We start from the raw sequence: 57,671 nt of genomic DNA on the forward strand, positions 1-57,671 counted from the left end.
CCCTCGGTGCGCGCGCCATACCAACGGCCGATCTCGCGCACGGTCTTATTGGTGCGCCGCGCATATTCGACGACTTCTTCGTAGTGCCCCTGAACGCCGACCTCTTCGATATCGGGCAGCGGGCCGTCGAGATCATATTTCGTCAGATCCACATTGACGTGATAGGCCAGCCGCGAAAGCCCGGCCAGCGGATGGACCAGATCGGCAAAGGCCTCATGCTTCGCCTGGGCTTCGGCATCGGTCCCGCCGATCACCACGCTGGCGGCGCAGAGAAGTTTGATCTGATCCGGGTCACGGCCAAAGCGGGCGGCGCGGGCGCGCATGTCCTGGCGGAAGGCCACCGCGCTTTCCAGGCTCTCATTGGAGGAGAAGATCACATCGGCCCAGCGGGCAGCGAAATCGCGGCCGCGCGGCGAGGCACCGGCCTGGATCAGCAGCGGATAGCCCTGGGGCGGGCGCGGCACCGACAAGGGCCCCTGGGTCGAGACATACTGACCTTTGTAATCGACCGCACGCACCTTGTCGGGATGGCCGAAGATGCCGCTTTCTTTGTCCTGGATCAGGGCGTTGTCGTCCCAGCTGTCCCAAAGCTGCGTCGTGGCCTCCAGCACCTCTTCGGCGCGGGCGTAGCGGGCGTCACGGGGGGGCAGTTTCGGCTCGCCAAAGTTCTGCGCTTCGGCATCCTGGAAAGAGGTGACGATATTCCAGCCCGCACGGCCTTCCGTGACATGGTCAAAGGTGCCAAGGGTGCGCGCCAGGTTATAGGGCTCATGATAGCCGGTCGACAGCGTCGCCGCGAGGCCGAGATGCTCGGTCACCCCCGCCATAACGCCAAGGATCGTCATCGGATCAAGGCGCGGCGTGCCCGAGCCATATTCAATCGCCGGGCGGAAGCTGCCCCCCAGCGAGCGCGGCATCGAGAGCGCATCGGGAATGAAGGCCAGATCAAACTTCGCCGCTTCCAGCACCTTTGCCACGCGGCGGTAATAATTCGCGCCGAGGAACCCCGGATCGGCATCTTTATGGCGCCAGCCGGTGGTGCCCATGGGGCCTGCGTTCATGAAAGCGGCAAGGTGGATCTGCTGGCTCATCGGTCACGGCCCCTCTTTATGCGGCCGCGCGAAACCCTCGTGCGGCACAACTGCGACTGCCCCGGATTACGCCCCGCGCAAGGGACAGTTCCAGAGAAAGCTTTTCGCGCCGTGATAACTTATGGAATAAGGCGTGAGAGAAGGATCCTTCTTTTTCTGCCCCGGGTTTAGAAGAATTATTCCGCCCGATCCTGCGGTGTCGGCATTGCGATCGCCTCCCGTGCGACCCGCAGAAAGGCGCGAAGGGCGGGGTTTCGATCATCTTTGCGCCAGTAAAGCCCTGTCTGCCAGTCAAAACCGGGGCCTTCGCGGGAGTTTTCGATATCGCGCACAATGATGCGCTGCGGGTCGATCAGATGCGAGACCGCGGAGGCATGCATCAGGGCCACGCCGAAGCCCGCCTCAACCATCCGGAGCTGAATAAGGCTCTCATTCACCCGGTGGGTGGTCTGCGGCCTGATGCCTTTCCAGTCAAGAAAGCGCTGCACCGTCCCCTCAAACCCCGGCGCGATTGCGGGTTTCAGCCGGATGAAGGGCTGCGCCGCCAGGGCCGGACTGTCGGGAGAGGTGATCGCCCCGCCGAGTTCGGCCGGATAGACCAGCGCCAGCCGGTCGCGTGCCACCAGACGCGCCCCTAAGTCCGGCGGCCCCGGCCAGCGCGCAAAGGCCACGTCGAGGCGCTTTTCCCGCAGCATGGGGATCTGTGCCTGAGAGGAGATATCCTCAAAAGACAGCTCCACCCCCGGATGACTTTGGCGGAAAGCCAGCAGCGCATGGGTCATCCCTTCGAGCGCCGAAAAGGTAAAGCCGATCGCCAGCCGCCCGGTATCGCCCGAGGCCATCGACAGCCCCCGCGCCCAGACCCTTTCGGCCTCATCAATCAGCGGGCGGACCTCGCGCAGATAGGCCTGGCCGAATTCCGTCAGCTCGGTCCCCTGGCGCGAGCGGTGGAACAGCTGATGGCCAAGGATATCTTCCAGCCGCACGATCTGTTTGGACAGCGTCGGCTGGGTGATGCCCAGCACCTCAGCGGCGGTGCGGTAATTGCCAAATTCACCCAGAGTGGCGAAGGCGCGCATCAGATCAATTCGGGACATGGGGCAGGGCTTCCGTTTTCTTCATATCGCAGCGCCGGGGGGGCGTCGTCCAGTGCGGCAAAGCGGTTGCGGGATTGCCGCCCTGCGCTAAGCTGCCGCAAAAAGGGGAGCGGCGATGTTTTATGATTTCAGCGGAGAGGCGGCGGCGCTTGGCTATGGCATCCTCGCCAATACCGTCACGCCCCGTCCGATCGCCTGGATCACCAGCTGCGATGAGACGGGCCGGGTCAATGCCGCGCCCTACAGCTTTTTCAACGCTATGGGGGGCCGCCCGCCGACCCTGGCCGTGGGCTTTCTGGCCGGGATCAACGGCTGGAAGGATACCGCGCGCAATCTTCGCGAGCGGGGCGAATTCGTGGTGCATCTGGTCTCGCAGGACCTGGCGGCGGTGATGAACCAAAGCTCCGCCGGCTATCCGCCCGAGGTCTCGGAGGCAGAGGTTCTGGGCATTGATCTTCTGCCGGGTCAGCGGATTGCGACCCCCAGGATTGCCGCCGCCCGCGTCGCCTTTGAGTGCCGTCTGCTGCAGTTTGTCGAGACCGGCGCCTTTCAGGGCACCGCGGTGGCCGAAGTTCTTGGCGCGCATATCGCCGATTTCGCGATCAGCAACCCCGCGCGTGGTCATGTCGACCGCGAGGCGCTGGAGCTGATTGCGCGGCTTGATGGTCGCAGCCGCTATGCCTGCGATTTTGAGGTCTTTGACATGCCGCGCCCGGATGTGGAGTAATCGAAGTCATCTCCCCTGGCAACATTCATCATAAATAATTGATTTATATAATATTTAAGGCGTGAAAGTCGATGTTGATTTACTGAAGCACCCATTCTGCACAGACGTAACGAGCATCGAAATATCTGCGCCGGAGAAAGAAAAAGGCGGCCCCAGGGACGGCCTTTCCGATGGTGGTTGTCAGCGGCGAACGAGCCGGAACTTCCCTCAGACGTTTTTGGGACTTTGGCTCCCGGATCCGCCTGAAGTCTCTGGCTCAGACCGGCCCCGCGCGCCGCCAAATCCAGGGCGCCAAGGGCGCAGCTGTGTGACCCCAGGGTTTGATGGTGCGCTCTTTTCGGGGAAGGGAAGGATGCCCCGTGGGACAGTTTCGCCATGGCCGCGCCACGACCACGCAGGCCATCCGAGCTGCTATACTGAGGCCCTGCCCGCCATCGGCTTAACGGCAGGCCTGAGTGCGCGCGGAGCGGAGCCGGGAACCCGGGACGGAGGAGGATCGTTTTCCCGACGATTGGGCGCTGATGCACAAATCTTTCAGGATGCAGTGTCCTGCCTGATCCGGCTGCGCTGTCGGCATGAGCTGTCCTTCGAAGCCCCGCTATAAGACCAGCCACTGGCGGGCTTGTAGCCGGGCGTTGAAGCACCGATGGCCACCCGTGTCGCATAAAACCAGGCGGGTTAAGAAGAGGTCTAACCCAAGGCTGATTTGCGCAACAGCACGGCGATGACCTCAAATCCGGGCAGGTAGAAATCCGTGGCTCTCAGGCCAGAGGGATGAGCCGAGGTACCGAAAAACAAGCCCGGGAGAGGTGCGGCGCGCTCCACCGGATCCGGGCCCAGCCCCGCTCGCGGTGGAGCGCGATGAGCGCTGAGGTGGTGATGTAATCGCTGCCGATCTCCGGGGGCCGAAGGTGGGCGGGCGCCAGAGATCAATGAGCGGGGCTTCGACCCATTCCGCCGCGGACAGGCCCGCTTCGGCGGCCGCGATGGCATTTAGGATCCCCTCGAAGGACAGGCCGAGTTCCGGGGGACAATTTCATCACATGTATCCTGTGAACGGTGCTGTGCAGAACCGGCGCGTTTTTCAGGTCGGAGGCGCGCTGCAGCCTGCGGGCCGCGATCCGAAGGCCCGGGCGGGGATCCCGGACGGACGGATGTGCCAGACCCTCGGCCATGGCCTCGATGGCTGTCTCGGAAAGCGCCCGCTTTTCCCGCTCGCAGCGCACCAATGCCGTGCGCTCATCGGCGCTGCGGTGGCGCAGATGGAGCGGCGGGCAGCGGCTCAGAAAGGGCTCAGGGAGCAGGGCCGGGGTACTGTACGTCAGGATCCGGCCGACCCGGCTCCTGTCGAACGGCACCTGATCACAGGAACAGATCCGGCGCTTTGCCGCCGGAGGCTCCATCAGGGGCAGCATGACCTCCGCCGGCCCGTCGGCCTGACTCCGTGTCGGGGTGACGGCTCCGGCCTTCGCGACCTCGTCCGCCACAACGATAGGATTGGCCCCTTTGGTCCGCAGAATATGCCTGACCAGGCCGACCCGGCTCAGCGCCGCCTAAGCCGTGCCGGGCCCGTCCGGGGCGTTTCCGTGTGCAGTTCGGCGGCGATCTTCTCGGCCGCGGCAAAGCTCAATTCGCGCATGAGGGACTTGAGGACAGCGGGGTGCAAGGGCTTTTCGGCCAGATCCGGATCCCTGGCGGCCCGGTGCGTCACCAGATGGGTCTTGAAGCGGCCGCGGAGGGCACCGGTCCGAAAAGCGGTCGCTTTCCGGTGCTCTCGGGTGGATGTCGGTGGGGTCCGACAGGGGATCAGGTCGCGGTGGCCGGCTTGGGGCATCCGGTGTCGCCGAAAGCGTCCCGATTGAGTGCAGCCGCACCGCCGAGTGTTCTGTAGCCGCAGTTTTCTGCCTGCGGAAGCGGACAGGAAGCTGCACAAGATCATGATATATAATCATTATATCTGACTTCGGGAAACCAGGGATCATTATATGTGCGGCGCGGTCAAAATACGGGCATCTTGGACGTTATCTGGGGGGCAGACCGGAGGGGGCTGAGATCTGATCAAAGGTTGATAATCAGAGTTATGTTTACTCTTGTGCCGCCCGCAGCAGCGCAGGGACCAGGGCGCGTGTGACGTCGCGGATCGGCGCGGGCGCGTGTTCGGCGATGTGGCGCAGGCCGTGAAGGGCCGATGCGGGCGCGGTGCTCAGCATCTCAAGGCGTTTCAAAGCGGCGCGGGCGGCGCGGCCCTCGCGGCCAGGCGCCTCCTTCAGACCCTGAAGCGCGGTGATGCCGTTTTGCAGCACCAGCATGGCGCGGGCGCGGCGCAGCAGGGCCGGATCGCCCGGCGTGACCTTCTGCGCAAAGGCCGCCGCAGGCAGGGCCCGCAGCAAGAGACGGCTGCGGCTGCGCGGGGCGTGATCGCCCCCGGCCTCACTGGCGGCCAGCGCGGAAAGATCGGCCAGCATCGCAAGGCGCAGATGCTCCAGCCGCCGCACCGGGCCTGCGGGCCAGATCAGCGCGAAAAGACCCCAGGCCAGAACCGGGGCCGCCACCACGGCCAGCCCCTTGGCCAGAAGACCTGCGGGTTCCGCCAGAAAGGGGATCTGCGGTTGCGAGAGCAGCAGGAACACCATGTGAAAATCAAGCGCCGCAATCCCCGTGCGGCGATGCGCGCTGAGAAACGGGCCGAGCAGCAGAAAGGGCATCATCATCGCGATCTGCCCCATCTCTGTGCTGACCAGAGGCCAGAGCAGAAGTTGACAGATCAGCATGGCCGCCACCGCCAGCACCTGGCCCAGCAGCACATGGCGCATGATCAGAACCGGCGTCTCAAAGGAGGAGAAAACCGAGATCATCACCGAAAGCCCCAGCAGCATGAAGGCCCCCGGCGCCCAGCCCGACAGCGCCCAGCCAAGGCCAAAGATCAGGATCGCGCCAAAGGCGCGCAGCCCGGCCTCGCGTGCGCCGGCGGGATCGCTGTGCTGCGGCACCCTCAGCGGGGCCGGAGCGGCGGCCTCAAGGGCGCGCAGCGAGAGGGCCAGATCGCTCAGGCCGGGATGGCCCTGGCAGAGCGCAAAAGCCGCCTCATCGCGGCCCTGTTCCAGGTGATCGGCAAGGCGGTGCAGATCGCGCAGCGGCGCGGGCGGCGGGTTTTCACCCTCCAGCACCAGGGCGGTGCCCGCCAGCACCAGACGGCGGGCCGCGCGCAAAGCCTGGCGCCCCGCGGCCGAACCTGCGCCATGCGCATCAAGGCTTTCATCCAGCGCCGCCAGTTTCGCCAGCAAAACCTGGGCTTCGGCATCCGGCATCGGACCGGCGGCGCGGGCGCGCAGGATGCGGGCCACATGGCGGCGCACCCTGCCCTGCAGCCCGTCCGCCGCCCGCCCCGGCGCAAAGGCCTGGGCGATCAGCGTGCCGACCAGCACGCCCAGCAGCACCGTCGCCAGCCTGTCCGCACCAAGCGCAAGCACCTGCTCGGGCCGACCCACATCAATCAGCGCCACCAGCGAGGCGGAATAGCCGGCAAGTGCAATGCCATAGCCCGGAATCCCGCGCCGCAGGCCCGCGCCCCAGGTGCAAAGCCCGATCCAAAGCGCCAGCGCCGTCACCATCAGGCTGATCTCAATCTGGCTCAACAGCACGAGGCAGATCCCGACCCCGGTGCCGATCACGGTGCCCAGAAAACGAAAGGCGCTTTTCTCAAAGACCTGACCGCGCAGCGGCTGCGCTGCCGCCCAGACCGACATGCCCGCCCATTGCGGATGCTCCAGCCCGAGGATCTGGGCCAGAAACAGCGCGATGCAGCAGCCGATGGCCGTGCGAAAGCCCATGCTGAGCCGGGCGGGATCGAACCCGAGGGCACTCAGAGGGGGTCTCAGCATGGCTCATCCTTTCCGCGCGCATCCGAATGATGCTGCCTCCCGCGACTCAGGTTGCGGGAGGGTCTCTTTCAAATAGGTGATCAGTCATGCGTTTGAAAGATGGGATATACCAGATGCGACTGAAATGCAGAGAGGATGCCCATTTTTATGGCATGTGGTCGCGGAAATGGCCAGGATGACGCAGCGTCATATTTCGTGATGCCAAAGTGACCCGAAATCAAAATAACTGATATGTCATTCTCTTTTCGCCCATCAGCAGGAGGTCTCTTCTGCTTCAGGCCCCTCTGCGGGAAGATCTTCAATGCGCGCGCGGACCTGGCTCAGCCATTCCAGCATCAGGTTCAGCTCTGCATCTGACCGCTGGCGCAGCAGATGGAGGTCAATCGGCAATACCACATCCAGAATGCGCGCCGCCATCTCGCGGCCCTGATCGGTCATCGACACGATCCGGCTGCGGGCGTCCTGGGGGTCAGGGTCGCGATGCGTCAGGCCCGCGGCCTCCATCTCGCGCAACAGCCGCACAAGCCCTGAGCGTTCCAGCCCCATGCGGTCGGCCAGCACCGACTGCGGCACCCCCTCGCCCGAGCGGTTGAGGTTATCGAGCACCGCCCATTGCCCGTCCGAGATCCCCAGCGTCACCGCATGACGCGTCAGCGCGCGCCGCCAGACCCGGGCGACGGCGAACATCTCCCGTCCGAAACGCGAGCGGATGTCTTCTTCGGGCATGTTCAGTCTCTCCCCAGGCCGTGAAACAGGCCTCAGGGGTAACGGAAAACGGGCGCGGAGGAAATCTCCCGCGCCCGTCCTTTATCGTTCCGGCTGAGATCGCCTCAGGTCTCGGTGCGATAGCCGAGTTTCTGGCCGAGTTTTGAGGCGTAGAACTCGCCGATCAGACCGCGGCGGAAGATCAGCACGCAGACCATGAACACCAGACCCGTCAGGATCGTCACCGGGAAGCTGGAGGTGGCGAGATAGTTCTGCAGCGTCACCACGATGCCCGCGCCAAAGAAAGGCCCCGTCAGCGTGGCGATCCCGCCCAGAAGCGTCATCAGCACCACTTCGCCCGACATCTGCCAGGACACATCCGTCAGGGTCGCTGATTGAAAGACCAGCGATTTCAGACCCCCGGCAAGACCCGCAAGGGCTGCCGACATCACGAAAGCGCCCAGCTTGTAGCTGACCACCGAATAGCCCAGCGAAATCGCGCGGTTCTCATTCTCGCGGATCGACTTCAGGATCATCCCGAAGGGCGAATTCACGAAGCGCCAGATCACCAGAAGGCCCAGCATCACCACGGCAAAGACGAAGTAATACATATTCATCGTCGGCCCGAGATCGATCACCCCGAAAAGATGGCCGCGCGGCACCGACTGAATGCCGTCCTCGCCATGGGTGAAGGGCGACTGCAGGCAGAAGAAGAAGAACATCTGCGACAGCGCCAGGGTAATCATGGTGAAATAAATCCCCGTGCGGCGCAGCGCGATCAGCCCGATCACCAGCCCGATCAGCGCCGCCCCCGTCATGCCGATCAGCAAAGCCAGCTCCGGCGTAAAGCCCCAGACTTTGGCGGCATGGGCGGTAAAATAGGCCGCCCCCCCGAAGAAGGCCGCATGGCCAAAGGACAAAAGCCCGGTATAGCCCAGCAGCAGGTTGAAGGCTGAGGCAAAAAGCGCAAAGCACATCAGCTTCATCACAAAGATCGGATAGGCGAACCAGGGCGCAAAGATCAGGCCAAGGATCATCAGCCCGACAATCACCAGGCGGATGGTGGGTGCTTTGGGATGCAGCTGAACGGTGCCTTCCTCAGCGCCCGCGGAATGAGCAGCTCCATGTGCCATGTTACACATCCTTCCCAAAAAGACCCGCCGGGCGCAGGATCAGAACAATCGCCATGATGACGAAGATCACGATATTGGAGGCCTCGGGGTAGAAGACCTTGGTCAGCCCCTCGGCGATGCCCAGGAGATAACCGGTGACGATGGCCCCCATGATAGAGCCCATGCCGCCCACAACGACCACCGCAAAGACCACGATGATGATCTGCGTGCCCATCAACGGCGAGACCTGGTAGACCGGGGCCGCCAGCACGCCCGCGATCGCCGCAAGGCCCGCGCCAAGCGCATAGGTCAGCGTCAGCAGCAGCGGCACATTGATGCCGAAGTTCTGCACCAGAACCGGATTTTCCGTGGCGGCCCGCAGGGTTGCGCCAAGGCGGGTCTTTTCAATCAAAGCCCAGACCGAAAGGCAGATCACCAGCGAGGCGACAACCACCCAGCCGCGATAGATCGGCAGCACCATGAAGCCAAGGTTCACCACCCCGGTCAGGGCCGCAGGCGCGGGATAGGGTTTGCCGGAGGCACCGAAGAAGTAGCGGAAGGTGCCTTCAATCACCAGGGCCAGGCCGAAGGTGAAGAGAAGCCCGTAAAGGTGATCGAGCTTGTAAAGCCGCGCCAGCATGGTCCGCTCAACAAAAGCCGCCACAATCCCCACGATCAGCGGCGAAAGCGCCAGCGCCACCCAATAGCTGATCCCGCCCGACTGCAGCAGCAGAAGCGCCGCAAAAGCGCCCAGCATATATTGCGCGCCATGGGCAAAGTTGATGACCCGCAACAGGCCAAAGATCACCGCCAGCCCCAGCGAGAGCAGCGCATAGAACGAGCCGTTGATCAGGCCCAGCAGCAGCTGCCCCATCAGGGCCTGGATCGGAATGCCAAAAATCATCGTCATCTCAGACCCCCAGCTCGCGGTTCAGCATGCCCATCTGAGCTGCCAGTTCACTGACGGGGAATTCAGCGGTCATCTGCCCGTGATCCATCAGATAAAAGCGGTCCGCGACCTGAGCGGCAAAGCGGAAGTTCTGCTCGACCAGCACCACGGTCATGCCGCGTTTCTTCAGCTGCACCAGCACCTCGCCGATGCGCTGGATGATGACCGGGGCCAGCCCCTCCGTCGGCTCATCCAGCAGGATGCAGCGCGCGCCGGTGCGCAGAATGCGCGCCATGGCCAGCATCTGCTGCTCGCCGCCCGAAAGCTTGGTGCCGGGGGAATTGCGGCGCTCTTCGAGGTTGGGGAACAGATCATAGATCTCGCGCAGCGGCATGCCGCCACCCGCCACAACCGGGGGAAGCATCAGGTTTTCTTCGACTGAGAGGGTGGCGAAAATCCCGCGCTCTTCGGGCACATAACCGATGCCGGTATGGGCCACGCGGTGCAAAGGCGTGGTGATCAGATCTTTGCCCGCGAAGGTGATCTCACCGGTACGCTTTCTCAGGTTGCCCATGATGGTGCGCAAAGTGGTGGTTTTACCCATGCCGTTGCGGCCGAGAATACAGATCATCTCGCCTTCGGCGACATGCATATTCACGCCGTGCAACACATGGCTTTCGCCATACCAGGCTTCGACATTTTTCAGTTCCAGAAGGGGTTTCATCAGGCTTCGACCCCCATATAAGCTGTGCGCACGCGGGCATCCTGTGACACGGTTGCGTAATCGCCCTCGGCGATGATTTCACCGCGCTGCAGCACGGTGACATGGTGGCAGATATCGGCCACAACGCTCAGGTTATGCTCAACCATCAGCACGGCGCGGGTTTTGGCGACATTGCGGATGATATCGGCGACCATGGCCACATCTTCGCGCCCCATCCCCGCCATCGGCTCATCAAGCAGCAGCACCTGCGGATCCAGCGCGAGGGTGGTCGCGATCTCCAGCACGCGCTTGCGGCCGTAGGACAGATCCGCCGCGCGGCGGTCGCGCCAGGGCGAGAGGCCGAGTTCGGCGATCAGCTCATCCGCGCGCGGATCGAGCGTTTCCAGCGATGAAAGCGGCTTCCAGAACTGCGTTGCCAGCCCGTTCGGGCGCTGAAGCGCCACGCGCAGATTTTCCAGCACCGTCAGATGCGGAAAAACGGCGGAAATCTGAAAGGAGCGCACCATGCCCATGCGGGCGACGCGGTCGGGTTTCATTTTGGTGATGTCCTGGCCCAGCAGCGTAATCTCGCCACGCGTAGGCTGCAGGAATTTAGTCAAGAGGTTGAAAACGGTCGTTTTTCCCGCGCCGTTCGGTCCAATCAGGGCATGGATCTGCGCATGGTGCAGATCAAGATTCACATTATTCACCGCGGTGAAACCTGCGAAATCTTTGCCCAGTCCCCGCGCGGAAAGCACCACGCGCGGCCCGTCAGCCTGGGGGGTGGCGTATGTCATTTCAGTCCCCGTCCGTGAAGTTTCTCTGTTGGGTCCGGCCTGTCGCCCGGACCAGGCGGAGGGGCCGCGCAGGCGCGCCCCCTCCGGATCAGTCTCAGTTGGTGGCCGGGCAGCCCGAGTTTTCGAACGTCATGAAGGCGGTCTCAGCCGGGATGGTGGCTTTGACGGTGTAATAATCCCAGGGCGTGTCGCTCTCGCCGGGCTTTTTCACTTCCATGAGGTAAACATCGGTGATCATCCGGCCGTTCGGCAGCACTTTGCCGTTGCGGGCGAAAACATCGCTGACGGGCAGTTCATGCATCTTTTTGGCAACCGCTTCGGTCTCATCGGTGCCTGCAGCCTCAATCGCCTTCAGATAGGACATGACGGCGGAATAGGTGCCGGCATGAATCATGTTCGGCATCGCGCCGGTGCGCTCAAAGAAGCGCTTGCCGAATTCGCGGCTTTCGTCGTCGCGGTTCCAGTAGAAGCTTTCCACGAGGTTCAGCCCCTGCGCCGAGTCGAGCCCGATGCCGTTGACTTCCGCCAGGGTGAAGAGCAGCGCTGCGATTTTCTGGCCCCCGGCGGTGATGCCGAATTCCGCCGCCTGTTTGATGGCGTTCTGGGTGTCCATTCCGGCGTTGGCCATGCCCACAACCTTCGCGCCCGAGGCCTGCGCCTGCAGCAGGAAGGACGAATAATCCGTGGTCGCCAGCGGGTGACGGACCGAGCCGAGCACTTTACCGCCGTTCGAATTCACGAAATTCGAGGTCTGCTCTTCCAGCGAATAGCCAAAAGCGTAGTCTGCGGTCAGGAAGTACCAGCTGTCGCCGCCTTCCTGCACCAGCGCGCCGCCGACGCCGGTCGCCAGCGCGTGGGTGTCATAGGCCCAGTGGAAGCCATAGGGCGAGCACTGCGCACCGGTCAGCTCGGTGGTGGCCGCACCGGTGTTGATGGTGATCTTTTTGGCCTCTTTCGAGAGCGCCTGCACGGCCAGACCCACGGAAGACGAGGTCAGCTCCATGACCGCATCGACGCCTTCGGTGTCATACCATTTGCGCGCGATCGACGAGGCGATATCGGCTTTGTTCTGGTGGTCGGCGGTGATCACCTCAACCGGCACACCCAGCACGGTGCCGCCGAAATCTTCCGCCGCCATCCGGGCCGCTTCATAAGAGAATTTACCGCCGAAATCAGCATAAACGCCCGACTGGTCGTTCAGGATACCGATTTTCACGCTGCCATTGCTGGCCTCAGCAAAGGCGGCACCGGACAGAGCCAGCAGTGCAGTGGTCGAAATCAAAAAGTGACGCATGGATCGAATTCCCTCCCGAGGTCTTCACATAGGGCCACCCGTGCAGGCTCTTTTGGCCCGCGTCGGGCGCACAGTTTATCGCTCCCGGAACAGGTAGTTCCGGGATGGTCTTACAGGTCTAAAGTCTGTCAGCCTGAGCGGCGGGTCAGCCCGCTGCCGCAGGGGTCGTCTCCTCATCCGCCGCGTCCCCGGGGGGCCACAGGCGGTGTCGCCCTCCTCTTGGGCGACGGGTGATGATTACCACAGGCGGCTCATCCTCAAAGTAAATTCTCAAACATGAACGTACCGTCACTTTGCGCCGCAGGCCGGCAATCGCCCTGCGCCGGGGGCGATTGCGGCTCAGTGCACGCATAACGTGCAGATGCCTCGCAAAGGCAGAAAGCTGCCTTAAAAAACCGCAGTCGCCATCAGTCCGGCCGGGTCAGCAGGAACAGCGCCGACAGCAGGATCGGAGCCGCCACCGCCACCGCCAGCCCAGCAGAGGGTCCGGCCATGCCCAGAAAGCCCGCATAGCCAAGCGTCATGCCCAGAACGGCCGCCCCCTTGGCTTTGCGCGGCACGGCCCCGCGCAGACGCCAGGCCTGAAGCGGCGGCCCAAAGGTCGGATGGCGCAGCAGCCAGGCTTCAAGCCGTGGCGAAGAGCGGCCGAAAAACCAGGCCGCAAGGATCAGAAAAACGGTGGTCGGCATGACCGGCAGCACCGCCCCGATGATCCCCAATACCAGCATCAGACAGCCCAGCACAAACCAGGCAAAGCGCAGGGGCGGCGGAGTCCGTCGGGGCTCAGTCATCTCAGGGCAGTCTCTCAGCGGGCGGTGGCCGCCCCTCTCTATATCAGGCCGCACCGTGCCTGCGCCTGCAAAAAGCGCAACATCCTGTGACAGGCGATGCGTCCCGCTCATCATCACAGTCGCAAACGGAATTTGCCTTTAGTTATCCGAGGGATCACTCTGCGCAGCGGAATTGAGACCAGGAATCGAAATGCGCCTCCCCTTTGTTACGCCCGATGACATCCGCACCCGCTTTTCCCGCGCCATGTCGGATATGTATCAGGCCGAAGTGCCGCAATATGGCACCCTGCTTGAGATCGTCGCACAGACCAATGCCGCGACCATGGCCTCTGATCCGGCGCTGAAGGCCCGGCTGGAGGCCGCCGGTGAAATCGGCCGGCTGAACCTTGAGCGTCATGGCGCAATCCGCCTTGGCACCGCCGAAGAGCTTGCCACCATGGCGCGGGTCTTTGGCGTCATGGGCATGGTGGCGGTTGGCTATTATGACCTCTCGGTGGCCGGGATCCCGGTCCATTCCACCGCCTTCCGTCCGGTGGACGATGCGGCGCTTGCGGCCAATCCCTTCCGGGTCTTCACCTCGCTGCTGCGTCTGGAACTCATCAAAGATGAGGCGCTGCGCGAAGAGGCCCGCGCTATTCTGGCCGCCCGCGATATCTTCACGCCGCGTCTGCGCGCGCTGCTCGATCTGTGCGACACCGAGGGCGGTCTGGAGGCGGCGCGCGCCGATGAATTCGTCGCCGAAGCCCTTGAGACCTTCCGCTGGCATGAGGCCGCCCCCGTCTCGCTTGCGACCTACCAGCGCATGCATGACGCGCATCGGCTGATCGCGGATGTGGTCTGTTTCCGCGGCCCGCATATCAACCACCTGACGCCGCGCACCCTCGACATCGACCGCACCCAGGATCTGATGCCCGCCCATGGGATTTCGCCGAAAGACACGATTGAGGGGCCGCCCGAGCGCCGGGTGATGATCCTGCTGCGCCAGACCAGCTTTAAGGCGCTCGAAGAACAGATCCGCTTTGCCGATGGTGACGGGACCGAGGCTGCGGGCACCCATACCGCCCGTTTCGGCGAGATTGAGCAGCGCGGCGTGGCGCTGACCCCAAAGGGCCGCGCGCTTTACGACCGCCTTCTGGGTGAGGTGATGGCGCGGACCCGCAAGGTCTCAGCCGAAGAATATAACCGCGTCCTCCATCAGGTTTTTGCAGCCTTCCCCGATGAAGAGGCCGTGCTTTATGCCGAAGATCTGGCCTATTTCCGCTATGTGGCCGCACCAGGCGCGGATCGCACAGCCGGGCGCGGCAAGGATCTGGCCGCCCTGATCGGGGCCGGTCTCGTGACCCTTTCGCCCATCGTCTATGAGGATTTCCTGCCGGTCTCTGCCGCAGGCATCTTCCAGTCGAACCTCGGAGAGGGCGGCGAGCGCGATTACGGCGATGAAAACGCCGCCGAGCGCGAGTTTATCGCCGCTCTCGGGGCTACGCCGCTCGATCCTTTCGCCATGTATGAGGCCGCCCGCGCGCGCTCAGCCCGCGAGGTGCTTGCCGCCTTCGCCTGATCCGCCAAAGCCCCGGCCCTCACGGCCGGGGCTTTGCATTACCAAAGCGCGCCTGCGTTGATCTGATAATCCGCCATGGTGATCGCCCGCGCCTCCTCAGAGGTCAAAAACGCAGCCAGGGCCGCAACTTCGCCCGGCTGCACCAGCGCCCCCTGGGGGTTCGTGGCGGCATAATCGGCCCGGACCTCTGCGGCGCTGCGCCCCGTGCGGGCCACATCAGCCGCCATAAACCCCTGCAACATCTCGGTTTCCACCCAGGTGGGGCTGAGGCTGTTGCAGGTGATGCCATGCGCCGCCCCTTCAAGCGCGGTGCAGCGCCCCAGCCCCAGCAGCCCCGCCTTGGAGGCGCAATAGGCCGCATTCCCCGCCATGCCCTGATGCGCCGCAACAGAGGCAATATTGAGGATCCGCCCGTAGCCCTGGGTCTGCATGATCGGAAACACCGCCCGGATCATGCGAAAACTGCCCGAGAGATTGACATCCAGCGTGCGGGTCCAAAGCGCCTCGCTGTGATCTTTCAGCGCCGCCTCTTCATAGATCCCGGCGGCATTCACCAACACATCGATGCGCCCATAATCGCGCAGGACGCTTTCTGTGAAGGCCGCAACGCTTTCCGGCGCGGTCACATCCAGAGCATGCCCCGCGATATCAGCCGAGAGGCAGCCGCCCCGGCGCGAGCCGGTGATGACCCGCATCCCCCCCGCGCTCAGGCGCTCTGCAATGGCGCGGCCAATCCCGCTCAGCCCGCCGGTTACCACGGCCACTCTGCTGGTTCCGTCCATTCTGCCCTCCGTCGCTCTCTGCTGCCTTATGACCCGCGCCCCGCGCCGCAGCCAGGAGAAAGCGACCGGGGTCTCTCAGGCAGACCCCATATTTCCGGGATTGGCATAGACCAGCCCCCCGTCCACCGCGAGAACGGAGCCCACGACATAATCCCCCCCGCGCGACGCAAGATAGACCGCCGCCGCCGCCATATCCTCAGGCGTGCCCACGCGCCCAGCCGGGATTGCAGCCGAGATTGCCTCGCCGCGGTCCCGGGCGGCCCGGTTCATATCGCTGGGGAAAGCGCCCGGTGCGATGGCATTGACCACAATCCCCTGTCCGATCAGCTCAGCCGCAAGACGACGCGTCAAATGCTGCAGCCCCGCCTTGGAGGCCTGATAGGCATAGGTCTCCCAGGCATTGACCCAAAGCCCGTCAATCGAGCCGATATTGATCACTTTCGCCTTCCTGCCAGTGGCCGCCGAGGCGTGCAGCAGAGGCAGAAAGGCCTGCGCCATAAAGAAAGGGGCTTTCAGGTTGACCGCCATCACCCGGTCCCAGCTGCGCTCATCCACATCTTCAAGCCGCGCGCCCCAGGCCACTCCGGCATTATTGACCAGAATATCGAGCTGCGGCTCAAGCGCAGCAAAGCGCTGCGCCAGATCTGTGATCCCGGCATGCGTGCTGACATCGGCCTGCAGAGCGCGCAGCCCCCCTTTCAGCAGCTCCCCGTCCCCGGCTTTGCGCGAGGCCACATAGACCCGCGCGCCCTGATTCTCGAGGCCATCAGCGATCATCCGCCCGACACCCCGGGTGCCGCCCGTGACCAGGGCCACCCGACCCGCCAGTGAAAACAGACACGCTTCGCCCATCGTCGCTCTCCCCGCCCGATTGCACCTGCCGCAGGCTAGTTCAGCACCGAACGGAGGCGCAAGCCTGACGCCGGGAAAGCCGCCAGGCAGGCCGCCGTATATGGGGCTGCCCCCGGGAGGTTTTGCACCTCCCGGACCCTCCGCAGAGTATTTAAGAAAAGCCAAAATTATAACCGCCCGGATCGGCGCCCTTCTTTTGTCTTTGGCTTTTAAAAATACTCTCGGGTGGGGTCCGGGGAGGGCGGAAAGCCCTCACCGGGGGATAAGCTGAAGCAAGGGCAGCCATTGGGCGCTCAGACCAGGTGCAGCCGTCCGTCTGATTGTCATCTGCGGCCGGGTTTCCTGGCAACAGTGAAGGCGCATGGACTATCGTGTCAGAAATGAATGATCCGAATAGCCTGAGCTCCAGGCCGGGTCGGTGATTCTGCGCAAAGCAAAACCATGCGCTTTATATTCCGCATTGCAGAAATATACTGTGACGTTGGGACAACATGTCGCGGGTCGCCGGCGAAAATCGCCGGCCATGTTAACAAATTGTTATAATTCCCCTTTGACAGAGAGGGTCCCGGTGACTGAAGTCATTCCCGAGGCTGCAACTGCGGGGAGGCAGGCGCGGCACAGCTTCGGGGGAGCATCTCTGCGGTTAACACCCGTTCGCTCATGCGGACAGCAGATGCGCCCCCGAAGCTTCAGATATTCACCATAAGACGAAAAAACGGGCAGCTTATCGCTGCCCGTTCTTATTTTTTGGCGGATCTGAGATCAGACGCGCTCAAGCGCGACGGCGATCCCCTGGCCCACGCCGATGCACATGGTCGAGAGCGAGCGCTTGCCACCGTTCAACTGCAGCTCCAGCGCGGCCGAGCCGGTGATGCGGGCGCCCGACATGCCCAGCGGGTGGCCGAGGGCGATCGCCCCGCCGTTGGGGTTCACGCGGGCATCGTCATCGGCAATGCCAAGCTCGCGCAGCGTGGCCACGCCCTGAGCGGCGAAAGCCTCGTTGAGCTCAATGACGTCGAAATCCGCCTGGGTCAGGCCAAGGCGCGCCATCAGCTTCGCCGAAGCCGGGGCCGGTCCGATGCCCATGATGCGCGGCGGCACACCTGCGGTCGCACCGCCGAGCACGCGGGCGATCGGGGTCAGGCCGTATTTCTTCGCAGCCTCTGCCGAAGCAAGGATCAGCGCGGCGGCCCCGTCGTTCACGCCCGAGGCGTTCCCCGCGGTGACCGAGCCGTTCGCAAAGAGCGGCTTCAGCTTTGCCAGCGTCTCGATGGTGGTTGCGCGCGGATGTTCATCCTTGTCGACCACGATCGCATCGCCTTTGCGCTGCGGGATGGTGACCGGGGTGATCTCTTTGGCAAGGCGGCCATTGGCCTGAGCCGCGGCGGCTTTGTTCTGCGACGACAGCGCCATAGCGTCCTGGGCCTCGCGCGGGATGTTGTAGTCATCCGCCACGTTCTGACCGGTCAACGGCATGGCATCGACGCCATATTGCGCTTTCATCAGCGGGTTGACGAAGCGCCAGCCGATGGTGGTGTCGTGGATCTCGGCGTGGCGCGAAAAAGCGGTATCGGCTTTCGGCATGACGAAGGGCGCGCGGCTCATCGATTCGACGCCGCCTGCGATCATCAGCTCAGCCTCGCCCGAACGGATCGCGCGGGCGGCCATGATGACGGCATCCATGCCCGAGCCGCAGAGGCGGTTGATCGTGGTGCCGGTCACGCCGATCGGCAGACCTGCGAGCAGCGAGGACATACGCGCCACGTTGCGGTTGTCTTCGCCGGCCTGGTTGGCACAGCCAAAGATAACGTCATCAACGGCTTCCCAGTCGACATTCGCATTGCGCGCCATCAGCGCTTTCAGCGGAATGGCCCCCAGATCGTCGGCACGTACCGAGGAAAGCGAGCCCCCGAAACGCCCGATCGGGGTCCGGATATAATCACAGATGAAAACTTCGGTCATGGATCGCCTCCACTCAGATCTCAATCGCTGCCCTGAGCCCTGGCCCGGACAGTCCGGGGTTAGGCCTGAAGGGCTCTGGCGTAAATGGTTGCCATGCTTTAGGGGTAATTTGTTCGCTATGCGCACAAATTCCGGGGTGCAGATATGAAAATCGCTGACAGGGATATGATGGGGGGCCTGAGCAAAGGCCTGCGCGTCATTGAGACCTTCAGTGCGGCCCGCCCGCGCCAGACCATTGCGGAAGTGGCGGAAGGGACCGGGCTGGACCGCGCCACCGCGCGGCGGTGCCTGCTGACCCTGGCGCATCAGGGCTATGCGACCTGGGACGGCAAATTCTTTACCCTGACGCCGCGGGTTCTGCGGCTGGGCACCGGGGCACTGGCCGCGATGCCGCTGCCGCAGATCGTGCAGCCGATGCTGGACCGGCTGTCAGAGGGCCTTGGCGAAAGCAGTTCTGTGGCCATCCTCGACGGGCCGGAAATCGTTTACATCGCCCGCGCCGCGCAGACCAAGATCATGTCGGTGGGGCTGATGCCCGGCTCGCGTCTTCCGGCCTTTTGCTCGTCGCTTGGCCGGGTGCTGCTGGCCGCCCTGCCGCCCGAGGAGGCCCGGGCGCTGCTGGAGCGCCAGCCCCGGATCGCGCTGACCGAAAAGACCCTGACCGGGATCTCTGACATTGAGGCCGAACTTGCCCGCGTTCGCGAGCAGGGATTTGCGCTGATCGATCAGGAGATTGAGATGGGCCTGCGCTCGGTCGCGGTGCCTTTGCAGGACAGCTATGGCCGGGTGGTGGCGGCGCTGAACACCGGGGTCTCGGTCTCGCGTGCGAGTGCCGAGGCGCTTTGTGCGGAGTTTCTGCCCCGTCTGCGCGCCCTGGCGCTGGAACTGCGGCCGCTGCTGCGGCGGGGCAACTGACGGCTGATTTTGGCCGATTCGGCTGAATTTTACCTTTTGGTAAGCGAAATTCCGTAAATTCAGCAGGAACGTGCCACGGGAGGAGAAAATTCACTCCAAAAGACGACCGGAATTAGCGTGTTTTTTCTCTTGCTAAAATCGAGTGATCGGGTCGAGATTTAACGCATGGGCAGAGCTTATGGGCTGCCCGAACTGCTCCTGTGACTGCGCCTGACTGAATTCTTCCACGGCCCGCAGCCGGTTTCCCGGCCTGCCCCTCCGGATCCCGAAGAAAGGACACCCATGGCCAGGATTGCTTATACCTTGCGCCGCCTGACGCTTGCGCTTGCCACTGCGGCACTTTTGCTGCCTGCGGGCATGGCGCAGGCCCAGAAGCTTCTGAACGTCAGCTATGATCCGACGCGAGAGCTTTACCGGGAGTTCAACGTGGCTTTCATCAAGCACCGCGAGGCCGCCGGAAAACCTGCGCCTGAGATTGAGACCAGCCACGGCGGATCGGGCGCTCAGGCCCGGGCGGTGGTGGACGGGCTGGCGGCCCAGGTGGTCACCCTGGCGCTGGCCTCAGATATCGACCGGATCGCAGCGGCCGGAAAGCTGCCTGCGGACTGGCAGGCGAAACTGCCGCATAACTCTTCGCCCTATACCTCGACGATTGTGTTTCTGACCCGCAAGGGCAATCCCAAGGGGTTGAAAGACTGGGGGGATCTGGTGAAGGACGGGGTGGAGGTCATTACCCCGAACCCGAAAACCTCAGGGGGCGCGCGGTGGAATTATCTCGCGGCCTGGGGCTGGGCGGAGAAAAACGGCCAGGATCCGAAGGCCTTTGTCGCCGCGCTTTTCCGCAATGTGCCGGTGCTCGATACCGGGGCGCGGGGCTCGACCAATACCTTTGTGCAGCGCGGCGTGGGTGATGTGCTGCTGGCCTGGGAGAATGAGGCCTATCTGGCGCTGGCGGAACTCGGCCCCGATGCCTTTGACATTGTGGTGCCGTCGCTTTCCATCCTGGCAGAGCCGCCGGTTGCGCTGGTGGAGGGCAATATCAAATCCGAAGCCGAGCGGGAACTGGCGCAGGATTATCTCAACTACCTCTATTCCCCCGAAGGCCAGGCCATTGCGTTCAGACACTTCTACCGCGCCTGGGATAAATCGGCGGCCAATCCTGAAGATGTCGCGCGTTTCCCGGATCTGGAGCTGATCGACATCCGCCACTTCGGCGGCTGGGCCAAAGCGCAGCCCGAGCATTTCGGCGACGGCGGCACCTTCGATCAGATCTACAGCAAATAGGTGCGGTCATGGCACGGCCTTTCATCCAGCCCTCTGCCCTGCCCGGCCTGCGGCTGACGGCGGCGATCACCTTTGCCATGCTGGGGATTGTCGTGCTGATCCCCATCGGGGCGCTGCTGGCGCGCGGGGTCAGCTACGGCCCCGAGGCGATCTGGCAGATGATCAGCCGCGAGCGGGTGCAGGCGGCGCTTTGGCTCTCGTTCCGGCTGTCGGCTGTGGCGGCGCTTTTTAACCTGGTGTTCGGCACGCTGCTGGCCTGGGTGCTGATGCGCTATGATTTTCCGGGCCGCCGGATCCTGGATGCGGCGGTGGATCTGCCCTTCGCGCTGCCCACGGCGGTGGCGGGCATCGCGCTGACCGCGCTTTATGCGCCAAACGGGTTTTTCGGCAGCATGGCGGCGCAATGGGGGGTGAAAATCGCCTATACGCAATGGGGCATTCTGCTGGCGCTGATCTTTGTGGGGCTGCCCTTTGTCACCCGCAGCGTGCAGCCGGTGATCGCCGAGATCCCGCGTGAGGAGGAGGAGGTCTCGGCCACGCTGGGGGCGCGGCGCATCTATACCCTGCGCCGGGTGGTGCTGCCGGCGCTGATGCCTGCGGCCCTGACGGGATTTGCGCTCGCGCTGGCGCGGGCGGTCGGGGAATATGGCTCGGTGATCTTTATCGCCGCGAATATTCCACTCCGGACCGAGATCGCGCCTTTGCTGATCGTGATCCAGTTGGAAGAGTTCAATTATGACGGGGCAGCCGCCATCGGCATCGCGATGCTGGCGATCTCATTTGTCATGCTTTTGCTGATTAACCTGCTGCAGATCTGGAGCAGGCGGAGGATCGGTGATGTCTGACCCCTCCGCTGCCCTCCGCTTTGTCAGCCCCGTCGATGAGACCCGGGGCTGGAAAATGGCCCTGATCGCTCTGGCTGTGCTCGGCCTTGGCATTCTGGTCTTTGCGCCGCTGGTCGTGGTCTTCACCGAGGCCCTGTCCAAAGGCGTCAGCGCGGCGCTGAGCGCGCTCTCGGGGCGTGATGCGCAGTCGGCGATCCGGCTGACGCTGCTGATCGCGGCGATCGCGGTGCCGGTCAATGCGGTTTTCGGCATTGCGGCGGCCTGGTTCCTCACCCGCTATCAGTTTCGCGGCAAAGCCTTTCTGATCACGCTGATCGACCTGCCGTTTTCGGTCTCTCCGGTGGTGGCGGGGCTCTGCCTGGTGCTGGTTTTCGGCGCCAATACCGGGCTTGGCTCCTGGCTGGTGGCGCATGACCATCCGGTGATCTTCGCGCTGCCGGGGATCGTTCTGGCGACGATCTTTGTCACCTTTCCCTTTGTCGCGCGGGAGTTAATCCCGGTGATGATGGAGCAGGGTGCCACCGAGGAGGAAGCCGCCCTGACCCTCGGTGCCGGGCCATGGCGGATGTTTTTTACCGTAACGCTGCCAAAGATCCGCTGGGCGCTGCTCTACGGTGTGCTGCTCTGCAATGCCCGCGCCATGGGCGAATTTGGTGCCGTGGCGGTGGTCTCGGGTAAAATCCGCGGCCAAACCACCACGATGCCGATCGGCATTGAGATGCTTTACAATGAATATCAATCGGTTGCCGCCTTCGCCATGGCCGGGCTTCTGGCCCTGCTGGCGCTGGTCACCCTGGTTGTCAAAACCCTGCTGGAGCGGCGTCACGCGGGTGAGCTGTCCGCGCGGGGACATGGATAGGAGGCCCTGATGCAGATCGAAATCGACGAAATCGCCCGGACGTTCGGCCTGACCACAGCCCTGACCCCGGTCAGCCTGTCCATTCCCTCCGGGGCGCTGGTGGCGCTTCTGGGCCCGTCCGGCTCGGGCAAGACCACGCTGTTGCGCATCCTGGCGGGGCTCGATTTTCCGACTTCCGGGCGCATCCTTTTTGACGGCCAGGACGCCACCGGCGTCACCGTGCAGGAACGGCGGGCGGGCTTTGTCTTTCAAAGCTATGCGCTTTTCCGGCATATGACGGTGGCCGAAAACATCGCTTACGGCCTGAAGGCCCGCCCCCGCCGCCTTCGCCCGCCGAAAGAAGAGATTGACCGCCGGGTGCGGCGCCTGCTGGATCTGATCCGGCTGCCGGACATTGGCGCGCGCTACCCCAGCCAGCTTTCAGGCGGGCAGCGCCAGCGGGTCGCGCTGGCCCGCGCGCTGGCGATTGAGCCCAGGATGCTGCTGCTCGATGAGCCCTTCGGGGCGCTCGATGCCCAGGTGCGCAAGGAACTTCGCCAGGGGCTGCGCGACATCCACGATGAAACCGGCCTCACGACGATTTTCGTGACCCATGATCAGGACGAAGCGATGGAGCTGGCCGATCTGGTGGTGGTGATGTCGATGGGCCGGATTGAGCAGATCGGCCGGCCGCACGACATCCGCGCCCGGCCTGCCAATGATTTTGTGCGCCGCTTTATCAGCGCCTGAAACGGCTTACAGCGAGAGCTGCCCCAGGATCGCGCGGTTCCGGCCCGTGGATTTGGCCTGATAAAGCGCGCGGTCCGCCCGCTCCAGCCAGTCGTCACGGCTTTCACCGGGGATAAAGCCTGCAAGCCCCATGCTGACGGTGACCTTTGCGCCGCCAATCGCCGGAAGCGACAGATCCGCCAGGGCTTCCTGAATTCGGCGGGTGAGATGGAACGCGCCTTCAGCCGTTGCGCCATGCATCAGCACACCGAATTCCTCACCGCCCAGACGCCCGAAGGAGTCGCTTTTGCGGATCAGCCCCGAAAGCCTGCTGGTGATCGACTTCAGAACCTCATTGCCCGCCAGATGGCCATAGCGGTCATTGACCTCTTTGAAGTGGTCAATATCGATCAGAATGAGCGTGGCAGCCCCCGGATTGCGCAGGCTGCGCTGCCGGTCCAGCAGATCGCAGAACGCCCGCCAGGTCAGCAGACCGGTCAGCGGATCAAGCCGCGAGGTCAGCCGCAGTTCCAGTTGCGACATCACCACTCGGGCAAAATTGCTCAGCACATCGATCTCGGTGTCCGAAAACTCCCGCCGCCGGGTGTCATAGATGCACAGCGAGCCGATATTATACCCGTCTTCGCTGGTCAGCGGCACGCCCAGATAAGAGCGCAGCTCAGGCGCGCCAATGACATAGGGGTTCTGCGCGAAGCGGTTGTCGGTGCTGGCATCCGTCACCACCAGGGGCGTGTCCGACATGATCGTATGGTGACAGAAGGTATCGGTCCGAACCGCAGTTCCCGGCCCTTCGCCCGCCCCGGCCTTGGTCCACTGCCGGTCGCTCTCGATGATATTGATCGCGGCGCGCGGGACATTGAAGATCGATTTCACCAGAGAGACGATATCGAGAAATTCTTTCTCCGGCTCAGTGTCGAGTATTTCAAAACGCTGAACGGCGGCGAATCGACCCGGCTCATCGTCAGCTTTGAATTTCCTGATCTGCATTCCTAAGCCTTTTGCCTTCGCGCGCGGTGACCGCGCCCCATGGGACCGCCGGTCCCCCACTGCCGTATCGCGCTGCGGCAAAAGACACGGTCCGAGCGGCTGAGGCCCCTCCGCCGTCTCTGACCCACGCAGCCGTTTTGCCTGTTTCGGGGCAAATATTAGCCCGTCCCGCAGCGAGAGGAAAGCCCGACAGCGACCGCAACCCGCTCCAACCCACTACGGACGCTGCGGCAGAAGAACTTCCCCATTGTGCTGCCACAGAATTTGGCAGAAACTCTGTGCGGGGATGGAGCCTTATGCAACGGATACGTGCATCGGCCTGCTTCCGGTACCGGACAGGGAGACTGGACCAAACGATGCAAAGCGTCCCGGGGGAAATGGCTGGCTCAGCGACCACGCAGCTCGCCATAGAGGCGATTCGGCAGCGTCTTGCGCAGACCCCGCCTCCGGGCGGCTTTTGCCTTTTCGTGCTGGAGAATATGGATCTGGTCGAAGTCGCCGGCGATGCCGGTGCGGCGCGCATCCTGCGCAACCGGATCCGGGGCGAGCTGGAAAACACCCTCGGGGCTGGCAGCGTCTTATGTGACGCCCGCGAAGACGGCTTTATTCTGGCGCTTCCGGCAACGGATCAGGACCATCTGATGCGCGAACTGGATCACATGCTGCACCGCCTGCCGTTCTGGAGCCTTGATCGCCCCAGCCATGCGACTTCGGTCACCGGCCGCGCCGGGGTGGTCTGGGTTGAAGATGCGCTCCGCTCAAAGCCAGAGGATCTGCACCGCGCCGCCGTCACAGCCGTTTCTGCCGCGCGGGTTGCGCAGCGCAGCCGTCTGGTGTTTGGCGGCTCCGACCCCCGCGCCATCACCGATCTGCAGCTGACCGCCCAGCTGATCTGCGATCTGCCCGCCGCCGTGGAGGAGGGCCGCCTGGTCCTTCTCGGTCAGGAGATCGTCAGCTGTGCCCCTGGCGCGGCGCGCGGGCGTGAATATGAAGTGCTGCTGCAGATGAACGGCCGCAGCGGTCAGTCCTTTGCGCCCGGATTTTTCCTGCAGGCCGCCGAGCAGAGCCGCCTGATTGAGATCGTCGACAACTGGGTTCTGCGCAGCGTTCTGGTGGAGAATGCCGCCCGTCTGCGCGCCCTGCCGGATATGAAGGTCTCGATCAACGTGGCGGCACGCACGCTTTCGGGCTCCGCCTTTGCGGGGGGACTTGAGGCCATGCTGAAAGCGGGCGGCGTTGATCCGACCCGCATTCAGCTTGAGATTACCGAGACCGCGCAGATCCGCGATCTGCAGCAGGCGCAGTCGAATATCCGCGCCGCCCGCTCAATGGGCTGCCGGATTGCCCTTGATGATTTCGGGGCGGGGATGTCGGGCTATGGCTATCTCAAGGCCTTTGAGCCCGATTGCCTGAAGATCGACGGATCTCTGATCTCACATGTGGCAGATGAGACGCATATGGATGCGCGAATCGTCCGCTCAATTATTACCCTGGCGCATGATCTCGGGATTGAGGTTGTGGCAGAACATGTCAGTTCGCAGGACATTTTGCAGGCATTAAAGGGTTTTGGCATCGATAAGGTGCAGGGATTCCAACTCGGCCGCCCCGGTCCGCTGCAATTGGTCTTTGAAAATCGGCAGGCGTGCGACAGCGTCAGCTGCGCTGTCTGAATTTTTTCAATTCAAGGGCTGCATCGTCCAAACAACTCGTTAATATTGGGTGAGCGTCCGGCAGTCTTGCCCGTGCAGGGCGAGCATTCGGACTTGAACTGGGGTTGGGTTGAACATGCCGGGTTTGCTGCTGAAAACTGCGTTTCGGAGCCTGCTGGGTCCTGCTCTTCTTCTGTTGACCGGTTGCGGAGTCTTTGACCGCGATGAGCTGTTTTTGCGCCCCTCACAATATGAAGAACGCACCGCCTTTGTCCCGGTCGGGCCAGAGCGCGCCTGGGTCGTGGCACCCGGGGCCCGCGCGCTCTACCAGCGCCCGATCTTTGAGGGCTATGAACAGCGCATCAGCCTGGCCAATCCCACCCTGCTGCCCGGCGACAACCTGCTGATCCTGCGCGCGCGCGACAACATTGTCCCCGAGGCGCGCCTGGTCTTTGAAGAATTCACCCGCTGGACCGGCGGTCTGCCCGTGCCCTTTGAGGGGCTCACCTCCGGAGAGCTGATGCGGGGTGAGGATGAACTCGGCGCTTACTTCTACGCGGAATACCGCAGCGGCGCCGATACGGTCTGCGTGTTCGGCATTCGGCGTCTGAACGGCAGCCAGCGCCAGATCCCGGCGAATGGCGATGTGATGGATGTGCAACTGCGCAACTGTCTGCGCGGCAGTCCGGAAGAGGCGCTGGCCCCGATACTCGCAGGCAGCCTGCGCGGATCGCCCCGCGCCTCGCAGCCCGACGGCACCAGCCGTCTGCTCTCGCCCCTGGCTGGTCCCGGCCATTGAGCCCCCCTGATAAAAGACCCTGCCCCTGCAGCCGCAGGTCCTGAACTTAAGGAGCAGAATGTGACCGGACGCAGACTGATCGGATCTCTTGCGATCCCCCTCTGGATCTGTCTGCTGGTGCCGGTGGTGCTGCTGTGCATCCTGCCGGTTTCCAATGCGGCTCAGGCGATGCTGGGGGCCTCAGCCGTGCTGCTGGTGATGTGCCTGAAGCCTTTCGTGCATCATATGGCGGGGCGTCTGGCGCTGATGGGGACGGCCAGCGTGGTGGTGCTGCGCTATTGGTCCTGGCGGATCACCTCGACCCTGCCGGATCCGGGGCTGAATGCCAGCTTCATACTCGCCCTCGCGCTTTTGCTGGTTGAGACCTATTCAATCCTCGTTTTCTTTCTGAACGCTTTTATCACCGCCGATCCGGTGGACCGCGGCCTGCCGCCGAAACTCGAACTCGATCAGATGCCGACGGTTGATATTCTGGTCCCGTCTTACAACGAACCTGTTGAGATGCTTTCAATCACGCTCTCGGCGGCGAAGAATATGGTTTATCCCGCGCGGCTCAGAACGGTTGTTTTATGCGATGACGGCGGCACCGATCAGCGCTGCAATTCCTCTGATCCGGACCTCGCGGCCAAAGCCCGCGCAAGACGGGCGGAGCTGCAGGCGCTTTGTCGCGATCTCGGCGTGGTTTACTCAACCCGCGCGAAAAATGAACACGCCAAGGCCGGGAATATGTCGGCAGCCCTCGCGAAACTCGACGGGGATCTGGTGGTGGTCTTTGACGCCGACCACGTGCCGAGCCGGGATTTTCTGGCGCGGACGGTGGGCTATTTCGTCGAGGACCCGAAGCTCTTTCTGGTCCAGACGCCGCACTTCTTCATCAATAAAGACCCGATTGAGCGTAATCTGGGCCTGAAATGCCCGCCCGAAAACGAGATGTTCTACGGCATGATCCACCGCGGTCTCGATCGCTGGGGCGGTGCGTTTTTCTGCGGCTCGGCCGCGGTGCTGCGCCGCAAAGCGCTGGATTCTGTGGGCGGCTTTGCCGGGGAAACCATCACCGAAGATGCCGAGACCGCGCTGGAGATCCACTCCAAGGGCTGGCGCAGCCTCTATCTGGACCGTGCGATGATCGCCGGGCTGCAGCCCGAGACCTTCGCCTCTTTCATCCAGCAGCGCGGCCGCTGGGCTTCGGGCATGATCCAGATGCTGATGCTGAAAAACCCGCTTTTCCGGCGCGGGCTGACGCCTTTGCAGCGGCTTTGCTACATCAACTCGATGTCGTTTTGGTTTTTCCCGCTGATCCGGCTGGTCTATCTGCTGGCCCCGCTGACCTATCTCTTTTTCAGCGTTGAGATTTTCGTGACCACCTGGACGGAGGCCATGGCCTATACGCTCAGCTATATGGCGATCGTTCTGATGGTGCAGAACGCCACTTTTGCGCGCTTCAGGTGGCCGCTGATCTCAGAGATTTATGAAATTGCCCAGGCCCCCTATCTTGCCACCGCGATTATGCGCACCGTCCTCCGTCCGCGGGCGGCGAAGTTCAACGTGACCGCCAAGGATGAAACCCTGGTGGAAGACTACATCTCGCCGATCTTTGGCCCGCTTCTGCTGCTCTTTGGTCTGACGGCGGCGGGGGTGGCGGCGCTGATCTTCCGCTGGATTGCCTTTCCGGGGGATCGCAGCGTGTTGATCGTGGTGGGCACCTGGGCGGTGCTGAACTTCCTTCTGGTCTCGCTCTCGCTGCGGGCGGTTTCGGAAAAGCAGCAGCGCCGCGCCTCTCCGCGGGTGGAGATGCAGGCCCCGGCACAGGTAAAGCTTGCCGCCGATGACAGCCGCGCCGTGACCCTTCCGGCAGAGGTGCTCGACGCCTCCACCTCGGGGGCGCGGATCCGTCTGGGCGCCATGCCCCGTGGTGAGCCGATCGCCATGCCGCAAAAGGGCGATGTGCTGGTTCTGCGCCCGCTCTTTGACGAGGCCCCACATCTTGAGCGCGACGTCCGCGCCGTGGTCCGCGGCGTCTTCAACAAAGCCGGCGAGGGGCATACCATCGGCCTGCAGTTCCTGTCAGACCAGCCGATGGATGTGCGCGAGGCGGTGGCGCAGCTTGTCTTCGGCTCTTCCGAGAACTGGCTGGCAGAGCGGATGCGCGGGCGCAAACGCAAGGGTCTGCTGGCAGGGCTTTTTTATGTGTTCAGCCTGATGCTGACCTCGATCCCGAAAACCCTTGGCGACTTCCTGCGTGAGCCGGCGCGGCGGACGAAATCTGAATTGACGGCGCATCACAAACCCAAGGCGGCGCATCTCGTGGCCTTTGGCGCGAACTTCGACACCGAGGAGTTCCGCGAAGGGGCGCGGCGCTCAACGCTGGAGGATTTCATCGCAACGGAGGACCGCGCATGAGCCGCGCTGCGCCGCTGCTGACCGCCTTGCTGGCCGGGGTCCTGGCTGTTCTGCCGCTTGCCGCGCAAAGCCAGTCCGCCGGAGCGGGCCGCATCACCCCCGCCGCCGATGGCCCCGTTGTGCTGCCCGCCCCGGCCCCGGAGGCCGCGCCCCTGGCCACGCCCGGCCTTATTCAGCTGCCCCCCGATCCCGAAGCGGTGGCGGATCCGGCGGAGGGGGATCTTCCCGGCGGCGATGACGCCGGGCCTTCGGACGCCACCGGCCTTGTTGCCCCGCCCGCTCCGCCACGCGACAGCGGCGCCAGCACCGCTGCCAGCGGGCCGCTCCCGACCGAAGGGCTGATGCCGCTTTTACCGCTGCATCCGCTGCCCGGCCAGCCGCTGGCCGGGGCCAGCCTGCCGGAACCCGGCATCCTGCGGCTGACCGGCGAGCGGCTGACCCAGATCATGACGATCTATCTGCCCGACAGCGCGCCGATCCCGGAGAAACTGGTGCTGACGCTGCAGTCTTCGATCAATGTGCTGCCCGATGCGGCACAGCTTGAAGTCACGGTGAATGACGCCGCACCCCGGACCATCCCCCTCGATCAGATCGGCGCTTTCGGCACGGTTGAGCTGGCCGTCAGCGGCCTTCGCTCCGGTGACAACCGCGTGGCGCTGAACATCCGCCAGCCGCACCGCATCTGGTGCGGGCCGGAGGCCACCTTCGGGGTCTGGACAGAAGTGGACCTCAGCCGCTCAGGCGCGCCGGTGCCCGGGGCCGCGGTGACGCCCGATCGGGGCGGCTTTGCACTGGCGCTGCGCGCGCAGACCGGCACCGGACGCCCGCTTGCGGTCCTGAGCGATTCAGCCGATCCGATCCTGCTGCGCAAGGTGACCGACCGCATCTCAGAGGCCATGGGCGGCAACGGGCAGATCACCCTGCGCTCGTTTTATACGCCCGGGCCGAAGTCCTTTGCTTCGGTCGCGCTGATCCCGTCGGAGCGCAATCAGGTGAGCTTTCGTCCCGGCTCCAGCGGTGCCCTGGTGATGCAGATTGAGCACCGCCCGGGTGAGTTGCCGGACCTGAGCGCCCATATGCCGCCGCCCCCGCCACCGGGGCCGGGTCTGCAGGTTCTGCGACCCGGCAACGCGGTCTCCCTCGGGGCGCTTGGCCACGGCGATGTCATTGGCAACACGCATTATTTCCGCGCGGCCCTGCCGTTCCGGCTGCCCGATTCCTGGCTTTTGCTGGCCAACCAGCGCGCGCGGCTGCAATTGCATTACGGCTATTCCGCCGGACTGGCCGAGGGCGCGATCCTGCTGGTGAAGGTCAATGAGCAGACCGTGCGGCTGCTGCCCCTCGATGTGCAGGGCGGCCGGCTGCAAAAGCCGCTGGATATCGACTTTCAGGCCAGGTTCCTGCACGGCGGGGTCAATATCCTCAGCTTTGAGATGATGGTTCCGGGCGAGCCTGCGGATGCGGTCTGCCAGCCGCGCCAGGGCGATATGCTGGTGGTCCTTGCCTCCAGCACGCTGGATGTGCCGCCGTCACCGCCGATGGAACTGGCCGGTCTGATCCGCCCGCTCAGCGGTCTGGACAGCCCGGGCGTTCTGCCTGCCGAAGGCAGCGACGGCGGTACCATGGCGCTGACCGCCGCGCGGATCTCGGCCGGGATGGCGCGTCCGCCGCGCCCCGACCCGGCCGTGCGGCTTTATGTGACCGATATCAGCACGCCCGCCGCGCTGCCCGCAGGCCCGCACCGGCTGCGGCTGTCGCGGCTGCAGGAGGTGTTGTTTCCGGTCCTGCCCGCCACCGCCGCGGTCGCACCCGAGACAGCCGCGCCCGTGGCAGCCGCGCCCGTCTTTCGCTTTGACGGCCCTGGCGATGAAGGCCCTGCCCCCGCCACCTCTGAGGGTCCGGGCATAACGGACTGGTTTCAGGGCATAAGCGATGCGGTCTTCGGCCCCGAGGGGGCCCTCGCAACATGGCGCGGCGATATCCGCGACAGCGCCTATATCGGGTCAAGAGAGACGCTGGAAAGCTGGCTCGAAGGCCGTCACGGCGTGGCGCTGCTGATGCGGCCCGATCCCGCCACCCCGGATGCGCTCTGGCTGGTGCTGGGACCGCGGGCCCCGGTCGATATGATCGCCCAAAGCCTCTCAGATCTGCGCCGCAGCCGCCTTGCCAGCGGTGAGGCTGCCCTGCTCGACGCCGATGGCACCTGGTCAGTCTGGTCGCCGATCACGCCGCCGAACCTGCTTGCCATGCCCGCTCCGGGTCAGTGGCGCACGGTTCTTGGCAACTTTGCCTCCTGGTCGCCGCTGCTTTATACCGGGCTGACCCTGGGGCTGGCGCTTTTGTCGATCCTTCCGGTCATTGGCTTTCTGCTGATCACCCGCACCAGACGAGGAGGCCGCGGATGAAACGCCGTCACTTTCTGACCAGCACCGCCACCTTCGCCGCCCTGTCCGCCGCAGGCCTGCGCCCGGGCCTTGCGCAGAGCCCGGGAGCCCTGCCGATGAGCGATCTTTTCCTGGCAGCAGACCACCCCCTGCAGGAGGCCTGGGCGACCTGGAAAACCCTCTGCCTGACCCCCGAAGGGCGGGTGGTGGACGGCTTTCAGGACAATGTCAGCCATTCTGAGGGCCAGGGCTATGGCCTTGTGATGGCAGCGATCTTCGGGGATCGGGCGACCGCCGACCGGATCATCGGCTGGACCGCTGAGAACCTTGCGGTGCGCCCCGACAGCCTGCTGGCCTGGCGCTGGAACCCCGCCAGCACACCGCCGGTCAGTGACCGCAACAACGCCTCGGACGGCGATCTCTTCTATGCCTGGGGCCTGGTGCTTTGTGCGCAGCGCGACAACCGGCCCGATCTGCTGGAGGCGGCGACGCGGATCGCGGCAGATCTTCTCCGCCGCTGCACGGTGCCGCATCCCGACGGCTCGGCGCGCCGTCTGATGCTGCCGGGGGCTGCGGGCTTTCGGGAGGCCGGGGTGGTTGTGGTCAACCCGTCTTACTACATGCCCCGTGCCATGACCGATCTGGCCCGCGCCACCGGGCAGACCGCGCTGGACAGCCTTGCAGCCGATGGCCAGGCGCTGATCGCGACGCTGACGGCACAGGGTCCGGTGCCGGACTGGGTGCAGATCAGCGCCGCAGGGACCGCGCCGCCGCCCGCGCAGTTTTCCAAAAACGCCGGATATGAGGCCGTGCGCGTCGCGCTCTTTCAGATCTGGTCGGGGCTGGCAGAGGGCCCGGCCGTGCGCGCCTGGGCCGCCGCCTCGGAGGCTGCGGGACCTGCGGGCGGGGCCGTCACCGTCTGGTCGCTGCCCGATGGCGCCGTGCTTGAGCGCAGCAGCCATGAGGGTTATGCCGCCGTGGCAGCGCTTGCCCGCTGCACCGCCTCGGGCGGTTTTGGCGCGCAGATGCCCGCTTTTACCGGCGATCAGCCCTATTACCCTGCCACTTTGCATCTGATGGCTCTTGTTGCTCAGGCGACAACCTACCCGAGGTGTGTGCCGATATGATCCGTTCCCTTCGTCTGCCGCTGCTCGCCTTTCTGCTGGTCAGCACAGGTCCGCTGGCCCTCAGCGCCCAGGAGCCGCCGCGCGGTGAGCTGCAGGCACTGAGCTATTATCACCAGCAGGGCGATCAGGCCGCCGCAGAGGCCGAGATGCGGCGGCTGCGGCTGAAATACCCGCAGTGGATGCCGCCGGCCGATCTCTCAAAACTGGGCGTCAGCGCGCCCTCGCAGGAGATCGACCGTTTCTACCGCCAGGTCGCCGCCGGAGATTTTGAGGGGGCCCGCGCCACTCTCGCCGAAACGAAAACCGCCTTTCCCGAATGGCAGCCCCCGGCCGATATGACCGGGCTTCTGGCGGTCTCAGAGGGGCAGAAACGCTTTGACGAGGCGCTGCGCGCCGGTAATCTGCGCCGCGCCGGGGAAATCGCCGGACGCGCGCCGGATCTGCTGCGCTGTGAGCGGATCAACAACGCCTGGCGTCTGGCCGAAGCGCAGTCCGCGGCAGGGCGCAAAGCGCAGGCCTTTGGTCTTTATCAGTCGATCATCACCGCCTGCACCAACAGCGCCGATCTGAGCGCGACCCTGGAGAAGGCCGATCAGGTGGCGACCGAGACCCAGCTTCGCGGTCTTTTCGACACCGCTCTGCGCCGTTTTCCGTCAGAGGCTGCGGGCTATCAGGCGCTTCAGAGCCGTCTGCTCGCCGGACGCGGGATCACCTCTCCGGGCGCAGACCGCACCGCGGCTCCGGCTGAGACGGCCAGACCGCCCGCCCCGCGCAGCGCGGCCCGACCCGCAGGGGCGCAACCCGCACCCCAGGGCGGTGGGGGAGGCGGAAGCGTCAGCCCGCGCAGCGTGCAATCGGCCAAAGATCGCGGCGACTGGGCCGGCTGCCTTGCTGCCTCAGAGGGCAATGCGGCTGCGGCTGCGCAGTATAACCGCGCCTGGTGCGCCTATAACCTCGATCGTCCGATGGAGGCCGTGGACAGCTTCCGCCGCGCGCTGGCAGGCCGGATGAACGCGACCGAGCGGCGCGATGCGCAATATGGCATCGCGCTGGCCTATCTGAAGATGGGCATGACCGAGCCTGCCGCGCAGATCGCGGCCCAGGTGGATCTGACCCGCAGCCAGCGCGTCGATGTGGAGCGCCAGATCCTCGATCAGCGGGGCGTCGCCGCCTATAAGGCGCGCAACTACGTGCAGGCCATCCGCTATTTCGACGCGCTGGAGCAGATCTCCGGTGGCATCAACCGCAACCTCGGGATGCTGCGCGCCTGGTCCTATCTGAACGTGGGCCAGCGTACCCGCGCGCGGTCGGAATTCCTTCGTATGCACAATGAACTGGCCAGCGTGGAAACCGCACGGGGCATTGAGGCATCGGGGGACTGACCCGCCGCCCGACACCTGGTCAACGGGCCGGGGCCAGCAGGTTTTCTGCCGCCGATGGGACGCGGGCGGCCTCGGGTCTTGCGGCCGAGGGCTCGCGGCTGATCGTGGCGAGGGCAGCAGAGGCCGCGGTGACGCGGTTGCGGCCAAGATCCTTCGCTTCATAGAGCAGCATATCGACGCGGCGCAGAGCGACTTCGAAATCCGCGAGATCGGCAACCTGCTCGACCCCGAAGCTGGCGGTCACGGGGGCCTTATCGGGCCAGACGGTCTCTTCCACCGCACGGCGCAGGTTCTCTGCCAGGGTCACGGCATGAGACAGCGCGGGCGCGTCGATCATCAGCATGAATTCTTCTCCCCCCAGACGGCCCGCGATCTGACCGGGCAGCAGGTGACGGGCAAAGACCCCGCTCAGGCCCTGGATCACCAGATCGCCGGTGTGATGGCCGTGACAGTCATTGATGCGTTTGAAGTGATCGAGATCCACGGCGATCAGATGCCAGTTCGCCCCGGGATGCTGCTGCAGCCGGATCGCCGCCTGTTCGTGAAAGCCGCGCCGGTTCAGCAGGCCGCTCAGCGGATCGGTATCGCGCTGACGGCGCAGGCTGACCAGCAGATCCCCAAGCGCAACCAGCACCACAACCACGGTGAACCAAAGCTTAAAGAACAGGATCAGCGCCAGGTAAAGCTTCCAGGACGCGGAGTCGGTGAATTCACCAATATCGGCGTCCGGGGCAATCAGCACGCTCCAGCAGGCGCGCAGCACCGCAAATCCGGCGCCAAAGACATAAGACACGGCCAGAAGGCGATCAAACATCCCAAGATCATCGCGCTGGCGCAGCAGTTCAGGCACGCTGAGGCCAAGGAGGGCGGCAAGACCCGCGCTGACAATGCCCAGACGGCTCAGCAGATCCGCATGAACCGCGCCAAAGTAATAGCTGCCAGAGAGCGTCAGCAGAAAGATCACCAGAACCGCGCGGTGTTTTGGCGCCATCTCAAAGCGCAGGCAGACCGCATAATGCAGCGCCAGCGCGGCGACTAAATGCACAAGTGTCAGCAGAACGGCGCGCTCTGCCATGACGGCATTCGACATCATAGTCTGCAGCGCAAGCCCCGTCCCCGTGCAGATAAAGCTGACGGCCGTGAAGGGGATGAAGTCCTGCCCCCCGCGCATCTGCACCACTTCCTGGCGGTTCAAAAGCAGCTTGCAGGCCATCAGCAGAAGTCCGAGCACCAAGAGGCACGCCGGAACCATCAATAGGAATAACCGATCCTGGTCCATAAACACTAACCGCTCATCGAGCCCCCGCAGAGGCGGTCACGTCAGAAGTCCCCCGTGTCACCGACCGCCGTTGCGGTTGCCCCGATGCTCCGGATCCACTCACACCAGCCACTCCATCCCCAATGGGCGGCCCGCGACCCGAAGTTCTCGCTCCGGACCGGTTCAGAGTTACGGTTAATCTGGGCGAAATCTTGACCGAATAACGCGACTCCCGGCCCCTGAGCCAGAATCAGTCGCGTTTCGGGCGGAATGCGAAAGTTATTTAAGCTTAAAATTCAACTGAAGAGGGAATCGGTCAGATCCCCTCTTCCTTAGCGCTTGAAAGCCGGATCAGAGGGACGAATCGCCGCCGAAGATGCGACCCTTGATCTGATCGCGACCGGCGCCTTTTGCCAGGTAAAGCTGCTCATCTGCGGTGCGGATCCACATCTCGGGCTGCATATCGGCCTCCACCACGGCCGAGGCCACGCCCATGCTGATCGTCACATAGGGCTGCACCTGCGAGCCGACATGCGGGATGCCAAGCTGGTGGACGTGACGGCGGATATCCGCGGCCACCTCCATGGCGCGGTCCAGATCGGTCCCGGGCAGGACACAGGCGAACTCCTCGCCGCCGTAGCGCGCGGTATAGCCCGAGGCCTGCCGCACAGCGCGGCTCAGCGCTGAGGCCACCATATGCAGGCAGCGGTCTCCGGTCTCATGGCCATAGGCGTCATTGAACTGCTTGAAGAAGTCGACATCGATCATAATGATCGACAGCCAGGTGCCATCCGAGGCCGGCGCCCTGACGGCATTGGTCAGCAGACCGTCCAGCTTGCGGCGGTTGTGAAGCCCGGTCAGCGCATCGGTCACCGCCAGCACGGCCAGGTGGTCGCGCAGCTGCTTCAGCTCAACATGATTGCGCACGCGGTTGCGCAGAATCATCGGCTGGATCGGCTTGGTGACGTAATCGATCGCGCCCAGCGACAGGCCGCGGATCTCATCCTCCGTGTCGCCAAGACCCGTGGTGAAGATAACCGGAATATCCGACAGCAGCGGATCTTCCTTCAGCTTCTGGCAGACCTCAAAGCCCTGCATCCCGGGCATCACCACATCGAGAAGCACCAGATCCGGCTGCGTCAGCCGCGCCACCTCCAGAGCCTCTTCGCCCGAGGTGGCGAAAGAGATCTCGTAATCGTCTCCGAGCGCCGAATAGATGATTTCAACATTCGAAAGCTCGTCATCGACGATCAGAATAACGGCCCGGTTTGCCGAGGGCTGGCTGAGATCATTCACGCGGATTTACTCCTGGTACACTAAGACCGTCGAGGTCCATGGCGTTGAATGCCGCCATCGCCGCTTCATAGTCCAGCCGGTCGAGCGCCTTTTTCACCGGGTGCTGCTCTGTTGCCGCAGGGCTGAGGCCCAGGGCGGCGGCAAAGCCGGCAAAGTTCATCCGCGCGCCAAGGCTGCGGCGCTGGATCTGTTCGCGCATCTGCGCGATTTTCGTCTCCAGCACATCGGGTGCGACGGTGGGCACCAGCCGCTCCGGGGGGGCTGCGGGATCGGAGGGCGGGGTGGAGCCAGGCACCGGATCCGCCGGCTTCAACCGGGCCGCCGCTGCAATCGCCGGGGCGAGATGCTCTTCCATTGTCATGATCAGCGCGTGCAGCTGCGCCGGTTCACCCTCCAGCAGCGCACGTTCCAGCTTTGCCGCAGCCTCCTGCAGATCCGGCAGTTCCAGCGAGCCTGCCAGACCCTTCAGGGTGTGACTGACCCGGCGGGCATCGGCCATTGCGCCTTCCGCGATCAGGCTGCGGATTTCATCACCAGCGCGGCTTTGCGTCTCGCCGAAGTTCAGGATCAGACGGCGCAGAAGCGGGCGCTTGCCGTTCACACGCTCCAGCGCGCGGGCGATGTTGAAGGGCGGCAGACGGTCGGGCAGTTCATCCGCCGGGGTTGCCGCATCGCGGTTCTGCACCAGCGGCGCGATCCCGCCCGAGCGGCGCGGGCGCAGATGCTCAGAGAGCGTGCGCACGAGGACTTTGGGATCAACGGGCTTTGCGATGTGATCGTTCATGCCCGCATCCAGACAGCGCTGCCGCTCTTCGGCATAGGTATGGGCGGTCATGGCGATGATCGGCAGCTTGTCGGCCGTCCAGGTCTCACGGATGCGGCGGGTGGCATCCATGCCGTCCATCACCGGCATCTGAATATCCATCAGAACCGCAGAATAGCTGTCCCCCTCGCGCTCAATCTGTTTGCAGGCCAGAAGCCCGTTCTCGGCGACATCAACCAGCAGGCCCGCATCGGTCAAAAGCTCAGTCGCGATTTCGCGGTTGATCTCATTGTCCTCCACCAGCAGCACCCGCAGGCCCTGAACGGCGGGGGGCACCTGGGTCACCGGATCAGCCTGACGCGGCGCAGCCGGGGCGGCGGTCCTGGCCAGATCCGTCGGGGTCAGGAACAGATCTTCCAGCGTTTCCAGAAGGGCCCGCGTCTCCAGAGGTTTGGTCAGATAAGCCGCGATGCCGCTCAGGCCGACCTCAGCGGTAAATTCATCGCTGCCATAGGCGGTCAGAACCACCATCTTCGGCTTTTTCAGGATGGCTTTATTCTCGGTGATCATCCGCGCGGCGGTCAGACCATCGATCCCCGGCATTTTCCAGTCGAGCAGCAGCAGATCATAATCACGCCCCACTTCGCTGGCCGCTTCAAGGCTCTCGATCGCCTCGCTGGCGGAAGACGAGGTATCAACCTGCACCGACCAGTCGGCAAAGGTTTCGCGGATGATCTGGCGCGACGCGGGATTGTCGTCCACCGCCAGCACGCGCAGGCGACGCAGCGCCGGATGCAGGCTGGTCAGTTCGACAAGCTCTCCGGTGTGTTGCGCGAAATCGGCCTGCAGCGAGAAGGTGGTGCCCGACCATTGCACCGAGCGCACGCTGATATCGCCGCCCATCGTCTGAACAATCTGGCGCGCAATCGCCAGCCCCAGACCCGTGCCGCCAAAGCGGCGGGTCATGGTATTATCGGCCTGAGTGAAGGAGTTAAACAGCCGCTCCTGCTGCTCCGGCGTCATGCCGATGCCGGTGTCGATGACATCAAGGCCGACGCGCACCTGCGTGTCGCTCTCTGAAATCAGCCGGGTGCGCACGGTCACGCTGCCCGATTCGGTGAATTTCACCGCATTGCTGACCAGGTTCAGAACCACCTGGCCAAAGCGCAGCTCATCCCCCGACAGAAGCGCCGGAAGGCTGGTGTCATGCTCAAGATGCAGGTTCACGCCCTTCATCTTTGCATCGCCGATCACCATCTGCAGCTGCTGCTCAATGGCGGACTGCATCGAGAAGGGGCGGTGTTCCAGCTCCAGCTTGCCGGCTTCATTCTTGGAATAATCCAGAATGTCATTGATCAGCCGCAAAAGCGCTGTGCCCGAGCCGCTGATTTTATTGACGTAATCTTCCTGCTTGCTGTTCAGCTGGGTGCGCTGCAGCAGATGGCAAAAGCCTAAAACCGCGTTCAGTGGCGTGCGGATCTCATGGCTCATATTGGCGAGGAACATGGATTTCGTCGCACTTGCCTGCTCGGCTTCGCGGCTGCGCTCTTCAAGAGCCGAATTGCTGGCGCGCAGCTCCTGGCCGATCACCTCAACGGCGGCGAATTTCTCAACCACGGTCTCCGAGACAAGCACCAGAACCGCCGACTGGAAGGCCACGATCGCGCCATGCAGCAGCACCCGCGCCAGTGAGGCGGCTTCGGGGAAAACCGCAAAGGGCAGCAGATACAGCAGCAAAAGGTGGTGCACCACGATCACCGAGGCCGCGAAAAGGATCGCGCGGCGGTCAAACCAGCCGATGGTCAGCGCCAGCATCGCGAAGAAATACATATGCATGTCCATCTGCCAGGGCAGCCCCCGCAGAAGGAACACCATCAGCGCCGGCACAGCCACCATGCAGACCGCGGACATATAGCGCGTGGTTGGCCCGGTTCCCGCCCGCAGCCAGGTCACGTGATAAAGCAGCGCAACAGCCGCCGTGGCCAAAACGGCAGCCAGAGTGCTGCGCTCTGCCATCCAGGCGATCAGTCCCACCACCGGAACATGCGCCCAAAGCAGCCAGACCAGCAGCGCCCCAAAGCGGCGGCGCAGAGAAATAAGTTCCGTCGTCATGCAGCGTCCCTTCGGATCACATCGGCACCGCAGCCAAAGACCCGCGGCACCGGCAGCACCATAAGCGCTCCGGCCGCACGCAGGCGGGCAGCAAAATCAGGCTGGTCCGAGACCGCCACCATCATATTGTCGAACCCCCCGGTCGCCGCGATCGCGCCATCCGCCGCTGCAATCGTCAGCAACAGCGCGCGCGGCGTCTCAAAAGGACTGCCGATCACCAGATATTCGCCTTCGGCCCGGTCAAGGAGCAGCGAAGCGGATGTCAGCGCGAAAAGACCAAAAAGCGCTGCCGTCAGCGCAGGCCAGAGCGCCCCGCGTTCTTCCTTCACAGGACCGGTGGAGCGGGCGTACCAGGCAGCGGGGCCGGTCTCTCCGGGCAGGGCAGTTTTTTCGGTCACTTTCGGGCAATGCTCTGAATGGCGGCTGAACCGGTGATAACACTCATACCAACCAAAGTGCCCGAGCCTGGCCCGGTTATAACAAATTTGATAGACATTCGACGCCTTGGAAACAGAAATATGATCAGGACGCGCATAGCAGTAACCATAAGTTGTTTTTATGCACCGCTCCGGGAGAGCGGTGTTTTCAACAGGGCTCCTGCCGCTACCGAGATATTAATGAAAAATATATATTGGTTCAAATGCTTAAAAAGTTGCATTTTTAATGCATCTTTAATATATTTTTATATTGGCGAGGCGCGCGATTGAGCGACAGAGCGCAATCACCTTCTCCGTTTATCGCAGTCTTTTCCGGAAGCCGCGGAATTGAGCGGCTTTTTTGGCTCCCGGGGCTTTAACCTTTGCCCCCGCGCGCGTAAGGCAGGGCCGAAAGACGCAGCCCTGCTGCCTGTAGCCTTTTTGGTTGAAAGTGACTGCCATGTCGACGAAAGCCCCGCTCAAATCCCTGCTTCTGACCGCCGCCTTCTGCCTTGCTGCGGCCCCCGCCGCGCTGGCAGAGACGATCAAAATCGGCGTGCAACCCTGGCTTGGCTATGGCCCGCTCTGGGTCGCGGCAGAGAAAGGCTTTTTCAAAGACGCAGGCGTCGATGTTGAGCTGGTCAACTTCAACTGGGACCAGGATCTGACCGCGGGTCTCGCCTCGGGCAATCTGCATCTGGTGGCGGCTGCGACCAATACCACTCTCGTGAACATCAACCAGAACATCCCCGTTGTCGGCGTTCTGGTCATGGATGAGGCCTCGACCGCTGATGCCGTCATCGCGGGCGCAGATGTGAAAAGCATTACCGATCTCAAAGGCAAATCCGTCGCTTATGAGCGCGGGGCCACCTCGGATCTGCTGCTGAACTATGCGCTGAAGGCCAATGGAATGTCGCTGGCCGATGTGACCCCGGTGCCGATGGGCGCCTCGGAAGCGGGTCTGGCGCTGATCGCGGGCCGCGTCGATGCTGCCGTGACCTATGAGCCCTATATCTCCACCGCGCTGCGCCAGGACGATAAGACCTCCGTCATCTATACCGCTGCGGAAAAGCCCGGGCTGATCTCGGACCTGCTGGTCGGCAACCCGGACTGGGTGAAAGCCAATCAAAAAGACCTCGAAGCCGTCATCCGTGGCTGGGATCTGGCCGTGCAATTCGTGCGCGACAACCCGGCCGAGGGTGGCAAGCTGATCGCGGATGCCGTGGGCGCGCCGATGGAAGAGTTTGAGCCGGCCTTCAAAGGCGTGCATCTCTTCTCGTCGAAAGACAACGCTGAGATCCTGAAGGGTCAATACCCCGAGAGCGTCCAGGCGATTGGCGAGATCATGATCGAGACCAACCCCGAGGACATCACCCGCATCGTGCCGGTGACGGAACTGCTGAACACTGACGCCGTTCTGGCCGTCGCCGCTCAGTAAGACCAGCTCATGCCGGGACACCCCTTCCGTCTGCGCGAGCTGTTCCGGCTGCGCAAAGAGATCCCGAAGCCGCTTTATACGGCTTCGGGTTTCGTGCTGCCTGCGGTGCTGATCCTGCTGTGGTGGGCCGTGGTGCAGGCGGGTCTGATCCGCCCGCTCTTTCTGCCCGGCCCGGGTGCCGTGCTGGCTGAAGGCTGGCGGCAGCTGGAAAAGGGCATTCTGCTCTCGGACGCGGCTGTTTCCATCTACCGCATCGTTGCGGGCTGGCTGACGGCCACGGTCATCGCGGTACCGGTCGGCATTCTGATGGGGAATTTCCGGATTTTTGAGGGGCTTTTGTCGCCCCTCGTCTCCACCCTGCGCTATGTGCCGGTGGTGGCGCTGATCCCGCTGACCATCCTCTGGGCCGGGATCGGCGACGGACAGAAAATCCTCATTCTCTTTATCGGCACCTTCTTCAGCCAGGTGCTGATGATCATGGACAATGTCAAAAACATTGACGTCAGCCTGATCCGCGCGGGGCAGACCCTGGGCTTTTCCAATGCCGAGATCCTGCGCCGCATCATTCTGCCCGCCGCCGCCCCGGCGATCTGGGACACCTTCCGCATCACCATCGGCTGGACCTGGACCTATCTGGTGGTGGCCGAGCTCGTGGCCGCCAGCGATGGCCTTGGCCGCCGTATCATGGATGCGCAGCGCTATATGGCCACCCAGACGATCCTGTTTGGCACGCTGTTCATCGGTCTGCTGGGTCTGATCACCGACTGGCTCTTCAAGAAAATCGGCCAGCGGCTCTTTCGCTGGAATGAGGGGCGGCGCTGATGGCTGAAAAGATCCGCATTGAGCGCGTGGGCAAAGACTTTGACGTCGATGGCCGCGCCATGGTGGCGATCTCTGAGATTGATCTGAGCATCGCGGAAAATCAGTTCGTCTCGATCGTCGGCACCTCGGGCTGCGGGAAATCCACGCTGCTCAATATGATCGGCGGTCTGGATGAGCCGACGCGGGGCCGCATCCTGATCGACGGCCAGGAGGTGCGCGGCCCGGGGCGTGACCGCGGCTTTGTCTTTCAGTCCTATACGCTTTTTGAGTGGATGACGGTTGAGGAAAACATCCGCTTCGCGCTGGAGAAATCCGCGCTCTCAAAAGCGGAAAAGTCAGAGATGGTCGCGCATTTCATCGAGGCCGTGGGCCTGTCGGGCTTTGAAAAAGCCTGGCCGAAACAGCTCTCAGGCGGGATGAAGCAGCGCGTGGCGATTGCGCGGGCGCTGGTCTATAAACCCTCGATCCTCCTGATGGATGAGCCCTTTGGCGCGCTTGACGCCCAGACCCGCGGCATGATGCAGGAGCTGCTGTTGCAGATCTGGACCGATCACCGCGTCACCTGCCTCTTTGTCACCCATGACGTCGATGAGGCGATCTTTCTTGCTGACCGTGTGGTGGTGCTTGGCTCACGTCCGGGGCGGGTGAAGCGCGATCTGATGGTCGATCTGCCGCGCCCGCGCGCCTTTGATCTGGTCACCGCGCCCGAGTTCATGGAGACCAAGCGGCTGATCCTGCAGGACATCCGCGAAGAAACCCTGAAGCTGATGGCCGCAGGCGCACATTGACAGCGCGCCTCTCCCCCCGCAGTCTCGCGCAAAAGCGAGGGCGGGGGGAAAATGGCACTGCATCCTTATTTTCAAAACCTTGTTGAGCAGATGAAGGGGCAGCCGCCCCGCTCTGCCGGCACCCCTGAGACGGCGCGGGCGATGACCGCTGCGGGCTGTCAGCGCCTCGGCCCCGGCCCGGAGATGGCGTCACAGCGCGATCTGACCCTGCCGGGGCGCAGCGGCGCCATTCCTGCGCGGCTCTTTACCCCCTTTGAGGCAGAGGAAGCGCTGATCGTCTTTTACCACGGCGGCGGCTGGGTCCTTGGCACCGCTGCGGATTACGACGCCCAGGTCTCGGCCCTGGCCGAGGCCACGCGGATCCCGGTGCTCTTTGTGGAGTATCGCCTGGCCCCCGAGCATCCTTTTCCCGCCGCCGCCGAAGATGCGCTCGATGCCATGGCGGCGGTGCTGGCTCAGGCGGTTCCCGGCCTGCCGGGCGGTCCGGTCATCGTCATGGGCGACAGCGCGGGTGGCAATCTGACCGCCGTGGTCTGCAATGCGTTACCCGAGCGGGGCCGCGTGGCGCTGCAGGTTCTCTACTATCCGGTCACCGACAGCGATTTCACCCGCGCCTCCTACCGCGCCTATGGCACCGATCATCCGCTGACCGAGGCCGATATGCGCTGGTTCTTTGACCAATATACCCCCAACCCCGCCGATCGCAGCGATCCGCAGGTCGCGCCAATCCGCCATCCGCGCCCGGGCGGGCCGGGGGTGCCCGCGCTGATCGTCACCGCCGAATGCGACGTGCTGCGCGATGAGGGGCTGGCTTATGCCGAAGCGCTGCGCGCCGCCGGATGCCCGGTCACCTGGCGCGATGCACCCGGCATGGCGCATGTTTTCCTGCGCCACTCTGCCCAGGTGCCGGAAGCGGCGGCAGATCTGGCAAAGACCGCGTCTCAAATCCGCGCGGCCGCCGGCCTCCCAAAGGTCAAAGCGCCCCCTGCCAGGCCTTGATGGCCTCCATCGGCCAGACCAGCATCAGCACATTGAGCGTGAGGTTGTCGCGGATCACCAGCGCCACCCCCACCTCAAAGATCACCGCGATCGCCACCGCCAGCCGGACCGGAGCCCGCGCCGCAAAGCCAAAGCCAAGCGCCATAAAGACGCTGTCCATGACCGAGTTCAGGATGCTGTCTCCGGTATAGCCCACCGCCATGGTCGCCGTGCGGTAATGCTCAATGACCATGGGGGTGTTTTCCAACAACTCCCAGGCCACTTCGACCAGCATCGCCAGCGCAAAGCGAAAGGCGATGCTGCGGTGCCGGAAGGCCAGATGCGCCAGCCAGTAGAACAAAAAACCGTGCAGAATATGGCTCGGCGTATACCAATCCGCCAGATGCTGCGAATTTCCGGCCGTATTCACCCCCGGCTCAAAGAAGCGGATATAGCCGCAGTCACAGATCCAGAGCCGCCCCATGGCCCAGAGAACAAGGATCTGAAGGACCACGAGGGCCGCCGCCACGCCATACCAGAAGCGGGGATCAGGGGTCCGGTGATCGGGGCGGGCAGGGAACATAATGGTCTCTCGGGCTGTGGGATCGGGCGGATGCTTCCCGAAAGCCCGAGGCTTTGCAAGTGGGATGCCCGGTCCCCGGTAGTCGCAGGTTTTGGGACACATATGTCTCATTATTAGCGAAATGCGTCTTGAAACTGCGGCCCGACCCGCCCTATGCCTTTTTGCAAAGCACAGACCCTCAGGACAGCCCCATGCCAGCCTCTCAGATGAGCCTTTTGCTCTTTCTCTCGCCCGTGGGCTATCAGACCTCGGCCTGGCGTCACCCGCAAAGCCGCTCGCAGGATCTTTACGGCCTCGATCTGCCCGCAGATATCGCGCGCCGGGCCGAAGCCGCCAAGCTGCATGCGCTGTTTCTGGCCGATTGGCTGTCCTTTGAAGAGACCGGGCGCAATCCCGATCTGAACGGCTATGAGCCTTTGACCACCATCGCCGCCCTTTCGGCGGTCACGACACAGATCGGGCTGATCGGCACCGCTGCGACCTCTTTCTGGCCGCCCTATCTGCTGGCCCGGCAGCTGGCGCAGATCGACTGGCTGTCGAAGGGGCGGGCGGGCTGGAATATCGTCACCGCCACCACGGGTCAGGAGAATTTCAACTGCGAACTTCCCCCCCGCAATGAGCGTTATGCCCGCGCTTGGGAGTATATGGAGGCGATGACCGGGCTTTGGGACGGCTGGCAGGATGATGCGGTTCTGAATGACCGCGCTGGCGGCGTCTGGGCCGATAACGCCCGCATCCGCGCCACGAACCACCAAAGCGCGCATCTGAAGGTCGAGGGCCCCTTGATGCTGCCGCGCTCGCCCCAGGGCTGGCCGGTGCTGGCCCAGGCCGGCGCCTCAGAGGCCGGGCGTGACTTCGCGGCGCGGTATGCCGAGCTGGTCTTCACCGTCACCCCGCGCCTCGACATCGCGCAGGAGTTTTACGGCGATCTGAAAGCGCGGGTCGAAAAGGCGGGCCGTCCGCGTAGCGCTGTGCGCATCCATCCCGGCCTCATGCCGATCGTCGGCGATGATGCCCGGGATGCCGCCCGCATTCAGAATGAGCTGCTCGATTACACCGATGAGCAGACGGGCCTTGCGCGTCTGCGCCACGGGCTGGAGGGGGCGGATCTTTCGGGGCTGGGTTGGAATGACGTCATCCCGCCCGAGCGGCTGAAAGACCCCGCGCTGGCGGTCAGCACCCAGGAGGCGACGACGCGCTATCCGTACTATTATCACCTCGCGGTCGATCAGAAATACACCCTGCGCCAGATGATGCGCGAAGTGATGCGCGCTGCGGGCCATTCGGTGATCGCAGGCTCGGCCGAAGAGATCGCCGATCACATGCAGCGCTGGTTTGAAAGTGGTGCTGCCGATGGCTTTGCCCTGCTGCCCCCCACCTGCGGTGCGGCGCTCGACCGTATTCTGACCGGGGTGGTGCCGATCCTGCAGGAGCGCGGCCTCTTTCGCCGCGACTATGCGGAGGGGACTTTGCGCGACAATCTGGGCCTTGCCCGGCCCCCTGCCCGTTAAACCCGAACGGGGGCGCAGCGTCTTGACGTGCCGCGCAGCCCCTGTTCTGCACAGCCGCAGCGAAGCTCAGACCATCAGACCCGCTGCGCAGAGGAAGAGATCCCCCGCATTGCCCCCGACAGGTATGAGGGGGCGGGTTACGCCGCGCCCTCCGGCGGATCAGCGGCAAAAATCCCGGCCGTCAGGGTCCCCATCATGGCATCCAGCGCCTGGTGGCGCGGTGTACCCTCTGCGACGAGTTCCGCGGCCAGCCGCAACAGCGTCCGGTAACTGCGCAGTCCCCAGTCCGGCGGCGCCCTGCGGTCCGGGCGCAGAGCGCGTTCCACGGTGGCGCGGACGATTTCATCGGCATCGGTCAGGCCCGCAAAAATTTCTGGCTGCAGCAGACAGAGCTTTTCGTGACAGATAAAATCCAGCGCCAGGCCCAGATCAAGCTGCTCCTCAGCAAGCCGCCTCAGCGCCTGAAGGGGCGGGCCGCTGTCGGGGACCGCCCGCACAATGGCGTCGTTGCTTAACTCATAAACATGACGCGCCAAGGCCTGGATAAGAGCGCTGCGCTCGTCGAAATAGCGGTGAACCGTGCTGCGCCCGACCCCGGCTTCATCGGCGATATCATGGATCGAAGCCGAGGGCGTTTTCGGCAGCACCCGCATCGCAGCCTCCAGAATGGCGAAACGCGTGCGCGCGCGCACCCCGCTCAGCGGCGCTTCTGCCTCTGATGTCACCCGCAGTCCCCCTCAGTTCCGGCAATCCCCAGGGCCTGAGAGTGCCAGCCCTTACTTCAGGTTGCCACTCAAAAACGCCTGCAGGCGCGGGGTTTGCGGAGAAATGAGGATCTCCGAAGGAGGACCCTCTTCTTCAATGCGGCCCTGGTGCAGAAACTGCACATGGCTGGAGACATTGCGCGCAAAGCCCATCTCATGGGTCACCACGACCATGGTGCGCCCCTCTTCTGCAAGGCTCTGCATGACTTTCAGAACCTCGCCCACCAGCTCCGGATCCAGCGCCGATGTCGGCTCGTCAAAGAGCAGGATCTCCGGCTCCATGGCGAGTGCGCGGGCAATGGCCACGCGCTGCTGCTGGCCGCCCGACATATGGCCGGGATAGCTTTGCGCGAGGGTCGGGTTCAGACCCACCCGGTCGAGATAGTGATCCGCCCGCTCCTGCGCCTCAGCCCGCGACAGGCCCAGCACATTCAGCGGCGCAAAGGTCACATTCTGACGCGCGGTCATATGCGACCAAAGGTTAAAGTGCTGAAACACCATGGCGAGGCGCACCCGCAAAGCCCGCAGCCCTGCCTCATCCGCCACCACCAGACGGCCATCGGCGCCTTTGCGGGTCGCCACCTCCCGGCCATCAAGCACCAGCCGCCCGCTGTCGGGGTTTTCGAGGAAATTGATGCAGCGCAGAAAGGTGCTTTTGCCCGAGCCGCTGGAGCCGATGAGGCTGACCACATCGCCGCGCTTTGCCCGCAGCGAGACGCCCTTCAGCACCTGGGTGCTGCCGTAGCTTTTGGTAAAATCGAGGGCTTCGAGTTTCATCGGCTCAGACATGGATCATGCCTTTCTCGGGCTGGCATAGGCAAGGAAGCGGCGCTCGATCAGGCGGAAGATGCCCAGAAGAAGCATGGCGGTGCCCAGATAAATCATCGCCGCGATCCCGTATGCCTCAAAGGGCATATAGGTTTCGGCATTCACATCGCCCGCAACCTTCATCAGGTCCGGCACGGTGGCGGTAAAGGCAATGGCGGTGGCATGCAGCATGAAGATCACCTCATTGCTGTAAGACGGCAGCGCCCGGCGCAGCGCCGAAGGGATCAGAAGCTTCGTCCAGATCGCCACGCGCCCAAGGCCATAAGCCCGGGCCGCCTCTACCTCTCCGGGCGGAATGGCGCGCAGGGCCCCGGCCAGAAACTCGGTCGTATAGGCCGAGGTGTTGAGAACCAGCGCCAGCACCACACAATTGAAGCCCGAGCGGAAGAAGCCCGCAACAAAGGGCGTCTCACGAATGATCTCCAGCTGATACATGCCGGTGTAGATAATCAGCAGCTGCACATAAAGCGGCGTGCCGCGAAAGACGAAGGTAAAGACCTGCACCGGCCAGGACAGCGCCCGGTTGGAACTGACCCGCGCCACCGCCAGCGGCAGCGAGAGGCAAAGCCCCAGCACCAGCGAGATCGCCAGCAGCGTCAGCGTGACGACCAGCCCCGAAAGCTGAATACCGTCATGCCAGAGATAGGCCTGGCCATAGGTGAGAAGCGTCTCAATCACAGCGCCACCTCGCGCACACCAGCGGAATAGCGCCGGTTCAGCCAGCCGATCAGCAGCGTCGAAAGCGCCGTGACGATCAGATAAAAGCCCGCGCAGATCAGCAGATAGAACATCACCTGCCCCGAGCCCTTCCCCGCATTGATCGCCGCCCGCGTGATATCCGGCAGCCCCACCAGCGAGACCACCGCCGTGGCTTTCACCATGACCAGCCAGTTGTTCGCCATCCCCGGCAGCGCAAAGCGCATCATCTGCGGAAAGAGGATATGCCGGAAACAGGCCGCACGCGTCAGGCCATAAGCCAGCCCCGCCTCAATCTGACCCTTTGGGACAGCCATGAAAGCGCCGCGAAAGGTCTCGCTGAAGTAAGCGCCGTAGATCACGCCCAGAACGATGGCTCCGGCGCCAAAGGGGCTGATCTCAATCTGACCGATCCCAAGCGCATCCGTCGCCATATTCAGCCAGATCTGCAGGCTGAAATAGAGAAGCAGCATCATGGCGATATCGGGCGTGCCCCGCATCACCGTGGCATAGGTCCCCGCCAGCCCCCGCGCGATGCGCCCGCCGGACTGCCGGGCAAGCGCCACCAGCAGCCCCAGACACAGCGCCAGCGCCAGAGCGCTGATCGCGAGCGTAAAGGTGGTGAACATGCCGCTCAGCAGCATGTCCCGGTAGCCGGCAGGGATACCCATCCGCAGCCTGCCTTATTTCGCGTTCAGATCGACGCTCGGCGGGAAATATTTCGCCGCCAGCTGATCGAAGGTGCCATTGGCTTTGATGGCCGCCAGACCCCGGTTCAGCTCTTCGGTCAGGGCGGTGTTGCCCCTGGTGACCGCAATCGCCGCGCCTTCGGTCTCAGCCCCCTCAAGCGGGCCGCCGATGAAGTCAAAATCCTGGCCGCGCTCTTCGGCAAGAAAGCCCACCGCGACCTGCAGACCGGTGGCCGAGAAGCCATCGATGCGGCCCGTGATCAGATCGGCAATCGCCAGATCCTGATCGGCATAGGTCACGATCTCAATCCCTTGCGGCGCCCAGAATTTCTTCGCGTGGCGATCATTGGTCGAGCCCTGCTCAACGCCGATCCGCTTCGTCTTCAGCACCTCGATATCGAGGGTCATGCCGCTGTCTTTGCGCGCGATCAGGCGGCTGTCGCTGCCATAGACCACATCGGTGAAATCAACCTGTTTGCGGCGCTCATCGGTGATCGCGATCGAGGCATGCACGGCATCAAACTTCCGCGCCTTCAGCGCCGGGATGATCGCTGCGAAGTCGATGTTTTCCCAGGTGCAGGTCTTGTTGAGATAGGCACAGATCGCATTGCCGACGTCGATATCAAACCCTGCGATCGCGCCCTTGTCGTCGATATATTCAAAGGGCGGATAGCCGACCGAGGTGCCCAGTCGCAGCGTTTCCTGAGCCATCAGCGCGGGGGCCGCGCTCAGAACTCCGGCGCTGAGGGCGCAGGCTGCAAGGAAGGTTTTGGCCAGGGTCTTCATCTTCTTCTCCCGATCGGCAGGCCCCGCAGGGCGGTTTGGGACATATGTGCAGTATATCCGGACACCAATGTCCCATTTCAGGCGGACATAGCCTAAGCGCTGCGGGGATTGTCAATGCGCAATCTCTTCCCCGACCGCGCCGCGCCCAAAGGCTGCTGATAGCGGCGCAGACCCTGGCTGTTCAAGCAGAAGCGCCACAAATTCAGGCGAAGTGCAGGAGGGACTATGGGGAAATCAGGAAAAATTCTGACGGGATCATTTCTGTAAGCCAATGAAATTATGTTGAATTTTTACATATCTCCTGCCGGGTGGCGGCAGGATCCCATCGGCGGGACAGATCGTCGCGGCCCCGGCTGCCGCGACCCGAGACAGCCAGGAAAGCGGCCCGATGCCCCGCGCCTTCCCGGCCCGCTCAGCATGTTGGTACCGTCGCGGGCGAAGCTGCGCGCGCTGCGCAGGGCGAAGAAAGCCGCTGTCCCGCGATGGCTCAGGGTGCGGTGGTATGGAAGAAAGCCCCCCAGGTGGCGCAGCTTCAGCGCGGTTGAGCGGGCGACAGGTCAGGCTTGAAGTCCAGTCACGGCCTTGGCGGACTAACATTCCGGCGCGAAGCGGTCCGGGATGCAGCAGCCCCCGCGCGCGGAGCGGCGGATCCGGCCTGCCGCGCAGCTCCCGGGCGAGCGGAGGGGGCCTGCCTCGCTGCCCCGCCCGGAGGCGAAATGATCCGGCGAAACGCTCAGGGCCTGCGCGGCCACCAGTCGTCCATGAAGGCCATGTCCCGGACGCCGCCGGTGAACTGCGGGTCCCGGCGCTCTTTGAAACTCGCGACACCCTCTGCCGCGTCGGGGCCGGACATGCAGGCAATCAGACCACGGCTCTCAAAGCGGTGCGCCTCGGCGGGGTGGGCGGCGCCCGCCATCTGCCACAAAAGCCTGCGGTTCAGCGCGACCGAAACCGGGGCCGTCTGGCCCGCGATCTCTCCGGCCCAGATCAGTGCGCGCTCAAGAACGCGATCGGGCGGCGTAATGTCGTAAATCAAACCACGGGCGAGGGCCTCTCCGGCCAGAAACGTCCGCCCGCTCAGCATCCAGTCCTGCGCGGTCTGCAGCCCGACGAGACGCGGCAGGAACCAGCTGCAACAGGATTCCGCACAGATCCCCCGGCGCACAAAGGGCAGCGCAAATTTTGCGGTCTCTGCGGCAAAGCGAATGTCCATCGCCAGCGTGAACGTCAGACCAAAGCCCACAGCGGCCCCGTTGATCGCCGCCGCCACGGGCTTGCGCATGTCAAAAAGCCGCAGCACCGTCGTGCCGCCAATATCCGGCGGGACCCCTTCGCCGCTGGCCGGATTGCCCCCCTCAGGCAGGTTGAAGCCCTGCGTGAGATCGGTTCCGGCGCAAAAGGCGCGCCCCTGCCCGCTGACCACCACGGCGCGCACGCCGTCATCGCGGTCCGCCATGTCAAGCGCGGCCTGCAGCTCTTCATGCGTCCGGATGCGGGCGGCGTTCAACACCTCGGGTCGGTTGAACATGACCAGCGCAATGCGGTCCTGCACATCATAGGAAATATCTTCAAACATTCTGCCGTGTCCTGTCTGAGCAATCTGGGATTTGTCGGACAACCGGATCGCCCGATCAGAAGGTTCCTCCGGGAGGGCCGTTATGCCCCTCCCGGCGCAGAAGCCCGCAGGTTCGGCCTGCGACGGCACCTGCGGGGCCGCGTTCAGCCCATCCTGGTCTTTGCCTTTGCCAGTTCGGCCCGTGCAATTCCTCGCAGGTGAACCTCATCCGGGCCGTCGATAAAGCGCAGCGCACGCCCCCAGGTCCAGAGATATGACAGGGGAGTATCCGGCGTAATGCCCTTTGCCCCAAAGACCTGCATCGCGCGGTCCAGCACCTCGGTCTGCAGCCGCGCGGCGGCGACCTTGATCTCCGAGACCAGAACCTGCGCGGCCTTATTGCCCTGCTGGTCCATCAGCCAGCTTGCATAGAGGTTCAGCAGCCGCGCCTGATCAATGCCGATGCGGCTTTCGGCAATCCAGTCCTGAATATTCGCGTTCTCAGACAGCAGCTTACCAAAGGTTTTGCGCGACAGCGCCCGCTCACACATCAACTCCAGCGCAGTTTCGCATTGCCCGATGGTGCGCATGCAGTGATGAATGCGCCCCGGCCCAAGCCGCGCCTGGGCGATGGCAAATCCCGCCCCCTCCTGGCCCAGAAGGTTGCTAACCGGCACCCGGACATCGGTAAACTCTACCTCGCAATGCCCCTCGGGCGAGTGGTGATGCATGATCGCTACATCGCGCACCACACGAAATCCGGGCGTGCCCACCGGCACGATGACAAAGCTGTGGCGCGCATGGCGGGGCGCATCGGGCGACGGATCCGAGATGCCCATCACCAGGGTAAAGGCAAATTTCGGATGCAAAGCCCCTGAGGTGAACCATTTGCGCCCGTTGATCACATAGTCATCGCCTTCGCGCCGGACAGAGGTCTGCAGATTTGTCGGATCAGATGAGGCCTGATCCGGCTCAGTGATCGAGACGGCCGAGCGGATGGTGCCGTCAAGCAGCGGGTTCAGCCAGCGCACGCGCTGTTCGGGCGTGGCGAAAAGGTGAAGGATCTCCATATTTCCGGTATCGGGGGGGCTGCAGTTGAAGACCTCTGAGGCCCAGGGCAGCCGCCCCATAATCTCGGCAAGCGGCGCATATTCGGTATTGCTGAGCCGCGTCCCCGGCTCATCCGCGCGCAGCGCCGGAAGAAAGAGGTTCCAAAGCCCCGCGGCCTTCGCCTTCGCCTTCAGCCCGTCCAGCAGGGCTTCGGGGAAGACCCCCTCCCCGACCAGCCTTTCGTATTCCGCATTGGCGGGCTGAATATGCTCCGCCATAAAGGCCTTTAGCCGCGCCTCAAGGTCCCGGACTTTCGGGCTGTAAGCGAAATCCATTCGATCCTCCTTCAGAATGATTGCACTGTCAGCGCCGCCCCCAGCCGGGCGAGGACCGGGGCAAGCCGCCCCACCTCGGCCGCATTGGCGGCTGAGGCATTGCCCTGCCGGGCGCGCGCTGCAATGCCTTCAAAAATCACCGCATTCCGGAATAATGCGAGCGCGAGCCAGAAGGTGCTTAACGCACCGACGCCGCCTGCGGAGGCGAAATAGGTCGCGGTAAAATCCTCCATCCGCGGCAGATCCAGCGCGGCAGGATCCAGCCCGCGCAAGCCCCGGCCATAATCATCGGGGCTCATAAACCAGGTGTAAACACAACTGTGCGCCAGATCCGCGAGGGGATGACCAAGCGTCGACAGCTCCCAGTCGAGCACTGCGACAATGCGCGGCTCAACCGGGTGCAGCATGACATTTCCAAGGCGAAAATCGCCATGGACCAGCGTGGTCTGATCTTCGGTCGGCAGATGGGCAGTCAGCCAGGCCTTCAGCCGGTCGATATCGGCATTGGGGCGGGGGGTCGCCAGATCCCACTGCCGGCTCCAGCGCTCAATCTGGCGGCGCGCAAAGCCGCCGGGGCGGCCGTAATCCTGCAGACCCGCCGCCTGAATATCGACCCGGTGAATGGCCGCCAGTATGCGCGCCAGATCGTCAAAGACCATCCGACGCTCAGGGGCGGGCAGCTCCGTCAGGCGGTTGTCATGCAGCACGCGCCCCTCGACCCGCTCCATGACATAAAATTCGGTGCCCGTGAGGCTGCGATCCTCGCAGTAAAGCAGCACCTTCGGGACCGGAACATCACTCCCGGCAAGGGCTTTTTGCACGCGAAATTCCCGGTCCACCGCATGGGCAGAGGGCAAAAGCACCCCCGACGGCCGCCCGCGCAACACCAGGCGGCGCGCGCCGCTGTCCAGAAAGGCCGTGGGATTGGACTGGCCGCCGCTGATCGGGCGCAGCGTCAGATCCGGCCCCATGCCTTCCAGCCGCGCGCGCAGCCAGTCCCCCAGTTTCGCAGAACCGCACAGCGCCGTCACAGCGCCACCTGCCGTTTAAAATCAGGCTTTCGACGCTGAAGAAAGGCCGTCACTCCTTCGGAAAAATCCTCATGACCGGCAAGCGCGACAAAGGCCGCACGCTCGGCGGCGAGGGCCGCCTGCAGATCGCTCTCCATCGCCTGGCGCAGCAGCCGTTTCGCAGAGCCCTGTGCCGCGCGAGGCCCCTCGGCCAGGGTCTTAGCCAGCGCGAGGCTGACCGCAGACAGGTCCTCGGCGGGCACAATGCGGTTGATCAGCCCGACCTGCAGCGCCTCTTCGGCTGGCATGGGCGCGTTCAGAAGCACCATCGCGGTCGCCCGTTTCAACCCCACGGCCCGGGGCAGCGCCCAGGTGGCGCCGCAGTCAGGGCCACCCGCAATACGGGTGTAAGCCATTGTAAAAATGGCCCCTTCAGCCGCGATGACCAGATCCGACATCGCAACCAGTGAGACCCCGGCCCCCGCCGTCGGCCCGTGAACGGCGGCAATGACGATCAGATCAGAAGCGCCCAGCCGCTGCAGAGCGTCGTGCATCAGATCAATGGTCTGCGCGATGAAGGCAGGCTTATCCTCCGCGCCCGCGAAGCCGTTCAGATCGCCTCCCGCCATGAAATTGCGACCCGCGCCCGACAGCAGCAGCACCCCCAGATCGGCGCGCGCAAGCACGGTTGTGACCGCAGTGTTAAAGGCCTCGGCCATAGCCGGCGACAGGACATTCATACGCTCGGGGCAGTTGAACCTGAGATGGGCAAAACCCGCGCCATAACTGAGATCGATCAGGCTGGTCATCGCGGCTCTCCCCTGCACGCTGCCTCCCGCTCTCACGCCACTGGCATGGAGCCTTCCATGAAACTATGCAGGAGTGGTTTTGCAAGTCAATCGGACTGTCGGACAAACAATGATCTTCAGACGGGCAATCTCCCGCGATCTCTTCCGTCAGGGCGTGACTTTTGCCCGAAATCCCCTGAGATTGCGGCTGGAAGCGCTTTAATCTTTGCTGCATAGTCCGACAAACCGGCTGATGGTGAAGAACCTATGATCGAGATCAACAAAGTAAACGTCATTCCCGCCTATCAGATGGTCTCGATGGAGCTTCAGCGTCTGATCGTTGAAGGCACCATCAAACCCGGTGAGGCGCTGCCCGGTGAGACCGATCTGGCCGCGCGGTTCGGCGTGAACCGCTCGACCGTGCGCGAAGGCATCCGGCAGCTGGAAAGTGAGGGGCTGGTGCGCCGCGCGGGCCGCAAGAAACTGCTGATTTCCATTCCGGGCCAGGCGGATATCAGCCCCAGGGTAGAGCGCGCGCTCCTGCTGCAGGATGTGACCTTCGGCGAGCTGTGGGAGATGGCAATCGTGCTGGAGCCGCTGACCGCTGCGCGCGCGGCTGAGCGCGCAACCTCTGAGCAAATTCAGGAGCTTGAGGACAATATGGTCCTGCTGGAAGCCGCGGTTGCCAATGGCACGCGGTCGGAAGACATCGACACCCGGTTCCATACCCTGCTTGCGCAATGCACCGGCAACCGGGCACTTCTGCTGTCCCGGGAGCCGATCGGCCAGCTGTTGTTCCGGCCCTATGTTGAACTCTCGCCCCATGTCCCGCAGGCCCCTGCGCGCAATCTGCGCGCTCATAAAGAAATTCTGGCAGCGATCATCGCCCGCGACAGCGATCAGGCAAAGCACTGGATGGAGCGCCATATCCGCGATCTGCGCACCGGCTGGGAAATGGCCGGACGCAGGATGGCCGACCGCATTTCTCCGACCTGACGCCGCCTCAGGGAAGCGGGCAATACCGTCCTATTGTCCGACAAACAGATTGACAGCCAGGCTGCGCCACGCTTCACTGATCCCACGCGGCAGGAGACTGCGGATCAGGCGGGCGGGGAAGAGGAGCCCCTCCCACCGACAGGGAGGACTCTATGAAACGTCACTTCTATGTACTGGCGGCATCCGCCGCGCTGACCGGGCTGACGGCACTGCCGTCCATGGCGCAGAACTTCATCATCTCATCTTCGCTGCCCCAGGCCCATCTCTGGACCGGCGGTCACATGGAGGATTTTATGAAAATCCTCGGTGACAGCTCCAAAGGCGCGATCACCTTCACCCCCTTTGTCGCGGGCGAACTGACCGGCGTGGGGCGTGAGCTGGACGCGCTGCAGGGCGGCTCGGTGCAGATCGCGGCCCCGCTGCTGGCCCCCTATCATGAGGGGGCTTTCCCGCTTTCGGATGTTACGCAGCTGCCGACCTATGGCACCGACAGCCCGATGGTCACCCGCGCTTTCCAGCAGCTGCTCGATTCCGATGAGGCGCTGAAAGACGGCAAGAGCTTCTATCAATATGAAATTGAGCCCAAAGGCATCCGCACCTGGGCCATTGGCGCCACTTCGGCCTATTCGCTTTCAACCGCCGGAAAGCCGCTGCGGGAGCCTGCGGATTTCCAGGGCATGCCGCTGCGCGCAGGCTCGGCCATCCATACGCTTTTTCTGAATGAGACGAAATCGACCCCGGTCACCATGCCCGCCTCGAACGTCTATGAGGCGCTGTCGCGGGGCACGGTGAATGGCCTCGTGCTGGCGGTCTCGGACTGGCCCGCCTATTCGCTGGAGCCGCTGATCAAAGACACCATCACCGATGTCGCCATCGGTCACTGGCAGAGCTATCTGGCGATCAGCAATGACGCCTGGGCCCAGCTGGATGAAGCGGGCCAAAAGGCCTTTGACGCGGCGGCGCGTGAAGCGGCGGCCAATAACGCCAAAGTCTGGGATGGCCGTCTGGACAGCGTGCAGAAGGAATCGACCGAGAAACACGGCGCGAAATTCACCCCGGTGGGTGAGCTGAGCGCTGATATGCAGAGCTTCATCGCGCAGTCAGGTGCCAATACCTGGAAGGTCTGGGTGGAAAAGCTGGAAGGTCAGGGCCATCCGGCCAAAGCCACCGCCACGCTTTACGCGAAAATCATCCGCGAAGAGGGTGGCCGGCTGCCCGAAGGCGTCGCCGAATACCTCGGGCTCTGAGCCTCTTATGATACCCGCCGGGCCTTGCGCAAAGGCCCGGCAGTCCTGAGGTTTCAGCCGGGGTCACCTGATGGATCACAGTCTGATTTTCACCTTCGTGATCTTATGGGTTACGATTTTTCTGCTGCTGGGTCAGGCGGTGGCCACGGTCATGCTGGGCGCAGGCTTTGTGGGGCTTGCGCTCTGGATGGGGCCGAATGCGCTGATGGGGATCATCGGCCAGGACGTCTATTTCTCGGTCTCAAATTATCCCCTGTCGATCATCCCGCTTTATCTGCTGATGGCGCAGATGCTGGTGCGCGGGCAGATCGTCGGCGATCTTTTCCGCGTCGGGCACCGGCTTGCGGGCTATCGCCGCTTTCCGCTGGGGGTGGCGACGATCCTGACGGGCGGGATGCTGGGGGCGGTCTCCGGCTCCGGCTCGGCCTCGGCGGCGGCCCTTGCGCGCCTTGCGGGGCCGGAGCTGGAACGTGTGGGTTATACCCGCAACTTCTCGGCCGGGCTTGCGGCGATTTCCGGCTCGCTCTCGGCGATCATCCCGCCGAGCATCCTTTTGATGATCTATGGCTCAATCACCCTGGTGCCGATCGGGCATCTGTTCATCGGTTCGATCGGTCCGGCGGTCCTGTGCATCCTCGTCTATATCGTCTGCCTGCGCTTCATGGGCGAAACAATCCCAGGTGTCCCCGACCGCGTCGCCCCCCTGGAGGAGGAGGACCCGGACGCGCTGCGGCGGTCCTATATCGCCATCGCTTTCATCTGCGTGCTGATGGGGGTGGTCTTCGGCGGCATCTACGGCGGAATTTTCACCGTAGGTGAGGCCGGTGGCCTTGGTGCCTTTACGGCGCTGACCGGTGTGGTGCTGATGCGGCGGGTGAGTTTCAAAGACGTCGCCCATGGTCTGATGGATGCAGCGAAAATCTCGGCGATGCTTTTGATGATCATCATGGCCGCGCAGGTTTTTGGCCGTTTCATGTCGATCAGCCGGGTGCCGCGTCTGCTGGTGGAATTCACCGAGCCTTTGCAGGCCTATCCGGTGCTCCTTTTGATCGTGCTGATGGTGGTTCTGTTCCTCGCCGGTATGGCCCTGGAGGAGGTGACCTGCATCATCCTGATCATCCCGCTGATTGAGCCGATGCTGAAAGCCGCCGGGATTGACATGATCTGGTTCGGCGTGATGGCCTGTTTTGTGATCTCGCTGGGGCTTTTGACGCCGCCTGTGGGGCTTGTGGCCTTTTCCGCCGCGGTGGCCGCCAATGTGACGCCCGGCGCGGTCTTCCGTCCGGCGCTGAAATTCGCCTCCGTGGCGGCGCTCATTGTGGTGCTGGCGATGATCTTCATCCCCGGTATCGTCACCTGGC

The 57,671-nt window shown here is 63.7% G+C and carries 49 protein-coding genes (2 of these 49 cut by a window edge); 21 read left to right on the forward strand and 28 right to left on the reverse strand.

From position 1 onward, the window contains the following. Positions 1-1,091 carry the 5' portion of an LLM class flavin-dependent oxidoreductase gene (locus EG244_RS01475; RefSeq protein ID WP_124963234.1) on the reverse strand. It extends 259 nt beyond the left edge of the window, so the window shows 1,091 of its 1,350 coding nt (coding positions 1-1,091); its start codon is at positions 1,089-1,091; its stop codon lies off the left edge, out of view. A gap of 176 nt (positions 1,092-1,267) precedes the next feature. Beyond that, positions 1,268-2,188, reverse strand: a complete 921-nt coding sequence (locus EG244_RS01480) for a LysR family transcriptional regulator (RefSeq protein WP_124963235.1) — start codon at positions 2,186-2,188, stop codon at positions 1,268-1,270. Positions 2,189-2,303: 115 nt separating this feature from the next. Here EG244_RS01480 and EG244_RS01485 point away from each other — a divergent pair, with 115 nt between their 5' ends. Beyond that, positions 2,304-2,915, forward strand: coding sequence for a flavin reductase family protein (locus EG244_RS01485; protein WP_124963236.1), 612 nt, complete (start codon positions 2,304-2,306; stop codon positions 2,913-2,915). A 2,084-nt stretch (positions 2,916-4,999) separates the two neighbouring features. Here the strand turns inward: EG244_RS01485 and EG244_RS01490 are convergent. From EG244_RS01490 to EG244_RS01525, 8 genes are all read right to left on the reverse strand, one after another. Beyond that, positions 5,000-6,796, reverse strand: coding sequence for an FUSC family protein (locus tag EG244_RS01490; protein WP_124963237.1), 1,797 nt, complete (start codon positions 6,794-6,796; stop codon positions 5,000-5,002). Between the two features lie 252 nt (positions 6,797-7,048). Further along, positions 7,049-7,522 (reverse strand): MarR family winged helix-turn-helix transcriptional regulator, encoded by a 474-nt coding sequence (locus EG244_RS01495; protein ID WP_124963238.1) that lies wholly within the window; start codon positions 7,520-7,522, stop codon positions 7,049-7,051. Positions 7,523-7,626: 104 nt separating this feature from the next. Further along, positions 7,627-8,634 (reverse strand): branched-chain amino acid ABC transporter permease, encoded by a 1,008-nt coding sequence (locus EG244_RS01500; protein WP_124963239.1) that lies wholly within the window; start codon positions 8,632-8,634, stop codon positions 7,627-7,629. Position 8,635: 1 nt separating this feature from the next. Beyond that, positions 8,636-9,523 carry a branched-chain amino acid ABC transporter permease gene (locus tag EG244_RS01505; RefSeq protein ID WP_124963240.1) on the reverse strand — a complete coding sequence of 296 codons (888 nt, stop codon included), beginning with the start codon at positions 9,521-9,523 and terminating at the stop codon, positions 8,636-8,638. A gap of 1 nt (position 9,524) precedes the next feature. Then, complete coding sequence (locus tag EG244_RS01510) at positions 9,525-10,226, reverse strand: ABC transporter ATP-binding protein (protein ID WP_124963241.1); 702 nt, start codon at positions 10,224-10,226, stop codon at positions 9,525-9,527. Further along, positions 10,226-11,002, reverse strand: coding sequence for an ABC transporter ATP-binding protein (locus EG244_RS01515; RefSeq protein ID WP_124963242.1), 777 nt, complete (start codon positions 11,000-11,002; stop codon positions 10,226-10,228). Before EG244_RS01515 ends, EG244_RS01510 begins: the two co-directional genes overlap by 1 nt. A 94-nt stretch (positions 11,003-11,096) precedes the next feature. Then, positions 11,097-12,296, reverse strand: coding sequence for an ABC transporter substrate-binding protein (locus EG244_RS01520; protein WP_124963243.1), 1,200 nt, complete (start codon positions 12,294-12,296; stop codon positions 11,097-11,099). A gap of 407 nt (positions 12,297-12,703) precedes the next feature. Then, a complete protein-coding gene (locus EG244_RS01525) occupies positions 12,704-13,087 on the reverse strand; it encodes a YbaN family protein (protein WP_124963244.1) in 384 nt (127 codons plus the stop codon). Between the two features lie 190 nt (positions 13,088-13,277). Here EG244_RS01525 and hglS point away from each other — a divergent pair, with 190 nt between their 5' ends. Beyond that, complete coding sequence (hglS, locus tag EG244_RS01530; protein ID WP_124963245.1) at positions 13,278-14,645, forward strand: 2-oxoadipate dioxygenase/decarboxylase HglS; 1,368 nt, start codon at positions 13,278-13,280, stop codon at positions 14,643-14,645. A gap of 38 nt (positions 14,646-14,683) precedes the next feature. On the opposite strand, the gene EG244_RS01535 is transcribed toward hglS, so the two are convergent. The 3 genes from EG244_RS01535 to pcaF all read right to left on the reverse strand — a co-directional run bounded on the left by EG244_RS01535 (position 14,684) and on the right by pcaF (position 18,241). Beyond that, positions 14,684-15,427 carry an SDR family NAD(P)-dependent oxidoreductase gene (locus EG244_RS01535; RefSeq protein WP_124963246.1) on the reverse strand — a complete coding sequence of 248 codons (744 nt, stop codon included), beginning with the start codon at positions 15,425-15,427 and terminating at the stop codon, positions 14,684-14,686. A gap of 75 nt (positions 15,428-15,502) precedes the next feature. Beyond that, positions 15,503-16,279, reverse strand: a complete 777-nt coding sequence (locus EG244_RS01540) for an SDR family oxidoreductase (RefSeq protein WP_124963247.1) — start codon at positions 16,277-16,279, stop codon at positions 15,503-15,505. Between the two features lie 762 nt (positions 16,280-17,041). Further along, complete coding sequence (gene pcaF / locus EG244_RS01545) at positions 17,042-18,241, reverse strand: 3-oxoadipyl-CoA thiolase (RefSeq protein ID WP_124963248.1); 1,200 nt, start codon at positions 18,239-18,241, stop codon at positions 17,042-17,044. A 144-nt stretch (positions 18,242-18,385) separates the two neighbouring features. Between pcaF and EG244_RS01550 the strand changes: the two genes are divergently transcribed. The 5 genes from EG244_RS01550 (at position 18,386) to EG244_RS01570 (ending at position 22,873) form a co-directional block, all read left to right on the forward strand. Continuing rightward, positions 18,386-19,156: an IclR family transcriptional regulator domain-containing protein gene (locus EG244_RS01550; RefSeq protein ID WP_124963249.1), complete on the forward strand. Its 771-nt coding sequence runs from the start codon at positions 18,386-18,388 to the stop codon at positions 19,154-19,156. Positions 19,157-19,438: 282 nt separating this feature from the next. Then, positions 19,439-20,440, forward strand: coding sequence for a sulfate ABC transporter substrate-binding protein (locus EG244_RS01555; protein ID WP_124963250.1), 1,002 nt, complete (start codon positions 19,439-19,441; stop codon positions 20,438-20,440). Positions 20,441-20,448: 8 nt separating this feature from the next. Next, on the forward strand, positions 20,449-21,285 hold the full coding sequence (cysT, locus tag EG244_RS01560; RefSeq protein WP_124963251.1) for a sulfate ABC transporter permease subunit CysT: 837 nt from the start codon (positions 20,449-20,451) through the stop codon (positions 21,283-21,285). Between the two features lie 55 nt (positions 21,286-21,340). After that, on the forward strand, positions 21,341-22,144 hold the full coding sequence (gene cysW, locus EG244_RS01565; RefSeq protein ID WP_233588893.1) for a sulfate ABC transporter permease subunit CysW: 804 nt from the start codon (positions 21,341-21,343) through the stop codon (positions 22,142-22,144). 9 nt (positions 22,145-22,153) lie between these two features. Continuing rightward, positions 22,154-22,873 carry a sulfate/molybdate ABC transporter ATP-binding protein gene (locus EG244_RS01570; RefSeq protein WP_124963253.1) on the forward strand — a complete coding sequence of 240 codons (720 nt, stop codon included), beginning with the start codon at positions 22,154-22,156 and terminating at the stop codon, positions 22,871-22,873. 6 nt (positions 22,874-22,879) lie between these two features. Here the strand turns inward: EG244_RS01570 and EG244_RS01575 are convergent, their stop codons facing one another. Next, complete coding sequence (locus tag EG244_RS01575; RefSeq protein WP_124963254.1) at positions 22,880-23,860, reverse strand: sensor domain-containing diguanylate cyclase; 981 nt, start codon at positions 23,858-23,860, stop codon at positions 22,880-22,882. A gap of 377 nt (positions 23,861-24,237) precedes the next feature. Here EG244_RS01575 and EG244_RS01580 point away from each other — a divergent pair, with 377 nt between their 5' ends. The 6 genes from EG244_RS01580 to EG244_RS01605 all read left to right on the forward strand — a co-directional run bounded on the left by EG244_RS01580 (position 24,238) and on the right by EG244_RS01605 (position 33,601). Further along, entirely contained in the window at positions 24,238-25,530 is a 1,293-nt protein-coding gene (locus EG244_RS01580) for an EAL domain-containing protein (RefSeq protein WP_158617217.1), read from the forward strand. Between the two features lie 175 nt (positions 25,531-25,705). Further along, positions 25,706-26,308 carry a hypothetical protein gene (locus tag EG244_RS01585; RefSeq protein WP_199737711.1) on the forward strand — a complete coding sequence of 201 codons (603 nt, stop codon included), beginning with the start codon at positions 25,706-25,708 and terminating at the stop codon, positions 26,306-26,308. A 60-nt stretch (positions 26,309-26,368) separates the two neighbouring features. Then, positions 26,369-28,708 carry a UDP-forming cellulose synthase catalytic subunit gene (bcsA, locus tag EG244_RS01590; protein WP_124963257.1) on the forward strand — a complete coding sequence of 780 codons (2,340 nt, stop codon included), beginning with the start codon at positions 26,369-26,371 and terminating at the stop codon, positions 28,706-28,708. Continuing rightward, positions 28,705-31,113 carry a cellulose biosynthesis cyclic di-GMP-binding regulatory protein BcsB gene (locus tag EG244_RS01595; protein ID WP_124963258.1) on the forward strand — a complete coding sequence of 803 codons (2,409 nt, stop codon included), beginning with the start codon at positions 28,705-28,707 and terminating at the stop codon, positions 31,111-31,113. Before bcsA ends, EG244_RS01595 begins: the two co-directional genes overlap by 4 nt. Next, positions 31,110-32,219 carry a glycosyl hydrolase family 8 gene (locus EG244_RS01600; RefSeq protein WP_124963259.1) on the forward strand — a complete coding sequence of 370 codons (1,110 nt, stop codon included), beginning with the start codon at positions 31,110-31,112 and terminating at the stop codon, positions 32,217-32,219. The genes EG244_RS01595 and EG244_RS01600 overlap by 4 nt, the downstream gene beginning before the upstream one ends. Then, positions 32,216-33,601, forward strand: a complete 1,386-nt coding sequence (locus EG244_RS01605; protein WP_124963260.1) for a tetratricopeptide repeat protein — start codon at positions 32,216-32,218, stop codon at positions 33,599-33,601. The genes EG244_RS01600 and EG244_RS01605 overlap by 4 nt, the downstream gene beginning before the upstream one ends. A gap of 19 nt (positions 33,602-33,620) precedes the next feature. Here EG244_RS01605 and EG244_RS01610 read toward each other — a convergent pair whose 3' ends face one another. The 4 genes from EG244_RS01610 to EG244_RS01625 all read right to left on the reverse strand — a co-directional run bounded on the left by EG244_RS01610 (position 33,621) and on the right by EG244_RS01625 (position 39,428). Then, positions 33,621-34,814, reverse strand: a complete 1,194-nt coding sequence (locus tag EG244_RS01610; protein ID WP_158617218.1) for a GGDEF domain-containing protein — start codon at positions 34,812-34,814, stop codon at positions 33,621-33,623. Positions 34,815-35,210: 396 nt separating this feature from the next. Next, positions 35,211-36,155 carry a diguanylate cyclase gene (locus EG244_RS01615; protein WP_124963262.1) on the reverse strand — a complete coding sequence of 315 codons (945 nt, stop codon included), beginning with the start codon at positions 36,153-36,155 and terminating at the stop codon, positions 35,211-35,213. Continuing rightward, complete coding sequence (locus tag EG244_RS01620) at positions 36,148-39,030, reverse strand: response regulator (RefSeq protein ID WP_124963263.1); 2,883 nt, start codon at positions 39,028-39,030, stop codon at positions 36,148-36,150. The genes EG244_RS01615 and EG244_RS01620 overlap by 8 nt, the downstream gene beginning before the upstream one ends. After that, positions 39,027-39,428, reverse strand: a complete 402-nt coding sequence (locus tag EG244_RS01625) for a hypothetical protein (protein WP_124963264.1) — start codon at positions 39,426-39,428, stop codon at positions 39,027-39,029. The genes EG244_RS01620 and EG244_RS01625 overlap by 4 nt, the downstream gene beginning before the upstream one ends. 478 nt (positions 39,429-39,906) lie before the next feature. Between EG244_RS01625 and EG244_RS01630 the strand changes: the two genes are divergently transcribed. From EG244_RS01630 to EG244_RS01645, 4 genes are read left to right on the forward strand one after another with little or no spacing between them, the layout of a single operon-like run. Beyond that, positions 39,907-40,884 carry an ABC transporter substrate-binding protein gene (locus tag EG244_RS01630; protein ID WP_124963265.1) on the forward strand — a complete coding sequence of 326 codons (978 nt, stop codon included), beginning with the start codon at positions 39,907-39,909 and terminating at the stop codon, positions 40,882-40,884. Between the two features lie 9 nt (positions 40,885-40,893). Next, positions 40,894-41,706 carry an ABC transporter permease gene (locus EG244_RS01635; protein ID WP_124963266.1) on the forward strand — a complete coding sequence of 271 codons (813 nt, stop codon included), beginning with the start codon at positions 40,894-40,896 and terminating at the stop codon, positions 41,704-41,706. Beyond that, entirely contained in the window at positions 41,706-42,494 is a 789-nt protein-coding gene (locus EG244_RS01640) for an ABC transporter ATP-binding protein (protein WP_124963267.1), read from the forward strand. The genes EG244_RS01635 and EG244_RS01640 overlap by 1 nt, the downstream gene beginning before the upstream one ends. Before the next feature lie 51 nt (positions 42,495-42,545). Next, positions 42,546-43,493 carry an alpha/beta hydrolase gene (locus EG244_RS01645; protein ID WP_124963268.1) on the forward strand — a complete coding sequence of 316 codons (948 nt, stop codon included), beginning with the start codon at positions 42,546-42,548 and terminating at the stop codon, positions 43,491-43,493. Here the strand turns inward: EG244_RS01645 and EG244_RS01650 are convergent. After that, the gene (locus tag EG244_RS01650) at positions 43,468-44,055 is read right to left on the reverse strand and encodes a DUF2585 domain-containing protein (RefSeq protein ID WP_124963269.1); all 588 of its coding nucleotides are present in this window, start codon (positions 44,053-44,055) and stop codon (positions 43,468-43,470) included. The two genes, EG244_RS01645 and EG244_RS01650, sit on opposite strands and share 26 nt — an antisense overlap. 191 nt (positions 44,056-44,246) lie before the next feature. On the opposite strand from EG244_RS01650, the gene EG244_RS01655 reads away from it, so the two are divergent. Next, positions 44,247-45,566, forward strand: coding sequence for an NtaA/DmoA family FMN-dependent monooxygenase (locus EG244_RS01655; RefSeq protein ID WP_124963270.1), 1,320 nt, complete (start codon positions 44,247-44,249; stop codon positions 45,564-45,566). A gap of 137 nt (positions 45,567-45,703) precedes the next feature. Here the strand turns inward: EG244_RS01655 and EG244_RS01660 are convergent, their stop codons facing one another. From EG244_RS01660 to EG244_RS01700, 9 genes are all read right to left on the reverse strand, one after another. Next, a complete protein-coding gene (locus EG244_RS01660; protein WP_199737714.1) occupies positions 45,704-46,291 on the reverse strand; it encodes a TetR/AcrR family transcriptional regulator in 588 nt (195 codons plus the stop codon). 51 nt (positions 46,292-46,342) lie between these two features. Then, positions 46,343-47,119, reverse strand: coding sequence for an ABC transporter ATP-binding protein (locus EG244_RS01665; RefSeq protein ID WP_124963271.1), 777 nt, complete (start codon positions 47,117-47,119; stop codon positions 46,343-46,345). Between the two features lie 3 nt (positions 47,120-47,122). After that, positions 47,123-47,836 carry a histidine ABC transporter permease HisM gene (hisM, locus tag EG244_RS01670; RefSeq protein WP_124963272.1) on the reverse strand — a complete coding sequence of 238 codons (714 nt, stop codon included), beginning with the start codon at positions 47,834-47,836 and terminating at the stop codon, positions 47,123-47,125. Further along, entirely contained in the window at positions 47,833-48,525 is a 693-nt protein-coding gene (locus tag EG244_RS01675) for an ABC transporter permease (protein WP_124963273.1), read from the reverse strand. The genes hisM and EG244_RS01675 overlap by 4 nt, the downstream gene beginning before the upstream one ends. 12 nt (positions 48,526-48,537) lie before the next feature. Continuing rightward, positions 48,538-49,329, reverse strand: coding sequence for a transporter substrate-binding domain-containing protein (locus tag EG244_RS01680; protein WP_124963274.1), 792 nt, complete (start codon positions 49,327-49,329; stop codon positions 48,538-48,540). Between the two features lie 733 nt (positions 49,330-50,062). After that, entirely contained in the window at positions 50,063-50,905 is an 843-nt protein-coding gene (locus EG244_RS01685; RefSeq protein ID WP_124963275.1) for an enoyl-CoA hydratase-related protein, read from the reverse strand. A 143-nt stretch (positions 50,906-51,048) separates the two neighbouring features. Continuing rightward, the gene (locus EG244_RS01690) at positions 51,049-52,269 is read right to left on the reverse strand and encodes an acyl-CoA dehydrogenase family protein (protein WP_124963276.1); all 1,221 of its coding nucleotides are present in this window, start codon (positions 52,267-52,269) and stop codon (positions 51,049-51,051) included. An 11-nt stretch (positions 52,270-52,280) separates the two neighbouring features. Continuing rightward, entirely contained in the window at positions 52,281-53,300 is a 1,020-nt protein-coding gene (locus EG244_RS01695; RefSeq protein ID WP_199737716.1) for a phosphotransferase family protein, read from the reverse strand. Next, on the reverse strand, positions 53,297-54,088 hold the full coding sequence (locus tag EG244_RS01700; RefSeq protein WP_124963277.1) for an enoyl-CoA hydratase/isomerase family protein: 792 nt from the start codon (positions 54,086-54,088) through the stop codon (positions 53,297-53,299). The genes EG244_RS01695 and EG244_RS01700 overlap by 4 nt, the downstream gene beginning before the upstream one ends. Before the next feature lie 246 nt (positions 54,089-54,334). Between EG244_RS01700 and EG244_RS01705 the strand changes: the two genes are divergently transcribed. The 3 genes from EG244_RS01705 to EG244_RS01715 form a co-directional block, all read left to right on the forward strand. Then, the gene (locus EG244_RS01705) at positions 54,335-55,063 is read left to right on the forward strand and encodes a FadR/GntR family transcriptional regulator (protein WP_124963278.1); all 729 of its coding nucleotides are present in this window, start codon (positions 54,335-54,337) and stop codon (positions 55,061-55,063) included. A 152-nt stretch (positions 55,064-55,215) separates the two neighbouring features. Continuing rightward, complete coding sequence (gene dctP, locus EG244_RS01710) at positions 55,216-56,310, forward strand: TRAP transporter substrate-binding protein DctP (protein WP_124963279.1); 1,095 nt, start codon at positions 55,216-55,218, stop codon at positions 56,308-56,310. Between the two features lie 70 nt (positions 56,311-56,380). Beyond that, on the forward strand, positions 56,381-57,671 hold the 5' portion of the coding sequence (locus tag EG244_RS01715; RefSeq protein ID WP_124963280.1) for a TRAP transporter large permease. The gene runs 20 nt beyond the window's last position; 1,291 of the gene's 1,311 nt are visible here — the first part of the coding sequence; the start codon lies at positions 56,381-56,383; its stop codon lies off the right edge, out of view.

Origin of the sequence: Falsigemmobacter faecalis (assembly GCF_003863335.1) — a bacterium.
GTDB classification, from domain to species: Bacteria; Pseudomonadota; Alphaproteobacteria; order Rhodobacterales; family Rhodobacteraceae; genus Wagnerdoeblera; species Wagnerdoeblera faecalis.

Coding starts and splice junctions, on each gene's coding strand:
- EG244_RS01480 (WP_124963235.1), bottom strand. CDS start 2,188: ATGTCCCGAATTGATCTGATGCGCGCCTTCGCCACTCTGGGTGAATTT.
- EG244_RS01485 (WP_124963236.1), top strand. CDS start 2,304: ATGTTTTATGATTTCAGCGGAGAGGCGGCGGCGCTTGGCTATGGCATC.
- EG244_RS01490 (WP_124963237.1), bottom strand. CDS start 6,796: ATGCTGAGACCCCCTCTGAGTGCCCTCGGGTTCGATCCCGCCCGGCTC.
- EG244_RS01495 (WP_124963238.1), bottom strand. CDS start 7,522: ATGCCCGAAGAAGACATCCGCTCGCGTTTCGGACGGGAGATGTTCGCC.
- EG244_RS01500 (WP_124963239.1), bottom strand. CDS start 8,634: ATGGCACATGGAGCTGCTCATTCCGCGGGCGCTGAGGAAGGCACCGTT.
- EG244_RS01505 (WP_124963240.1), bottom strand. CDS start 9,523: ATGACGATGATTTTTGGCATTCCGATCCAGGCCCTGATGGGGCAGCTG.
- EG244_RS01510 (WP_124963241.1), bottom strand. CDS start 10,226: ATGAAACCCCTTCTGGAACTGAAAAATGTCGAAGCCTGGTATGGCGAA.
- EG244_RS01515 (WP_124963242.1), bottom strand. CDS start 11,002: ATGACATACGCCACCCCCCAGGCTGACGGGCCGCGCGTGGTGCTTTCC.
- EG244_RS01520 (WP_124963243.1), bottom strand. CDS start 12,296: ATGCGTCACTTTTTGATTTCGACCACTGCACTGCTGGCTCTGTCCGGT.
- EG244_RS01525 (WP_124963244.1), bottom strand. CDS start 13,087: ATGACTGAGCCCCGACGGACTCCGCCGCCCCTGCGCTTTGCCTGGTTT.
- hglS (WP_124963245.1), top strand. CDS start 13,278: ATGCGCCTCCCCTTTGTTACGCCCGATGACATCCGCACCCGCTTTTCC.
- EG244_RS01535 (WP_124963246.1), bottom strand. CDS start 15,427: ATGGACGGAACCAGCAGAGTGGCCGTGGTAACCGGCGGGCTGAGCGGG.
- EG244_RS01540 (WP_124963247.1), bottom strand. CDS start 16,279: ATGGGCGAAGCGTGTCTGTTTTCACTGGCGGGTCGGGTGGCCCTGGTC.
- pcaF (WP_124963248.1), bottom strand. CDS start 18,241: ATGACCGAAGTTTTCATCTGTGATTATATCCGGACCCCGATCGGGCGT.
- EG244_RS01550 (WP_124963249.1), top strand. CDS start 18,386: ATGAAAATCGCTGACAGGGATATGATGGGGGGCCTGAGCAAAGGCCTG.
- EG244_RS01555 (WP_124963250.1), top strand. CDS start 19,439: ATGGCCAGGATTGCTTATACCTTGCGCCGCCTGACGCTTGCGCTTGCC.
- cysT (WP_124963251.1), top strand. CDS start 20,449: ATGGCACGGCCTTTCATCCAGCCCTCTGCCCTGCCCGGCCTGCGGCTG.
- cysW (WP_233588893.1), top strand. CDS start 21,341: ATGGCCCTGATCGCTCTGGCTGTGCTCGGCCTTGGCATTCTGGTCTTT.
- EG244_RS01570 (WP_124963253.1), top strand. CDS start 22,154: ATGCAGATCGAAATCGACGAAATCGCCCGGACGTTCGGCCTGACCACA.
- EG244_RS01575 (WP_124963254.1), bottom strand. CDS start 23,860: ATGCAGATCAGGAAATTCAAAGCTGACGATGAGCCGGGTCGATTCGCC.
- EG244_RS01580 (WP_158617217.1), top strand. CDS start 24,238: ATGGCTGGCTCAGCGACCACGCAGCTCGCCATAGAGGCGATTCGGCAG.
- EG244_RS01595 (WP_124963258.1), top strand. CDS start 28,705: ATGAGCCGCGCTGCGCCGCTGCTGACCGCCTTGCTGGCCGGGGTCCTG.
- EG244_RS01600 (WP_124963259.1), top strand. CDS start 31,110: ATGAAACGCCGTCACTTTCTGACCAGCACCGCCACCTTCGCCGCCCTG.
- EG244_RS01605 (WP_124963260.1), top strand. CDS start 32,216: ATGATCCGTTCCCTTCGTCTGCCGCTGCTCGCCTTTCTGCTGGTCAGC.
- EG244_RS01610 (WP_158617218.1), bottom strand. CDS start 34,814: ATGGCCTGCAAGCTGCTTTTGAACCGCCAGGAAGTGGTGCAGATGCGC.
- EG244_RS01620 (WP_124963263.1), bottom strand. CDS start 39,030: ATGACGACGGAACTTATTTCTCTGCGCCGCCGCTTTGGGGCGCTGCTG.
- EG244_RS01630 (WP_124963265.1), top strand. CDS start 39,907: ATGTCGACGAAAGCCCCGCTCAAATCCCTGCTTCTGACCGCCGCCTTC.
- EG244_RS01635 (WP_124963266.1), top strand. CDS start 40,894: ATGCCGGGACACCCCTTCCGTCTGCGCGAGCTGTTCCGGCTGCGCAAA.
- EG244_RS01640 (WP_124963267.1), top strand. CDS start 41,706: ATGGCTGAAAAGATCCGCATTGAGCGCGTGGGCAAAGACTTTGACGTC.
- EG244_RS01645 (WP_124963268.1), top strand. CDS start 42,546: ATGGCACTGCATCCTTATTTTCAAAACCTTGTTGAGCAGATGAAGGGG.
- EG244_RS01650 (WP_124963269.1), bottom strand. CDS start 44,055: ATGTTCCCTGCCCGCCCCGATCACCGGACCCCTGATCCCCGCTTCTGG.
- EG244_RS01655 (WP_124963270.1), top strand. CDS start 44,247: ATGCCAGCCTCTCAGATGAGCCTTTTGCTCTTTCTCTCGCCCGTGGGC.
- EG244_RS01665 (WP_124963271.1), bottom strand. CDS start 47,119: ATGTCTGAGCCGATGAAACTCGAAGCCCTCGATTTTACCAAAAGCTAC.
- EG244_RS01675 (WP_124963273.1), bottom strand. CDS start 48,525: ATGGGTATCCCTGCCGGCTACCGGGACATGCTGCTGAGCGGCATGTTC.
- EG244_RS01680 (WP_124963274.1), bottom strand. CDS start 49,329: ATGAAGACCCTGGCCAAAACCTTCCTTGCAGCCTGCGCCCTCAGCGCC.
- EG244_RS01685 (WP_124963275.1), bottom strand. CDS start 50,905: ATGTTTGAAGATATTTCCTATGATGTGCAGGACCGCATTGCGCTGGTC.
- EG244_RS01690 (WP_124963276.1), bottom strand. CDS start 52,269: ATGGATTTCGCTTACAGCCCGAAAGTCCGGGACCTTGAGGCGCGGCTA.
- EG244_RS01700 (WP_124963277.1), bottom strand. CDS start 54,088: ATGACCAGCCTGATCGATCTCAGTTATGGCGCGGGTTTTGCCCATCTC.
- EG244_RS01705 (WP_124963278.1), top strand. CDS start 54,335: ATGATCGAGATCAACAAAGTAAACGTCATTCCCGCCTATCAGATGGTC.
- dctP (WP_124963279.1), top strand. CDS start 55,216: ATGAAACGTCACTTCTATGTACTGGCGGCATCCGCCGCGCTGACCGGG.